66 protein-coding genes, 1 tRNA gene and 2 pseudogenes (2 of these 69 cut by a window edge) are annotated in these 55,018 nt (G+C 40.8%); 15 read left to right on the top strand and 54 right to left on the bottom strand.

Annotated features, from left to right (window positions below; translation table 11 throughout):
- The 10 genes from OFN73_RS06380 to OFN73_RS06335 form a co-directional block, all read right to left on the bottom strand.
- Positions 1 to 2,092 carry the 5' portion of an LPS-assembly protein LptD gene (locus OFN73_RS06380; RefSeq protein ID WP_270862720.1) on the bottom strand. The gene continues 116 nt to the left of window position 1, outside the view, so 2,092 of the gene's 2,208 nt are visible here — the first part of the coding sequence; its start codon is at positions 2,090 to 2,092; its stop codon lies off the left edge, out of view.
- Positions 2,093 to 2,120: 28 nt separating this feature from the next.
- The gene (locus OFN73_RS06375) at positions 2,121 to 2,567 is read right to left on the bottom strand and encodes an RDD family protein (RefSeq protein ID WP_270862719.1); all 447 of its coding nucleotides are present in this window, start codon (positions 2,565 to 2,567) and stop codon (positions 2,121 to 2,123) included.
- A 4-nt stretch (positions 2,568 to 2,571) separates the two neighbouring features.
- Entirely contained in the window at positions 2,572 to 3,819 is a 1,248-nt protein-coding gene (gene purD, locus OFN73_RS06370; protein WP_270862718.1) for a phosphoribosylamine--glycine ligase, read from the bottom strand.
- Between the two features lie 218 nt (positions 3,820 to 4,037).
- The gene (locus OFN73_RS06365; RefSeq protein ID WP_270862717.1) at positions 4,038 to 4,709 is read right to left on the bottom strand and encodes a uroporphyrinogen-III synthase; all 672 of its coding nucleotides are present in this window, start codon (positions 4,707 to 4,709) and stop codon (positions 4,038 to 4,040) included.
- On the bottom strand, positions 4,679 to 6,076 hold the full coding sequence (gene argH, locus OFN73_RS06360; RefSeq protein WP_270862716.1) for an argininosuccinate lyase: 1,398 nt from the start codon (positions 6,074 to 6,076) through the stop codon (positions 4,679 to 4,681). Before argH ends, OFN73_RS06365 begins: the two co-directional genes overlap by 31 nt.
- Before the next feature lie 9 nt (positions 6,077 to 6,085).
- Positions 6,086 to 7,387: a CAP domain-containing protein gene (locus tag OFN73_RS06355; RefSeq protein WP_270862715.1), complete on the bottom strand. Its 1,302-nt coding sequence runs from the start codon at positions 7,385 to 7,387 to the stop codon at positions 6,086 to 6,088.
- Positions 7,362 to 8,945: a phosphoenolpyruvate carboxykinase (ATP) gene (gene pckA, locus OFN73_RS06350; RefSeq protein ID WP_270862714.1), complete on the bottom strand. Its 1,584-nt coding sequence runs from the start codon at positions 8,943 to 8,945 to the stop codon at positions 7,362 to 7,364. Before pckA ends, OFN73_RS06355 begins: the two co-directional genes overlap by 26 nt.
- Positions 8,946 to 9,104: 159 nt before the next feature.
- A complete protein-coding gene (locus tag OFN73_RS06345) occupies positions 9,105 to 10,913 on the bottom strand; it encodes a biotin/lipoyl-containing protein (RefSeq protein ID WP_270862713.1) in 1,809 nt (602 codons plus the stop codon).
- 37 nt (positions 10,914 to 10,950) lie between these two features.
- Complete coding sequence (locus OFN73_RS06340; RefSeq protein ID WP_270862712.1) at positions 10,951 to 12,312, bottom strand: TRAP transporter large permease; 1,362 nt, start codon at positions 12,310 to 12,312, stop codon at positions 10,951 to 10,953.
- Complete coding sequence (locus OFN73_RS06335; RefSeq protein WP_270862711.1) at positions 12,312 to 12,869, bottom strand: TRAP transporter small permease subunit; 558 nt, start codon at positions 12,867 to 12,869, stop codon at positions 12,312 to 12,314. The genes OFN73_RS06340 and OFN73_RS06335 overlap by 1 nt, the downstream gene beginning before the upstream one ends.
- 96 nt (positions 12,870 to 12,965) lie before the next feature.
- Between OFN73_RS06335 and OFN73_RS06330 the strand changes: the two genes are divergently transcribed.
- Positions 12,966 to 13,568: a hypothetical protein gene (locus OFN73_RS06330; protein WP_270862710.1), complete on the top strand. Its 603-nt coding sequence runs from the start codon at positions 12,966 to 12,968 to the stop codon at positions 13,566 to 13,568.
- Between the two features lie 12 nt (positions 13,569 to 13,580).
- Here the strand turns inward: OFN73_RS06330 and OFN73_RS06325 are convergent, their stop codons facing one another.
- Both OFN73_RS06325 and OFN73_RS06320 read right to left on the bottom strand, forming a co-directional pair.
- Positions 13,581 to 13,967, bottom strand: a complete 387-nt coding sequence (locus tag OFN73_RS06325) for a type II secretion system protein (protein WP_270862709.1) — start codon at positions 13,965 to 13,967, stop codon at positions 13,581 to 13,583.
- 45 nt (positions 13,968 to 14,012) lie between these two features.
- The gene (locus tag OFN73_RS06320; protein ID WP_270862708.1) at positions 14,013 to 14,789 is read right to left on the bottom strand and encodes a 3'(2'),5'-bisphosphate nucleotidase CysQ family protein; all 777 of its coding nucleotides are present in this window, start codon (positions 14,787 to 14,789) and stop codon (positions 14,013 to 14,015) included.
- A gap of 145 nt (positions 14,790 to 14,934) precedes the next feature.
- On the opposite strand from OFN73_RS06320, the gene OFN73_RS06315 reads away from it, so the two are divergent.
- Positions 14,935 to 15,612 carry a DNA alkylation repair protein gene (locus tag OFN73_RS06315; RefSeq protein WP_270862707.1) on the top strand — a complete coding sequence of 226 codons (678 nt, stop codon included), beginning with the start codon at positions 14,935 to 14,937 and terminating at the stop codon, positions 15,610 to 15,612.
- A gap of 42 nt (positions 15,613 to 15,654) precedes the next feature.
- Here the strand turns inward: OFN73_RS06315 and OFN73_RS06310 are convergent, their stop codons facing one another.
- The 25 genes and pseudogenes from OFN73_RS06310 to rpsJ form a co-directional block, all read right to left on the bottom strand.
- Entirely contained in the window at positions 15,655 to 15,846 is a 192-nt protein-coding gene (locus OFN73_RS06310) for a hypothetical protein (protein ID WP_270862706.1), read from the bottom strand.
- 26 nt (positions 15,847 to 15,872) lie between these two features.
- A pseudogene (locus tag OFN73_RS06305) lies at positions 15,873 to 16,431 on the bottom strand (ABC transporter six-transmembrane domain-containing protein).
- Between the two features lie 207 nt (positions 16,432 to 16,638).
- Entirely contained in the window at positions 16,639 to 16,857 is a 219-nt protein-coding gene (infA, locus tag OFN73_RS06300; RefSeq protein WP_005869854.1) for a translation initiation factor IF-1, read from the bottom strand.
- A 14-nt stretch (positions 16,858 to 16,871) separates the two neighbouring features.
- Entirely contained in the window at positions 16,872 to 17,639 is a 768-nt protein-coding gene (gene map, locus OFN73_RS06295) for a type I methionyl aminopeptidase (protein ID WP_270862705.1), read from the bottom strand.
- A gap of 2 nt (positions 17,640 to 17,641) precedes the next feature.
- Positions 17,642 to 18,907: a preprotein translocase subunit SecY gene (gene secY, locus OFN73_RS06290; RefSeq protein ID WP_270858559.1), complete on the bottom strand. Its 1,266-nt coding sequence runs from the start codon at positions 18,905 to 18,907 to the stop codon at positions 17,642 to 17,644.
- Entirely contained in the window at positions 18,907 to 19,308 is a 402-nt protein-coding gene (rplO, locus tag OFN73_RS06285; protein WP_270858560.1) for a 50S ribosomal protein L15, read from the bottom strand. Before rplO ends, secY begins: the two co-directional genes overlap by 1 nt.
- A 12-nt stretch (positions 19,309 to 19,320) precedes the next feature.
- On the bottom strand, positions 19,321 to 19,764 hold the full coding sequence (gene rpsE / locus OFN73_RS06280; RefSeq protein ID WP_270858561.1) for a 30S ribosomal protein S5: 444 nt from the start codon (positions 19,762 to 19,764) through the stop codon (positions 19,321 to 19,323).
- Positions 19,765 to 19,779: 15 nt separating this feature from the next.
- A complete protein-coding gene (gene rplR, locus OFN73_RS06275; RefSeq protein ID WP_270858562.1) occupies positions 19,780 to 20,136 on the bottom strand; it encodes a 50S ribosomal protein L18 in 357 nt (118 codons plus the stop codon).
- Between the two features lie 10 nt (positions 20,137 to 20,146).
- Positions 20,147 to 20,683 carry a 50S ribosomal protein L6 gene (gene rplF, locus OFN73_RS06270; RefSeq protein WP_270858563.1) on the bottom strand — a complete coding sequence of 179 codons (537 nt, stop codon included), beginning with the start codon at positions 20,681 to 20,683 and terminating at the stop codon, positions 20,147 to 20,149.
- A gap of 76 nt (positions 20,684 to 20,759) precedes the next feature.
- On the bottom strand, positions 20,760 to 21,155 hold the full coding sequence (rpsH, locus tag OFN73_RS06265; protein WP_270858564.1) for a 30S ribosomal protein S8: 396 nt from the start codon (positions 21,153 to 21,155) through the stop codon (positions 20,760 to 20,762).
- Positions 21,156 to 21,167: 12 nt separating this feature from the next.
- Positions 21,168 to 21,353 (bottom strand): type Z 30S ribosomal protein S14, encoded by a 186-nt coding sequence (locus OFN73_RS06260; protein WP_270858565.1) that lies wholly within the window; start codon positions 21,351 to 21,353, stop codon positions 21,168 to 21,170.
- A 1-nt stretch (position 21,354) separates the two neighbouring features.
- Positions 21,355 to 21,900, bottom strand: a complete 546-nt coding sequence (rplE, locus tag OFN73_RS06255) for a 50S ribosomal protein L5 (RefSeq protein WP_270858566.1) — start codon at positions 21,898 to 21,900, stop codon at positions 21,355 to 21,357.
- A 2-nt stretch (positions 21,901 to 21,902) separates the two neighbouring features.
- Complete coding sequence (gene rplX, locus OFN73_RS06250) at positions 21,903 to 22,136, bottom strand: 50S ribosomal protein L24 (protein WP_270858567.1); 234 nt, start codon at positions 22,134 to 22,136, stop codon at positions 21,903 to 21,905.
- Positions 22,136 to 22,504, bottom strand: coding sequence for a 50S ribosomal protein L14 (rplN, locus tag OFN73_RS06245; protein WP_270858568.1), 369 nt, complete (start codon positions 22,502 to 22,504; stop codon positions 22,136 to 22,138). The genes rplX and rplN overlap by 1 nt, the downstream gene beginning before the upstream one ends.
- Positions 22,504 to 22,755, bottom strand: coding sequence for a 30S ribosomal protein S17 (gene rpsQ, locus OFN73_RS06240; protein ID WP_270862704.1), 252 nt, complete (start codon positions 22,753 to 22,755; stop codon positions 22,504 to 22,506). Before rpsQ ends, rplN begins: the two co-directional genes overlap by 1 nt.
- A gap of 10 nt (positions 22,756 to 22,765) precedes the next feature.
- Positions 22,766 to 22,948 (bottom strand): 50S ribosomal protein L29, encoded by a 183-nt coding sequence (rpmC, locus tag OFN73_RS06235; protein WP_270858570.1) that lies wholly within the window; start codon positions 22,946 to 22,948, stop codon positions 22,766 to 22,768.
- Complete coding sequence (gene rplP / locus OFN73_RS06230; protein WP_270858571.1) at positions 22,935 to 23,360, bottom strand: 50S ribosomal protein L16; 426 nt, start codon at positions 23,358 to 23,360, stop codon at positions 22,935 to 22,937. Before rplP ends, rpmC begins: the two co-directional genes overlap by 14 nt.
- A gap of 2 nt (positions 23,361 to 23,362) precedes the next feature.
- Positions 23,363 to 24,058: a 30S ribosomal protein S3 gene (gene rpsC / locus OFN73_RS06225; protein WP_270858572.1), complete on the bottom strand. Its 696-nt coding sequence runs from the start codon at positions 24,056 to 24,058 to the stop codon at positions 23,363 to 23,365.
- 19 nt (positions 24,059 to 24,077) lie between these two features.
- Positions 24,078 to 24,389, bottom strand: a pseudogene (gene rplV, locus OFN73_RS06220) (50S ribosomal protein L22); the annotation flags it as partial.
- 10 nt (positions 24,390 to 24,399) lie between these two features.
- Positions 24,400 to 24,681 (bottom strand): 30S ribosomal protein S19, encoded by a 282-nt coding sequence (gene rpsS, locus OFN73_RS06215; protein WP_270858573.1) that lies wholly within the window; start codon positions 24,679 to 24,681, stop codon positions 24,400 to 24,402.
- A gap of 2 nt (positions 24,682 to 24,683) precedes the next feature.
- The gene (gene rplB / locus OFN73_RS06210) at positions 24,684 to 25,514 is read right to left on the bottom strand and encodes a 50S ribosomal protein L2 (protein WP_270858574.1); all 831 of its coding nucleotides are present in this window, start codon (positions 25,512 to 25,514) and stop codon (positions 24,684 to 24,686) included.
- A 1-nt stretch (position 25,515) separates the two neighbouring features.
- Entirely contained in the window at positions 25,516 to 25,797 is a 282-nt protein-coding gene (locus OFN73_RS06205; RefSeq protein WP_270858575.1) for a 50S ribosomal protein L23, read from the bottom strand.
- 1 nt (position 25,798) lies between these two features.
- Complete coding sequence (gene rplD, locus OFN73_RS06200; RefSeq protein WP_270858576.1) at positions 25,799 to 26,413, bottom strand: 50S ribosomal protein L4; 615 nt, start codon at positions 26,411 to 26,413, stop codon at positions 25,799 to 25,801.
- Positions 26,410 to 26,988, bottom strand: a complete 579-nt coding sequence (gene rplC, locus OFN73_RS06195; protein ID WP_270858577.1) for a 50S ribosomal protein L3 — start codon at positions 26,986 to 26,988, stop codon at positions 26,410 to 26,412. The genes rplD and rplC overlap by 4 nt, the downstream gene beginning before the upstream one ends.
- A gap of 11 nt (positions 26,989 to 26,999) precedes the next feature.
- Positions 27,000 to 27,311, bottom strand: coding sequence for a 30S ribosomal protein S10 (gene rpsJ, locus OFN73_RS06190; RefSeq protein ID WP_270858578.1), 312 nt, complete (start codon positions 27,309 to 27,311; stop codon positions 27,000 to 27,002).
- A gap of 236 nt (positions 27,312 to 27,547) precedes the next feature.
- Here rpsJ and OFN73_RS06185 point away from each other — a divergent pair, with 236 nt between their 5' ends.
- Positions 27,548 to 28,672: an AAA family ATPase gene (locus OFN73_RS06185; RefSeq protein WP_270862703.1), complete on the top strand. Its 1,125-nt coding sequence runs from the start codon at positions 27,548 to 27,550 to the stop codon at positions 28,670 to 28,672.
- Here the strand turns inward: OFN73_RS06185 and OFN73_RS06180 are convergent, their stop codons facing one another.
- From OFN73_RS06180 to coaE, 5 genes are all read right to left on the bottom strand, one after another.
- A complete protein-coding gene (locus OFN73_RS06180) occupies positions 28,673 to 29,182 on the bottom strand; it encodes an EexN family lipoprotein (protein ID WP_270862702.1) in 510 nt (169 codons plus the stop codon).
- Positions 29,183 to 29,919: 737 nt separating this feature from the next.
- On the bottom strand, positions 29,920 to 30,441 hold the full coding sequence (locus tag OFN73_RS06175) for a hypothetical protein (RefSeq protein WP_270862701.1): 522 nt from the start codon (positions 30,439 to 30,441) through the stop codon (positions 29,920 to 29,922).
- Between the two features lie 83 nt (positions 30,442 to 30,524).
- The gene (locus OFN73_RS06170; RefSeq protein ID WP_270862700.1) at positions 30,525 to 30,899 is read right to left on the bottom strand and encodes a VOC family protein; all 375 of its coding nucleotides are present in this window, start codon (positions 30,897 to 30,899) and stop codon (positions 30,525 to 30,527) included.
- 9 nt (positions 30,900 to 30,908) lie between these two features.
- A complete protein-coding gene (locus OFN73_RS06165) occupies positions 30,909 to 31,760 on the bottom strand; it encodes a diaminopimelate epimerase (RefSeq protein WP_270862699.1) in 852 nt (283 codons plus the stop codon).
- Positions 31,757 to 32,353 (bottom strand): dephospho-CoA kinase, encoded by a 597-nt coding sequence (coaE, locus tag OFN73_RS06160; RefSeq protein WP_270862698.1) that lies wholly within the window; start codon positions 32,351 to 32,353, stop codon positions 31,757 to 31,759. The genes OFN73_RS06165 and coaE overlap by 4 nt, the downstream gene beginning before the upstream one ends.
- An 81-nt stretch (positions 32,354 to 32,434) precedes the next feature.
- Here coaE and purM point away from each other — a divergent pair, with 81 nt between their 5' ends.
- The gene (purM, locus tag OFN73_RS06155) at positions 32,435 to 33,418 is read left to right on the top strand and encodes a phosphoribosylformylglycinamidine cyclo-ligase (RefSeq protein WP_270862697.1); all 984 of its coding nucleotides are present in this window, start codon (positions 32,435 to 32,437) and stop codon (positions 33,416 to 33,418) included.
- Positions 33,388 to 33,891 carry a tetratricopeptide repeat protein gene (locus OFN73_RS06150; protein ID WP_270862696.1) on the top strand — a complete coding sequence of 168 codons (504 nt, stop codon included), beginning with the start codon at positions 33,388 to 33,390 and terminating at the stop codon, positions 33,889 to 33,891. The genes purM and OFN73_RS06150 overlap by 31 nt, the downstream gene beginning before the upstream one ends.
- Positions 33,892 to 33,933: 42 nt before the next feature.
- Here OFN73_RS06150 and OFN73_RS06145 read toward each other — a convergent pair whose 3' ends face one another.
- A complete protein-coding gene (locus OFN73_RS06145; protein WP_270862695.1) occupies positions 33,934 to 35,076 on the bottom strand; it encodes an iron-containing alcohol dehydrogenase in 1,143 nt (380 codons plus the stop codon).
- Between the two features lie 138 nt (positions 35,077 to 35,214).
- Between OFN73_RS06145 and OFN73_RS06140 the strand changes: the two genes are divergently transcribed.
- Positions 35,215 to 36,111, top strand: a complete 897-nt coding sequence (locus tag OFN73_RS06140) for an AraC family transcriptional regulator (RefSeq protein WP_270862694.1) — start codon at positions 35,215 to 35,217, stop codon at positions 36,109 to 36,111.
- A gap of 31 nt (positions 36,112 to 36,142) precedes the next feature.
- On the opposite strand, the gene OFN73_RS06135 is transcribed toward OFN73_RS06140, so the two are convergent.
- Positions 36,143 to 36,219, bottom strand: a tRNA-Met gene (locus tag OFN73_RS06135).
- A 115-nt stretch (positions 36,220 to 36,334) separates the two neighbouring features.
- On the opposite strand from OFN73_RS06135, the gene OFN73_RS06130 reads away from it, so the two are divergent.
- The 3 genes from OFN73_RS06130 to OFN73_RS06120 are packed head-to-tail and all read left to right on the top strand — an operon-like array spanning position 36,335 to position 38,762.
- The gene (locus OFN73_RS06130) at positions 36,335 to 36,895 is read left to right on the top strand and encodes a LemA family protein (RefSeq protein WP_270862693.1); all 561 of its coding nucleotides are present in this window, start codon (positions 36,335 to 36,337) and stop codon (positions 36,893 to 36,895) included.
- Positions 36,895 to 37,812: a DUF3137 domain-containing protein gene (locus OFN73_RS06125; protein ID WP_270862692.1), complete on the top strand. Its 918-nt coding sequence runs from the start codon at positions 36,895 to 36,897 to the stop codon at positions 37,810 to 37,812. The genes OFN73_RS06130 and OFN73_RS06125 overlap by 1 nt, the downstream gene beginning before the upstream one ends.
- Positions 37,809 to 38,762 (top strand): hypothetical protein, encoded by a 954-nt coding sequence (locus tag OFN73_RS06120; protein ID WP_270862691.1) that lies wholly within the window; start codon positions 37,809 to 37,811, stop codon positions 38,760 to 38,762. The genes OFN73_RS06125 and OFN73_RS06120 overlap by 4 nt, the downstream gene beginning before the upstream one ends.
- Before the next feature lie 44 nt (positions 38,763 to 38,806).
- Here OFN73_RS06120 and ybaK read toward each other — a convergent pair whose 3' ends face one another.
- From ybaK to rsmA, 6 genes are all read right to left on the bottom strand, one after another.
- Complete coding sequence (gene ybaK, locus OFN73_RS06115; protein ID WP_270862690.1) at positions 38,807 to 39,298, bottom strand: Cys-tRNA(Pro) deacylase; 492 nt, start codon at positions 39,296 to 39,298, stop codon at positions 38,807 to 38,809.
- A gap of 15 nt (positions 39,299 to 39,313) precedes the next feature.
- Positions 39,314 to 40,231 (bottom strand): restriction endonuclease, encoded by a 918-nt coding sequence (locus tag OFN73_RS06110; protein WP_270862689.1) that lies wholly within the window; start codon positions 40,229 to 40,231, stop codon positions 39,314 to 39,316.
- A gap of 204 nt (positions 40,232 to 40,435) precedes the next feature.
- Positions 40,436 to 41,206 carry a pseudouridine synthase gene (locus tag OFN73_RS06105; protein WP_270862688.1) on the bottom strand — a complete coding sequence of 257 codons (771 nt, stop codon included), beginning with the start codon at positions 41,204 to 41,206 and terminating at the stop codon, positions 40,436 to 40,438.
- Position 41,207: 1 nt separating this feature from the next.
- The gene (locus OFN73_RS06100; protein WP_270862687.1) at positions 41,208 to 42,167 is read right to left on the bottom strand and encodes a KpsF/GutQ family sugar-phosphate isomerase; all 960 of its coding nucleotides are present in this window, start codon (positions 42,165 to 42,167) and stop codon (positions 41,208 to 41,210) included.
- A 10-nt stretch (positions 42,168 to 42,177) separates the two neighbouring features.
- Positions 42,178 to 44,232, bottom strand: a complete 2,055-nt coding sequence (locus OFN73_RS06095; RefSeq protein WP_270862686.1) for a ribonuclease J — start codon at positions 44,230 to 44,232, stop codon at positions 42,178 to 42,180.
- Positions 44,213 to 45,016, bottom strand: coding sequence for a 16S rRNA (adenine(1518)-N(6)/adenine(1519)-N(6))-dimethyltransferase RsmA (gene rsmA, locus OFN73_RS06090; RefSeq protein ID WP_270858597.1), 804 nt, complete (start codon positions 45,014 to 45,016; stop codon positions 44,213 to 44,215). Before rsmA ends, OFN73_RS06095 begins: the two co-directional genes overlap by 20 nt.
- 87 nt (positions 45,017 to 45,103) lie before the next feature.
- On the opposite strand from rsmA, the gene hisF reads away from it, so the two are divergent.
- The 4 genes from hisF (at position 45,104) to OFN73_RS06065 (ending at position 48,022) form a co-directional block, all read left to right on the top strand.
- Positions 45,104 to 45,862 carry an imidazole glycerol phosphate synthase subunit HisF gene (gene hisF, locus OFN73_RS06085; RefSeq protein WP_270858598.1) on the top strand — a complete coding sequence of 253 codons (759 nt, stop codon included), beginning with the start codon at positions 45,104 to 45,106 and terminating at the stop codon, positions 45,860 to 45,862.
- Between the two features lie 2 nt (positions 45,863 to 45,864).
- On the top strand, positions 45,865 to 46,374 hold the full coding sequence (locus OFN73_RS06080; RefSeq protein ID WP_333720401.1) for a purine-nucleoside phosphorylase: 510 nt from the start codon (positions 45,865 to 45,867) through the stop codon (positions 46,372 to 46,374).
- Complete coding sequence (gene rlmN, locus OFN73_RS06075) at positions 46,371 to 47,438, top strand: 23S rRNA (adenine(2503)-C(2))-methyltransferase RlmN (RefSeq protein WP_270862684.1); 1,068 nt, start codon at positions 46,371 to 46,373, stop codon at positions 47,436 to 47,438. The genes OFN73_RS06080 and rlmN overlap by 4 nt, the downstream gene beginning before the upstream one ends.
- An 89-nt stretch (positions 47,439 to 47,527) precedes the next feature.
- Positions 47,528 to 48,022: a hypothetical protein gene (locus tag OFN73_RS06065; protein WP_270862682.1), complete on the top strand. Its 495-nt coding sequence runs from the start codon at positions 47,528 to 47,530 to the stop codon at positions 48,020 to 48,022.
- Between the two features lie 127 nt (positions 48,023 to 48,149).
- On the opposite strand, the gene OFN73_RS06060 is transcribed toward OFN73_RS06065, so the two are convergent.
- On the bottom strand, positions 48,150 to 48,602 hold the full coding sequence (locus tag OFN73_RS06060; protein WP_270862681.1) for a GNAT family N-acetyltransferase: 453 nt from the start codon (positions 48,600 to 48,602) through the stop codon (positions 48,150 to 48,152).
- A complete protein-coding gene (locus tag OFN73_RS06055) occupies positions 48,596 to 49,501 on the bottom strand; it encodes an RluA family pseudouridine synthase (protein ID WP_270862680.1) in 906 nt (301 codons plus the stop codon). The genes OFN73_RS06060 and OFN73_RS06055 overlap by 7 nt, the downstream gene beginning before the upstream one ends.
- Before the next feature lie 70 nt (positions 49,502 to 49,571).
- Here OFN73_RS06055 and purB point away from each other — a divergent pair, with 70 nt between their 5' ends.
- On the top strand, positions 49,572 to 50,903 hold the full coding sequence (gene purB, locus OFN73_RS06050) for an adenylosuccinate lyase (RefSeq protein ID WP_270862679.1): 1,332 nt from the start codon (positions 49,572 to 49,574) through the stop codon (positions 50,901 to 50,903).
- Positions 50,904 to 51,019: 116 nt separating this feature from the next.
- Here the strand turns inward: purB and OFN73_RS06045 are convergent, their stop codons facing one another.
- Positions 51,020 to 51,616 (bottom strand): YagU family protein, encoded by a 597-nt coding sequence (locus OFN73_RS06045; RefSeq protein WP_270862678.1) that lies wholly within the window; start codon positions 51,614 to 51,616, stop codon positions 51,020 to 51,022.
- A gap of 207 nt (positions 51,617 to 51,823) precedes the next feature.
- On the opposite strand from OFN73_RS06045, the gene OFN73_RS06040 reads away from it, so the two are divergent.
- Complete coding sequence (locus OFN73_RS06040) at positions 51,824 to 54,199, top strand: ribonucleoside-diphosphate reductase subunit alpha (protein WP_270862677.1); 2,376 nt, start codon at positions 51,824 to 51,826, stop codon at positions 54,197 to 54,199.
- 78 nt (positions 54,200 to 54,277) lie between these two features.
- Here the strand turns inward: OFN73_RS06040 and OFN73_RS06035 are convergent, their stop codons facing one another.
- Positions 54,278 to 55,018, bottom strand: partial view of an Mbeg1-like protein gene (locus OFN73_RS06035; protein ID WP_270862676.1) — the 3' portion only. 396 nt of this gene lie beyond the right edge of the window; the window shows 741 of its 1,137 coding nt (coding positions 397-1,137); its start codon lies beyond the right edge, outside the window; its stop codon occupies positions 54,278 to 54,280.

Below are 55,018 nucleotides of genomic sequence, written 5' to 3'. Positions count from 1 at the left end.
CATTGCTCGTGTTTTTTGGCTCGATGTCTTCTTGATAGACGAAAGAGTAGTTCCAGCACTTTCTCGTATGCGTGATACCTAGCCTCCACATTTTTGAATACGACCTAGCCAAATCATACTCCCAGCGCCCGAAAATTTTGTTATTTCCTGGCAAATTCGCGCTTAAATTTGCGATTGTGTAGTTGTCTTTTTTGTAGCGTTTTTCGTTTTCGTCGCCGAATTGATCGTAGGTATAAGCGTGGCTTATGCTCGCGCTAAAATCAGAATTCGAGTAGTTTGCGTAGGTTTGAACCTTACTAAAACTATCATATTTGTGTGAGTATGTGAAACGATTGCCTAAATTTAGCCCATTTGCGAAATAAATATCAAATCTATGGTTAAAATTTCCCAGCTCTTCATCGTCAAAATCATAGCTTTGTTTAGCCGAGTGGCGGATAAATTTGCGCCCATTTTCGTCGTAAAAATACTGTGTCATGCCAAGGGCGATATTTTCGTGCGTATATTCTTCGGCTAGCTCACCAAGGAAATTATCCTCCCAATAAAGCGAATCTTGTAACCTTGCCAAGCGGGATTTGCGCAAATTTCCATTTTTTTCATCGTATTCGTATTGGTGAGATTTCAAAATTCTCTTATCAATCTCGCCCTTTTGCCAGCCAGGAATTCTCAAATCAGCTCTCCAAGTCATAGTATGATAAAAGCTCTCATACGCCTTGGCTAAATCCGTAAATGCTGAAAATTCGGTGTATTGATTGGCGTAAAATGTGCTTTTATCGGCTTCTAGCTCGCCATTTGCGTAGTAGTATTTATCGCTCCAATCTATATGCGTCATATACACACGCTCGCTCACGCTAAGCCCCAAATAATCGCCCAAAAATCTATCGCTATAACTAAGCGGAATATCAAGCTCGTATTGGCGTGCGGTAACGCCTTCTTGGCGGGTGAAATTTCGCGCCTTTAAATCCACAGAATAAAGCAAATTTGGCACGAACAAATCATCGATAAATTTATGATATTGCGCAGTCGGTAGCTCTTGGACTGTGTCGCGGTTTTGGAAGACACTATCTTGGTTAAGCTTGCTAGTATCGATATAATACCTGCCATAAAGCCCAAAATAGTGATCGTCTGTCGTTAAATAATAATTTAGCTTAGAGGTTACTAGCGCGTTATCGTCCTCATCGACACCACCTTTGCTCTTTAAATCATAGTATTCAAGGTCGTTTAATTTCGTAAAGTCAATCCATAAATTTTCTTTGAAATTTCCGTCGATTAGGTATCCAGCTAGCTTGCTTCTATCGTATTCGATCTCGTATCCGTGGTGTTTTTCATTTTTATACTCTAAGCGTTCTTGGGCGCGGGTGAAATTATCAAACACACCGCCACGAATTTCGCCCCTTGAATACGGAGAATCCGCAAACCTAAATGTCCCATACACACCAAAACCACGGCGCGAACGAACCTGCGGGTCTAACTGCAAATCCCAGCTATCATACGGCGCGAAATAAATCGGCTGTTTATAATACACGCCCTCATCACCGATATATCCGCCCTCTGGTGGCAAGAGACCGGTTCTGCGGGTAGTATCAGTAGGCACACCAAAATACGGCAGATAAAACACAGGTACATCGCCGATATAAAATCTAGGGTTGAAAAGGTGTAAAAATTTGCTCTCTTTATTTAGCTTGCCACTGCTAAATTTGATTTTCCAGTCTGGATCATTGACATTACAGCTAGATATCACAGAGCCCTTGACACGGTAATACTCGCTATCACTACAACTCTCATCATTTTGCATCCAAAGCTCAGCGTCCTTATCCATCATAAAGGTCGCTTTACCCTCTTGGGTGTTGTTTTTAAGATCGATTTTAATGTATTCGGCTCTGGTGGTTTCGTTATCTCCATGCATAGCATTTACATTGCCAAAAAGTTCGATTATTTCGTTTTTTTCATCATAAGTGGCGCGATCGGCCGTGAGAAAATAGTCCTGTGAATAGACAGTTACATTACCTCTGGCTATGGTTAAAAAGCCATTTCGCTCTACATTATCGGCGATTAACTCGACATTTTGCACCTTTGCGTTAAGCAAATTTGCCACTAACGCACCAAATGTTAATATTAAAATTTTACTTTTTTTCAATTTCTACCACCAAGGTTTTTGCTGCCAAATCCTGCAAACTCTGACGAAATTTCGTCCAAAACGCAAACAAAAATCCGATATAAAATGCTGTTTCGCTAACAAGCCTAACGCCCGATCTAAACGCGCAAACGCCAAAGCTAAGCTTCTCGTTTTCGTCCCTTGCGCTGATGACTTTTATTTTTAGAGCTAGCTTACCCAAAGTCGCGCCATAAAAATATACAAATATCGCGTGATATAAAAATTTCACCATTACTAGATAGGGCAAATACGGCGCGATTGCGTTATTTAGCGCCATTGGGTCGCTTCCGCTCATCTGTGAGGCCGCAAGCAAGGGCTCGGAAGCTGTGCTAATGAGCATAAAGGTAAAAAGCACGCCCATAATCACCTCATCTAAAATAAAGGCAAAAATTCTCTTAGGAAGACTAGCTAACACCTAATTAATCCCTAAGTGCCTGATATGCGATATCGCTTCGGTGTTGAGAACCTTCGAATTCTATATTTTTGACTAATTCATAGGCTAAATTTCGCGCTTCTCTGATATTATTAGCTACACCCACACTTACCAAAACTCTTCCACCGTCTGCGTAAATTTCGCCGTTTTCTTCGCTAACGCCAGCGTAACAAATGTGAGTGTTAGCCGGAATTTTGCCTAAATTAATCTTTGTTTTTGGCGTAGATTTGTAAGGGTAATTTTCGCTAGCACTTACGACACCAACGGCGAATTTATCGCGGAGTTTGATGTCTGTTAGCTTGCCAGTGGCTGCATCGTATAAAATTTGGCTTAAATTTCCGTCGATTAAAGGCATCAAAACCTCGCACTCAGGGTCGCCAAATCTGACATTGTATTCGAGCACATACGGCACTCCGCCCACGATCATAAGCCCCACAAAAAGCACTCCGCAAAACGGATTGCCGTCTTTTTTCATACCTCTTAGAGTCGGAGCTACGATTTCGTTTTCGACCCTTTTTATCAGGGCCTCATCTGCTAGCGGGCTTGGAGCGTATGCGCCCATACCGCCTGTATTTGGACCCTGATCGCGGTTTAGCAATCGTTTGTGATCTTGGGCTACTGGCAAAGAGACGAAATTATCCCCGTCGCAAATCGCAAAAAAGCTAAGCTCAAACCCGTCTAAATACTCCTCGACAACCACGGTTTTGCCAGCATCTCCGAAACTGCCTTTTAGCATTTCCCATGCCGCGTCTCTGGCCTCATCGTGATTTTGAGCGATTATTACGCCTTTGCCTGCGCAAAGCCCGTCGGCTTTGACTACGACTTTTTCATCTAGGGTGTGGATAAATTTAGAAATTTCCTCGAAATTATCGCTGTTTAAAAATCTAGCGGTGCGGATAGCGTTACGAGCCAAAAACTCCTTCATATAGGCTTTTGAGCCCTCTAAACGAGCTGCCGCTTTGCTTGGTCCGAAAATCACTAGACCTCTTGATTTGAATACATCGACAATGCCCTTTGTAAGCGGATCTTCTGGGCCTACAATCGTCAAATCGATTTTGTTGTCTTTCGCAAAATTTGCAAGTTCCTCAAAAGTTTTCAAATCCAAATTTTCGCCAAGTGCGCTAGTCGCGCCATTTCCTGGGGCAAAATATAGATTTGAAACATTTTTATCCTCTTTTAGTCTAAGTGCGATAGCGTATTCTCTGCCACCACTGCCGATGATTAAAATTTTCAAGGTAAAACTCCGTGTAAAAATAGCCCAAGTGAGCGTTGCGTGAAAAAGATTCGGCCTAAAACAAAGCCAATCTTGCAACTAGGACAAGCCCTTAGGTCGCAACCCGTAAGCTCAGAGCCTCAAACCGAGCCGCGTCACACCGGCAAATCACATCGTCGCCTACTAAAATATGTTAGACCCTCATAAATAACGCTGGCGCATCACCCAGGCAAGCGAAATTATATGTTTTTTTGCCTTAAAATACAAGCAAACGCCAAATCCACACACGCTTTTATGCTTTGATTTTCGCTGATTATAGGCTCTGTAAATTTAGATAAAATTTTAGCCGTGCTATTTCCTATGCAAATCGCCTCATACGAGCTATCCCAGCCAAAATTCGAGATAAAACTTTTCGCATTTAGTGGCGAAGTAAAAATTATCACGGAATTTGTGGCTGGTTTTTGCGAAATGCTAGCTTTTTTGGGTCTGTTTTCATAGCCGATTATATGGGTTAAATTTACGCCATTTTCGTGCAAAATTTGGGGCAAATTCGACACTCTGTCTTTGGCGCTGATATAAAGCACGCTTTTGCCCTTTAAATGCGTGGCAATCTCGCGCGCAAACTCGTCGCCATGGGAGTTTTGCGCTACGAAAATATTTTTGTATCCCTGGTCCTCTATCTCATCAGCACACGCCTTGCCAATGGCGTAAATTTGGATATTTTCGCTAAATTTGATACCATTAAATTTAAGCGCTTTTACACCATTTTTCGAGGTAAAAATAAGTGCGTCAAATTTGGAATTTATGCTAAATTTGTGAAATTTTATCTCGCATAAATTTAGCCAAATCACCCTCTCATCGTCAAATTTAGTGTTTGAAACTAAATAGAGCTGCTCTTCTCGCCCAGCCACTTTTGCACACTCGCGATCTGCGCTAGCACGCTAGAACTGCTAGCCCCGCCGAAAGATTTCCTAGCGTCCATCGAAGCTTTTAGCCCCAAAAATGCAAGCGCATCAGGCGTGATTCGCTCATCGACCGCGCAAAGCTCTTCTGCGCTCATTTGGCTTAGATCCTTGCCTGCTCTCTCTGCTGTGGCTACGCATTTTCCGGTGATGAAGTGCGCCTCGCGAAACGCCACGCCCTTTTCTCGCACCAAAAAATCCGCCAAATCAGTCGCGCTTAAATGACCACGCTCAGTCGCACTTAGCATATTTTTTTTGTTAAATTTGGCTGTTTTTAGCATTTCATTTAAGATTGCAACACTCTCCAAAATCGCTTTTACGCTATCAAACACACCCTCTTTATCCTCTTGCATGTCTTTGTTATACGCCAGAGCAAGCCCCTTCATAACGGTCAAAAGCCCCATTAAATTTCCATACGCCCTGCCAGTTTTACCCCTGATTAGCTCGGCTACATCGGGGTTTTTCTTTTGTGGCATTATCGAGCTTCCAGTCGAATACGCGTCGCTGATAGTGATGAAGCCAAATTCGCTCGAACTCCACAAAATCAGCTCTTCGCACAGCCTTGAAGCGTGCATGAAAAATAGGCTAATGTTAAATAAAATTTCAAGGGCGAAATCTCTATCACTCACGCCGTCCATAGCATTTTCCATAGGGGCATAAAATCCAAGCGCACTAGCCGTAGCGTGGCGATTTATGCGGTGTGGGGTGCCTGCAAGCGCAGCCGAGCCAAGCGGGCTGAAATTTCCGCGCTCAAAGCTTGAAACAAACCTTTCATAATCTCGCTTAAACATATTAATGTAAGCTAGCAAATGAAAGGCAAGGCTTACAGGTTGGGCGTGTTGAAGGTGAGTGTAGCCCGGCATAAGCGTATCTGCGTGGGAGTTTGAAATTTCAAGCAAGGTTTTGATTAAATTTAAAATTTGAGCCGAAATTTCGCGGTTTTTTCGCATTACAAAACGCCTGAAATCAAGGGCGACTTGATCGTTGCGAGAGCGCGCAGTATGGAGCTTGCCGCCGATTTCTTTGCCCACAATTTCGCTTAGGCGTTTTTCTACCGCCATGTGGATATCCTCATCGGCGATTTTCCACTCAAACCTCCCCTCATTAATCTCGGCTAAAATTTGCTCCAAACCAGATTTTATCGCGCTAGCTTCATCTTTGGTGATAATTCCTGCATCGCCTAGCATGCTTGCATGAGCGATAGAGCCTGCGATATCGTCCTCGTAAAGCTCTCTATCGAACATAATCGAAGCGTTAAATCTCTCCAAAAGTTCGCTACTAGCCTCACTAAACCTGCCTTCCCACATTTTTTTCATCAATAATCCTTAGAATAAATTTATAATTTTGCGTTTCAAACTAGAATTTTTTGGCTCGTCTGTTAGATACAAGCTCACTACCCTGCCATTATCCGTGCTGATTTCGAGCTTGGCGCCCCGCTCGCCATTTACGCGCACCCTTAGCATATTTGTGGCGATATTTTTGATTTCGGGCTTGTCAATTGCACCATTGTAGCTGGTTTTGTAGTTTTTCACCTCATCGTTGCAATCTTTTGGCGCAAAAAATATATCGTAAAATTTGCCGTTTTTTATGGCTAAATTCTCTCCACCACTGACTATAAAATAGTCATATTTTGGGGTTTGGGTAGTAAAATCCCAGCGAATTTTATCTTGCCTTTCGCCCTGTTTATAGCTAAATTCCGCCGTGTAAGTAGCGTCGAATTTAAACACTTCCTTGCTAAAAAGCGCGAATTGTTTGTCATTAAATCGTCTATTTGGATCGCTTTTTTTATCCAAAATTTTAGTATCTTTAATCTCTGCTCCCTCGCTATTAAATAGCCTAAATTCGAGCATTTCCACAGGTTTGGCTTGGGGGTGAAATTCTATGCTAATAGGATTTGCTGTAATCGCGCACTCTGGCACGGGATCTGGAAGCTCGTGGCTAAAAAAGGCAAGCGAGGGCTCTTTGTTTGGATAATGCGCGTAAAGCGTGGTATTTAGCGATCTGGTGCGCTCGTAGTTTTCGTTTCGTATGGCAAGGCTTTTGTTTTTGCAAAGCCCTATGATAAATTTGCCGTCCCCACTCTGGCTCTTTGCTCCACCACAAATTTCCTCTAAATACTCATTTCCCATTTCATAGACATAGGCAGATTTTTCGCCCTGCTCGTAGTATCCCACGCCAAGAAGATTTGCGTCAAATGTCAAAAACCCAAAACGATGATAAATCGCGCTTAATAGTCCGTCGATTGAGGCTTTGATATCGTGGGCGTTGTAAGAGAGATTTTCTACAATCCCAGAGTTAAACCCTACCGCAAATGCGCGATCGCTCGGGGTTTTGCCGCTAAATTCAGGCCTTCCCTCGCTCTCATCGTGAGTGATTTCATCGTTTGTAACGACATATTTGGCGTGATTTAGCGCAGCCTTGTCTAAAAGCGAATTTGGCGCAAATGGATTTAAATTCGAGCTTTGGCGGATATAGTTTATGTAGTTTATCGGCGTATCATAAAAAGAAAAACCGCTTTTACTAGGAAGCGGTTCTTTTAAATTCGCAGGCTCGCCTTTGCAACCCAAAAACAAGCCCGCAGTGCCTAACAAAAGCCAAATTTTAAGCTTTTGGGCCGGCTTTTGCATACTCTACGCCCTCTTTGACATCTTCGTAGCGTTTGAAATTTTCTACAAACATTTTCGCTAATTTCTCGCGAGTTTTTGCGTATTCGTCAGCATTTTCCCAAGTGTTGGCTGGATTTAGAAGTTTTGTCTCAACGCCAGCTAGTTCTTTTGGAACGGCTAGATTAAATTTATCAAAATTTTCAAATTCGCATTTTGTGATACTTCCATCAAGGATTGCATTTATACAAGCACGAGTTGCTTTTATGCTCATGCGTTTGCCAACGCCATAAGCTCCACCGCTCCAACCTGTATTTACTAGATATACATTTACGCCGTGTTTGTCGATTTTCTCGCCTAGAAGTTTTGCATAAACTGTCGGGTGAAGCGGCATAAACGGCTCACCAAAGCAAGCACTAAAAGTCGCCACAGGCTCGGTAATACCGCGCTCAGTTCCTGCGACTTTGGCAGTATATCCGCTTAGGAAATAATACATCGCTTGTTCTTTTGTAAGCTTTGCAACAGGCGGTAAAACGCCAAATGCATCAGCGCTTAGGAAAATGATATTTTTTGGGTGTCCTGCGCTTAGGCTTGGTTCGTGGTTTGCGATATGCTCGATTGGGTAGCTTACACGGGTATTTTCTGTCTTGCTACCATCAGCGTAATCGACCTTGCCGTTTGCGTCAGCTACGACATTTTCTAAAAGTGCGTTGCGTTTAATCGCACCATAAATTTCAGGCTCTGAGCTTGGATCGAGATTTATACATTTTGCGTAGCAACCACCCTCGAAGTTAAACACACCCTCATCGTCCCAGCCGTGCTCATCATCGCCGATTAGCGCGCGGTTTGGATCAGTAGAGAGTGTAGTCTTGCCAGTGCCTGATAGTCCGAAAAATAGCGCAGTGTCGCCGCCAGCTCCGACATTTGCTGAGCAGTGCATTGACATTTTGCCCTCTAATGGTAGCCAGTAATTCATCATAGAAAAAATTCCTTTTTTCATCTCGCCACCATACCATGTGCCACCGATGACTGCGACATTTTCCTCGACATTAAAGATTACAAAAACATCTGAGTTTAGCCCGTCTTTGGCGTAATCCTCATTTACGCATTTGCAAGCATTATAAACCACGAAATCTGGGTGGAAATTTGCTAATTCATCATCGCTTGGGCGGATAAACATATTTTTTACAAAATGCGCTTGCCACGCTACTTCGGTTACGAAACGCACGCTTTTACGGCTTTTTAGGCTAGCGCCACAATACGCGTCTTGGACATAGATTGATTTGTTTGAAAGCTGATTTTTGGCCTTTGCTAGAAGTTTATCAAAAAGCTCTTTGCTAATCGGTTGATTGATTTTGCCCCAGCTGATATATTTCGCGCTTGGATCTTGCTTTACAAAATACTTGTCTTTTGGGCTTCTACCTGTAAAAATGCCAGTATCGACCATAAAGGTGCCATTATCGCTTACCTTTCCCTCGTTTGCGCGTTTTTCGTGCTCGAAAAGCTCATCATAGCTAAGATTATAAAAAATTTCTTTTTCGCCACTAATTCCTAGTTTTTCAAAATCATTTGGAATTCTCATCTTAAATCCTTTTTTAAAAAATTATAAATAAGTAATTATATCGAAATTTGATTAACCTTTATTAGGATTGTGGAATTTGAAGTAAATTTATCGTTTTTGTAAATTTAAAAAGGGGCGAAACCCGCTAAATTCCGCCCCTGTGGTAGTTAAATTTAAAAGTTATTTTAAGTGAATTAGTGGCTCGTCGGCATCTACGCTTTGACCTTGGAATACCAAAATTTCAGCGACTTCGCCGTCTCTTGGGCTTTCGATATTTATCTCCATTTTCATAGCTTCTAGCACAACTACAGTTTGACCAGCTACGACTTTTTCGCCAGGTTTGACCAAAATTTTAAACACATTACTTGGCAGGCTAGCCACGATATCATCGCTATTTGCACTTGATTTGGTTTCGTTTTTGCTCTCGCTTGGCTCTTCGCCTTTTCCAATACTTACATTATAGCTATCGCCATTTACCAAGACCTTATTTCCGCTAAATTCCACCGCATAGGCTTTGCCATTGACATTAATGTCAAATTTATCAGATTTTGCCTTTTTCTCACTACTCTCGCTAGATTCTTTTGCTTCGTTTTTGCGGATCATTACCTTGCCCTCGCCTTTTAAGAAGGCAATGCCCTTTTCACGGCACGCAAGAGCGATAAAAATATTTTCCTCGCTTGGCTCGATATTTTCATCTTCTAGCTGTTTTTTGGCATAAGCAATGCTCTTTGTCTCGTCTAAATCAGCCAAATCAACGGCATTTTTGGTAGTAGGCTCTAAGCCAAGTTGCTCGCTAGCTAATCTTACGACCTCGCTATCAGGGGCAACTGGGGTTTTGCCAAAGTATCCAAGCACCATTTTGCCGTATCCCTCAGCGATTTTTTTCCAGTCGCCAAACATTACATTATTAAATGCTTGTTGGAAATAAAATTGACTTACAGGCGTTACACTCGTGCCATAACCGCCCTTTTCGACGACTTCGCGCATAGCTTTAATAACGGCTGGAAATTTATCCATGATTTTGTTGTCGCGCATCATTTGCGTATTTGCGGTTAGGGCACCGCCTGGCATAGGCGAAAATGGGATTATCGGGCTTACCATTGTCGCTTCTGGTGGCAAGAAATAATCCTTCAAACAATCCTCCAAAACCTCTTCGTATTTTAAAATTTTCTCAGCGTCAAAGCCAAAATCAAAATTTTGCCCCTTTGTCGCGTGTAAAATCGTCAAAATATCTGGTTGGCTAGTTCCTCCGCTGACTGGATAAGCAGCTAGATCGATTCCATCGACGCCTGCTGCTAGGGCTGCTTGATAGCAAGCCACGCTAACACCAGCTGTTTCATGGGTGTGAAGTCTGATATGAATATCGTTTCCTAGGAGTTTGCGGGCTCTTCTTACGGTCTCAAAAACCTTTTGTGGGCTTGAAGTTCCGCTAGCGTCTTTGAAACAAACGCTATCAAAAGGAATTCCAGCCTCTAAAATTTTACGCAAAATTCCAGCGTAAAATTCAGGATCATGTGCGCCAGAGCAACGAGGTGGCAAATCCATCATAGTAACGGTAATTTCGTGTTTTAAGCCATGCGCTCTAATACGCTCGCCACTATATTTTAAATTTTCGACATCGTTTAAGGCGTCAAAATTTCGAATAGTCGTAGTTCCGTGTTTGGCAAAGAGTTTGGCATGCATATCTATCATTTCGCGCGAACCAGTATCAAGCGTAACGGTATTTACGCCTCTGGCTAGGGTTTGCAGGTTTGCCTCGTCTCCCACGGTTTCGCGGAATTTATCCATCATCGCAAACGCGTCTTCGTTTAGATAAAAATACAGACTCTGAAATCTAGCTCCACCGCCAAATTCAAAGTGTCTAATCCCAGCCTCTTTTGCCGCGCTCACTGCTGGCAAAAAGTCCTTCATCGCTACACGCGCACCAAAGACAGATTGGAAACCATCGCGAAATGTAGTGTCCATAACATCAATAAATTTTTTGCTCATGCTAACTCCTTTAAAATAATTCTAAATTCTACAATTTCTAGCCTAAAAAAGCTTTTAATCCAAAAATTTCTGGATAAATCGCAAGGGCGAAAAGAACTAAAATTTGAAGCCCGATAAACGGCAACACTCCACGATAAATGTCTGTCGTGCGCACTGATTTTGGCGCGACACCTTTTAGGAAAAATATCGAAAATCCAAAAGGTGGCGTCATAAATGATGTTTGTAAATTTACAGCGATTAGTATCGCAAACCAAACTGGATTTATATTCATCGCTTCGACTATCGGGAATAAAATCGGCAAAATGATATATGAAATTTCAACATAATCAAGGAAAAAGCCCAAAATTATGATGACAATCATAGTTAGCGCGATAAATCCCCACTCTTTGCCAGGAAGTGCGTGCATGAAATCCTCCACGACATAGTCCCCGCCTGTGTATGAAAAAATCATAGAAAAGGCTGTTGCGCCCATTAAAATCATAAAAACCATACCTGAAATTTTCACGCTTTGGCGAAGCGCGTCGTAAAGCAACGAAAATGAAAATGTGCGGTATAAAAATGACAAAATTATCGCGCCCACACAGCCCACAGATGAGCTTTCTGTCGGAGTTGCGATACCGCCAAAGATAGAGCCTAAAACTAACAAAATCAGCACAAAAACAGGCACGACATTTTTTAGAGCATTAAAAATTTGGCGAGCTTTGGTTTCATCATCGATTTTAGGAAGCTCGGGCGCGCAGTCTTTTTTGGCATACGAGATTATGAGGATAAAAATTATATAAAGCCCCACCAAAACAAGCCCCGGCACGATAGCTGCGGAAAATAGCTCGCCTACTGATACCGAAAAAACATCGCCTAAAATGATTAGCACGATTGAGGGTGGAATAATCTGCCCAAGCGTGCCAGAAGCTGCGATAGTGCCGGTGGATAGGGCTTTGTCGTAGCCGTATTTCATCATCACAGGTAGGCTAATAATACCCATAGCGATCACGCTAGCACCCACGATTCCAGTCGTAGCCGCCAAAAGCGCACCCACCAAAACAGTGCTAATCGCTACGCCACCGCGAACCCCGCCAAATAAAAACGCCATTGACTCCAAAAGCCTCTCAGCTAGGCGCGTTTTTTGCAAAATCATACCCATTAAAATAAAAAGTGGAACCGCGATTAGAAGCTGATTTTCCATAATTGAGTAAATTCGGTTTGGCATAAGAGAGAAAAACTGGTTACTCATTTCGCTTATAGCCTCTGTAAAAACCTCGCTTCCCTCGGCGTATTCCCACGCCTCACTCACGCCATAAATAAATCCAAAAATCACCGCCACAGCCCCAAATGTAAAGGCTACCGGAAATCCCAAAAGCAGCATAAAAAGCGCTGCGCCAAACATTATAATCCCTATCATCACACAGCCTTTGCGCTAGAATTTTCGTCTAAAAATTCGCCGTGGTGGTTGTGGATTAGCAAATTTATATTTTTTATCAAAAACCCAAACGAATAAATAAACAAAAAGACATAAGATAGACTAATAAATGATTTGATTATCCATAAATTCGTTAATCCGCCAGGATTTGGGCTGGATTCTTTGCTCTCGTAGGCTTCGAGCGCGAAATCTAGCGAAAAATACGCCACGAGCGCCACAAATGGCAAGATAAAAAAGATTGTGCCCAAAATATTGATAATCGCCTTTGTTTTGGGGCGAAATTTTTCATATAGCACATCGACCCTGACATGGGAATTTTGCTGTAAAGTATAGGTCGAGCCGAACAAAAACATCGCCGAAAACAGCCACCAGCTAATCTCTTGCATAGCCACAGAATTCGCGCTTGGAAAGAGATAGCGCGCAACGACATTGTAAAAAACGCAAAGGACTAAAAGGGCTAAAAAAACAATGCTAAAAAAACCTAAAATTTTCGCAAAACTATCGAAAATTTTTTCTAAAATTTGGAGATTTTTCCTCAAATTTGAACCTTTTTGTATTAAATTTCAAAATAAACTTGCGATTTTATCGAAATTTAGCGCAAAAAATAATAAAATAACGAGCAAAAAAGGATAAAAATGTATTTAAAATTTAATAATAAATATTCTCGCAAATTTCTGCTATTTTGCGCAGTTTGGGCGGGTTTGTGGGTTTGCTTTTCATACTGCTTTTTGCAAAATTTCTTGTTTATGTATCCTGAAATTTTCAGCGCTAGGCTTAGGTTTGATCTGTGCGTTTTAGCTCTGGGCGTGATTTTTGTGGCATTTAGCAAGGATAGCCTAAGCGCGATTTGTGGGTATTTTTTGTGGTTTTATGGCGCGCTTGGGGGGCTAATTTGCGCAAAGAGCCTATCGTATCTACACAAAGCAGTGCGCGCTAGTAGCGATATGGACGGCGTGATGAACTGCGCTGGGGCGAATAAATTTTTGAGTTTTGATTTAAATAGAATTTCGCTTTTTAAATCATATAATTCTTGCGCTTTTGATATACCCACACCGCCTGCAAATTTCGAAATCAGCGGTATGCGCGCGAATTTAATTAGCGCCTATAATGACGGCTGGTATCTTTTCGTAAGCTCAAAAAGCCTAAGTTTGCCTACGCTTTGGTTTATTGTATTTGGATTTTTTGCTTTTGTCTGTGTTTTGGGAGTGGTTTTGGGATTTATCAGGCGCAGGGGATAGCCCCTGCGTGAGTTATTGAACGATAATTAGCGCATCGGAGCTATACACATCTTCTAACGAAGACAATCCGCTCATCGCCCAGACCTTTTTGCATAATCCGTCATAGCCTTTTGTAAGGATAATTTGCTTCTCATCAACGATTTCATAAGTAGCACAAACATCGTTTCTAATCTTAATCGGGTTTGTAACATTTGTCATCGTTGCGATAGAAGAAGAATAATGCGCTTGCGATGTGTAATACGCCATCAAATCGCTAAGAGATGTCGTGATATTGTTCATCGTTTTGACAATCTCTGCGTCATCTCTGGTAGCAGCTAGTCTAGGGATAGCTACCGCCGCCAAGATACCCAAAATAACAATCACGAAAATTAATTCGATCATTGTAAAAGCCTGTTTCATTTTTTATCCTTTGATAAAAATTTTGCAGGCGTATTCTACCACAATCTATAAATTTTTCGCAAATTCTACCATTTTTGATAATAAATTTATTGTATTTGCATCGACGACGATGTAGTGGTTATTTATCAGACTTTTGCCGTTATACAGCGGAGCGACACCCGTTTTAAGGTCGATTATCGCTCCGCCACTTTGGTGGATTATAAAATCCCCGGCCGCGATATCCCACAGCGAACAATCGCTAAACCTACCATACGCGCTCGCCCCATTTTCCGCCATTACGCAAAATTTCAGCGCAGAGCCAAGCCTAGTAAATTCAAGCCCAAATTCCTCGCAAAATGGCATGTATTTTGAGCCTCTGCCATTTCGGCCTATCATAAAGGTCTTTGGCGAATTTGGTTTTCGCTCGATTTTTTCGCCGTTTTTATAGACGACGCCACCGCCATTAGAGCTATACACATCGCCACTTACAGGCGATGAAATCACCGACAAAATCGGCCTTCCGTCCTCTATCAGCGCGATACAAACGCAAAATTCGCCATTTCGCGCGATAAATTCCTTCGTCCCATCAAGCGGATCGACTAGCCAAAACCTCTTTGCGCTCATGCGCTCATCTGCGCTCATCACGCTCTCTTCGGAGCAAATCGCAATCCCACTGGGTGCTAGCGTGCTTACAATCGCCTCGTTTGCAGCCAAATCCGCGGTTGTTAGCGGAGATTTGTCCTCTTTGACATAGACATTAAATTTCTCATAATGCTCCATAATCGCCTTATTTGCGCGCTTTGCCGCAACCACGGCTAAATTCAAAAGTTCATCTTTATTCATTTTCGCCTCCAAAAATAAGCGGTAAGAAATTGTTGTAATCGTAGAATTGAAAGATTTTGTATTTTAGCACAACTAAGCTTTAAAAAAGCTAGATTAAATTTTAAGGGCAAAATTTATAAAATTTTTGCAAATTCAAGGGGCAAAAATGGAAATTTTAGAGAATTTGCGAAATTTAAGCGATGAAAAATACGCCAAATTTAGCGCGAAAATTCTGCCAGGGGCGCGAATCTTGGGCGTGAAAATGCCACACTTGCGCGCGCTTGCAAAGCAGGTTTTGCGCGAGCAAAGCGAGGGCGAAATTTTAGAATTTATCCGCGCCAAGGGCGAATTTAGCGAAGAAATGACATTAAAGGCGATTTTGATAAATTCGCTAAAAATCAGCGAAAAAAATCGCATAAATTTGGCGCGAGATTTTATCCCTCGTATCACAAACTGGGGCGTTTGCGATGCATTTTGCGCCAAACGCAAAAACGATTTAGAGTCGTGGCTTGAATTTACTCTTGGGTTTAGGGAGGCTAGGGGCGAGTTTGAGAAGCGGTTTTTTTATGTGAATTTGCTGGTAAATTTCGTAAATTCGCGGAATTTGGCGCTTTTGCTAGATACTGCGCGCGCTGAGCGAAGCGAGAAATACTATGTCCAAATGGCGGTAGCGTGGGCACTGTGCGAATTCGCCGTGAAATTTGAGGGTGAAATTTATGAGTTTTTGCAGGGGTATGAAAACGAAAAAATCAAAAATCTTGCGATTAAAAAAATCTGCGAAAGCCTGCGTTTCACCGAGCAAAGCAAGGCAAAATTTAAGGCGTTAAAATCCGCGAAATCCTAAATTTCGCGGAAATTTAATTTATCAAAATTTCAAATTTCTTTTTCAATCTTGCTTGTTTATTTCGCTGTCGTTTTCTAGCGCATTTACTCTTTTGCCGATGTCTTTGAGCTGCGAAAACTCTTCGATTAGGCGCGGTGCGTCATCTAGGCCAATCGCAAAAGTCCAAATATAATTCATCACCGTAAAAATATACCCAGCGTCTGTTTGTTTGATCGCCAAAAGGTAAGCCGCCAAACTAAATGCTAGCGCACAAATCGAGCCTACGATGAGATAGCTATGCGAATACGCGAAAGCAAATCGTAGTGGCGCGAGACGGCGATAGGGCTGCCTTTTTCTATGAGATTTACCTCGTTTTCGTTGCGGTTGTTTAGCTTCAAATAAAATCTATCGTTTTTGCGAATATATCGTGGCAAAAAGGGCGCCAAAACAGCGATTATGATTAGACAAAAGCTCGCTATAATCGGCTCGTAAAAATATAGCATAAAAACACTTCCCAAAATCGAAACCACAGAGGTAAAAAGCATAGGAAAGGAGTGCTCGAAAAAATTTATAAATTCACGCGAAAGCGCGTCGCGCGCTTGTCTGGCTCACGCTGGCGTTTGTGCTTCGTTCGTTTGAGATGATATTGACGGCTAAATTTGCATAAATTTTGCTAAATGCGTAGGTGTCGATTTTGCGCCTAATAGCGCCCAAAAACCAAATTCCAAATATCACAAAAATATAAATTATCGCGATTTTCGCCTCGCCTGCTAGAATTTTATTTATCGCAAATCCGCCAAAAATCAGATAGAGTATAAAGGCCAAATTTTCCAAAATCACCAATGAAAATGTAAAAATCAGCTTTTTGTAATGTTTCAACGCGATGAAAATAAGCGTTTTAATGCGCTTTTTTGCATAAAAATTCCTAAATTTGAATTAAATCGCGCAAGTATAAAGGGGAAAATTTAATAAGATTTAAATTTGATTTTAATTATAAAAAAGTATCTAAAATTTAACTATGCAGTTAAATTTTAGACAATGCAAAATTTATTTGTAGCGATAAGTGATTCTGCCCTTATCAAGGCTGTATGGCGTAAGCTCGACTTTGACGCGATCGCCTGGCATGATTTTGATATAGTGCATACGCATTTTGCCTGCGATATGGCACAAAATCACATGCTTGTTATCAAGCTCGACCTTAAATGTCGCATTTGGCAACGCCTCGATTACATTGCCATCAATCTCAATGACATCATCTTTTGCCATTAAATTTTCTCCTTTTAATCTTTCAAGCTTTTGCTTAGAATTTCGACTTTGTTATTTACCACAGCCAAACAATGCTCATAATGAGCCGTCCTAAGGCCGTCTTTGCTCGTCGTCGTCCATTTGTCTGCGCCCACGACTGGGGTGCCGTCTTTTTGGCAAATCATCGGCTCGATACAAAACACCATGCCGTTTTTGATTTTTGGCCCTGATTTTGGATTGTTGCCCTCTAAATAATTTGGGATTTCAGGCTCTTCATGCGGTTTTTTGCCGATTCCATGCCCGCAAAATCCATATAGTGGCACATATCCGCGCGCTCTGATAAATTGCTCGATAGCTAGGCATAGCTCTTTGAAGTGCATGCCGACCTTTATCGTGTCGATAGCATGATACAGTGCGTCTTTGCTGCATGCTATAAGCTCTTCGTCTGATTTTGAAATTTTGCCAATCGGCAAAGTGCGCGCGCTATCGCCATAATATCCATTTAACCGAGAGCCTAGATCGATGCCTAGTATGTCGCCCTCTTTTAGGATAGTGTTATCAGGTATGCCATGGATTATAACTTCGTTTAATGAAAGACAAGCTGCGTTTGGGAAACCATAAAGCCCTTTAAATGCTGGATACGCGCCCTTGCTAGTGATAAAATCATCGATTTTTTTATCCACTTCTAAAAGCGTCATGCCGGGTTTTATGAATTCTTCCGCGTAATCAAGGGTAGCGGCGACGATTTTATTCGCCGCTCGCAAACCCTCTAAATCTTTTTGATTTTTGAGTAAAATTGCCATTTTTATAGTCCAACAGCACTTAGGGTTTGGTATTTGTTCATATACACTTGCGCTTCGATTCTTCTCATAGTATCAAGTGCGACCGACACTACGATTAGCACGCTCGTGCCACCGAAATAAAATGGAACACCCATAAATTTGACTAGCAACCATGGAATAACAGTCACCAAGCCTAGATAAATCGAACCCCAAAATGTAAGGCGAGATGCAACATCATTTAAAAATGTCGCTGTGCCCTCACCTGGACGAATTCCAGGGATAAATCCACCTTGTTTTTTCAAATTTTCGCTGATATCTTTGGAATTAAACGCGATTGAAGCGTAAAAATACGCAAAAAATACAACTAAAATAAATGTCAAAAGATTAAAGAAATAGCTACTTGGATTGATAAAGTCAGCTACTTTTTGGACAAAAGAATTTGTGCTAGCAGTCAAAATCGTGCTAGGAAACATCAATACCGCACTAGCGAAAATCGGCGGAATAACACCGCTTAAATTTAGCTTGATTGGCACATAATTCATAATGCGTTTGTTTTGGTTCGCCATTAAAATTTTGCGAGGAAACGAGATTGGAATCCTGCGCTCGCCTAGCTCGACATACAAAATCGCCGCGATTGTAGCAAAAATAATTAAGGCGATTGCGATTAATTTTAAGATATTAAGTTCGCCATTATTTACGAGCTGAACTGTGCCGCCGATCGCTGTCGGTATCGCGCTAACAATACCGGCAAAGATGATTAAGCTCGTGCCGTTTCCAACACCTCTTTGAGTAATCTGCTCGCCAATCCACATCAAAAGCATAGTGCCTACAAGCATAGAAATACACGAAATAAATATAAATTCGTTTGTATTTTCTGCCATGATAGCCTTCGCGCCATTTACGCCCGTAATGCCCTGCAAACCGATACTAACACCGATTGCTTGCACAAGCGCAATAGCGATTGTAGCGTAACGAATAATTTGCATATATTTTTGCATACCGTCGCGCTCTTTTTTTAGTTTGCCTAAATTTGGAAATGTAGCAGATAATAGCTCCATAATAATCGAAGCTGTAATGTATGGCATAATGCCCAGCGAAATGACGCTAAATCTTTCGACCGCGCCACCGCTAAACATATTAAACATACCAAAGGCATTGTCTTTGTTTGTATTGAAAAATTCTTTTATCACCTCAACATCAACGCCCGGCACTGGCACATAAGCCAGTAGCCTGAAAGCAAATAGAAAACCCAATGTAATGAGTATCTTGTTGCGAAGTGTTTTGTTCATTAGTTTTGTCCGCTAAATTTTACATTTTCGTCTTTTATCTTGCTAGCAAGATCTTTTGCACTTGCACCGATAAGTTTTACTACTTTTACAGAGCTAGACATTTTATGAACAGTTCTGATAGTATCAACTGTAATCTCGCTTAGCTCTTTTACAGCTGAAATTTTTTCTACATTGATTACATAAGGTTTTTCAAATCTTGAATAAAAACCAACTTTTGGTAATCTTCTTTGAAGTGGTTGTTGGCCACCCTCAAAACCTCTTTTTTCATGTGAGCCAGTGCGCGCAGTTTGACCTTTGCCGCCTCTGCCCGCTGTTTTGCCAAGACCGCTACCTTGACCACGACCTAGTCTTTTGGTGCTATGAGTAGAGCCTGGTGCTTTTTGAAGATTTTCTAATCCCATCTTAAATCCTTGTTAGTGTTTTAGCATGCTAAGAGCCTTCATTGTAGCTCTTACGACATTTGATGAGTTGTTTGAACCAAGAGACTTAGTCAAAATATCTTTAACGCCTGCAAGTTCTAAAACAGGGCGAACAGATCCGCCTGCGATTACGCCGGTACCTTCGCTAGCTGGTTTAAGTAAAATTCTACTAGCGTTGTATTTAACCTCTACATCGTGAGTGATTGTCGAACCGTTTAGTTTAACCTCGATGATGTTTTTAAACGCATCATCTACGGCTTTTTTAATCGCGTCTGGAACCTCTTTTGATTTTCCAAAACCAAAGCCAACTAAACCATTTCTGTTACCAACAACGATTAGGGCAGTAAATCTAAATCTTCTACCACCTTTTACGACCTTTGTAACCCTACCGATATTAACGATTACTTCTTCGAATTCTTCTCTATTATATTTTTCCACGATAATTCCTTTGGTTTATAGTTTGATGCCGTTTTCGCGTAACGCATCAGCAAAACTTACAATCACTCCGTGATATAAATAACCGTTTCTATCAAAAAGCGCCTCAGAAATGCCTTTATCTTTTAGCTTAGCAGCCAAATCTTTGCCAAGGCTAGCAGCGCCTTCTTTGTTTGCTTTCACACCCAAAGTTTTACCGCTGGCAGCGCATATTGTTTTTCCCTCAACATCATCGATTACTTGCGCATAAACTGTTCTATTTGATTTGAAAATAGAAATTCTAGGGCAAGAGCTAGTGCCGGAAATTTTTGCACGAATTCTTCTTTTTCTCTTAATTCTTAGAGATATTTTTCTTTTTAATACATTTGCTGTCATTTCTCAACCCTTATTTTTTAGATGTTTTACCGGCTTTGCGGATAATATGCTCTTCGACATATTTTACACCTTTGCCTTTGTATGGCTCAGGTGGTCTAAATCCTCTAATCTCAGCAGCGACTTGACCAACTTTTTGTTTATCGTCGCCTTTGATTGTGATGATGTTTTTATCTACTGAAATTTCAATACCTGCTGGTGAATCGAAATTTATCGGATGAGAAAAACCTAGGTTTAGCTCTAAAACTTTGCCTTTCATCGCAGCTCTGTAACCAACGCCGTTGATTTCAAGCTGTTTTGTGAAGCCGTCAGTTAGGCCAATAACGATGTTGTTAGCTAGCGCACGGTATGTTCCCCAATACGCTCTGCTTTGTCTATCTTCACCTTTTGGTGAAAACGAAATTTGGCCATCTTCGATTTTAACATCGACATTGCCCTTTAAATCAAGGACTCTTTCGTTGTTTGCTTTTTTAAATTTTAAAGATGAACCATCGATTTTTACCTCTACTCCGTTTGGAATAGAGATAGGTTTTTTACCAATTCTTGACATAATTTTCCTTTTTATTTGTCTAGGGTATGACTACTTTTACGAATGGATACCACAATGCCATAAAAAGTAGAACTTTTTACCAAATAGTGCAAAGCACTTCGCCGCCAACGCCAGCTTTACTAGCTTCGATACCGCTCATAACGCCTTTGCTAGTGCTAACAACTACTGTTCCATAACCATTTTTAAATCTTTTGATCTCGTCTTTACCTTGATAAACACGGCGTCCAGGTTTTGAAACTCTTTTTACTTCGTTGATTACACTTCTGCCTTTTTCATCATATTTTAAAACAACATTGATGAATTTTTTGTTTCCCTCTTCTACTACATTGTAGCTCTCGATATAGCCCTTTTGAGCTAAAATTTTAAGAGTAGCCTCTACAACATTTGAGTGAAACAATTTAGCAGTGTCTAAGCGTCTCATAGCTGCATTTCTAATGCGGGTTAATCCGTCTGAAATAAGATCATTTACCATATCTACTCCTTCTTACCAGCTAGCTTTTTTAAGGCCAGGGATTAGACCCTCATTAGCCATTTTTCTTAAACATACACGGCAAATTCCAAAATCTCTATAAACAGAGTGCGGACGACCGCAAATTTGGCATCTTGTATATGCACGAGAGCTGAATTTAGCAGGGCGTTTTGCCTTAGCTATCATTGATTTTTTTGCCATATTACTTTCCTTTTGCGAAAGGCATGCCAAATAATTCTAGCAATTTAAACGCCTCTTTATCGCTATTTGTTGTAGTTACGATTGTAATGTTCATACCGTGAGTTCTTAGGATATTATCATACTCTACCTCAGGGAACATTAATTGCTCTTGCAAACCGAAGTTATAGTTACCGCGACCATCAAAGCCATTGCGTGCAACACCACGGAAGTCTTTTACTCTTGGTAATGCGATTGAGATAAGTTTATCAAAAAACGCATACATTTGCTCTTTGCGCAATGTAACCATAATACCGACAGGAAATCCCTCTCTAACTTTAAAACCAGCAACTGATTTTTTTGCATTTACAATAAGTGCTTTTTGACCTGCAATCAAAGAGATTGTATCGGCCATGTTTTGAAGCACTTTTTGATCTTTGCCAGATTCGCCTACACCAACGCTAATTACGATTTTTTCAAGTGCCGGAATTAGCATAGGATTTTTTATATCAAATTCTTTTTGTAAAGCTGGTCTAATTGACTCAACATATTTAGTTTGTAATCTGTTCATAATCAACCCTCAACCAATGCGACATTTGAAATATCCATAGGCATTTCTTTGTTTGTGAAACCGCCACTTGGATTTTGCTCAGTTGGTTTAACAGCTTTTTTAGCTATTTTACAACCCTCAACTATAACTTGTGATTTTTTAGGGAAAACAGCTTTTACAACGCCAGTTTTGCCTTTATCATCACCTGCGATAATTTTTACTTGATCGCCTTTTTTAATCTTAAATTTCACTGCCATTATAGAACCTCCGGAGCCAATGAAACGATTTTCATAAAACCGCCGTATCTGACTTCTCTACCGATTGGGCCAAAAATACGAGTGCCAATCGGCTCTTTTTTTGCATCCAAAATTACAGCTGCATTTTCATCAAATCTAATCAAAGAGCCATTTCCTCTGTGAAGCTCTTTTTTTGTTCTAACGACGACGGCTTTTACAACTTGACCGCGTTTAATCTTGCCATTTGGTAGAGCTTTTTTTACAGAACAAACTATAATATCGCCTACTGTTGCATAGCGGCGTTTGCTACCACCCAAAACTTTAATACACATAAGTTCTTTTGCACCGCTGTTATCAGCTACTGCAAGTCTTGTAAAACTTTGTATCATTATTCAACTCCTGTTTTCAAAACCGCTTTTAAGCGAAATGTTTTTTTCGCACTAAGTGGTCTGCACTCAACTGCTGATATAGTATCGCCGATTTTGACGATATTGTTCTCGTCATGGATAAGATATTTTTTAAATCTTTTGACGATTTTTCTATATCTTGGGTGGATAACTCTTCTCTCTACCAAAATAGTAGCAGTTTTATTGCCCGCTTTTTTTACGACTATGCCTTGAATTTCTCTTTTAAATGCCATAACTCTATCCTTATTTTGCTTTTATAGCAGTATTGATTCTAGCGATATCTTTTTTAATCGCACGAATTTCATTAGGATTGCTTAACTGCATTGTTTTAAGCTTTTGCTTAGCCGTAAATAAAAGCAACTTATTATCTTTTAACATCTTATTTAGCTCAGCTAAATCTTTATCTTTCAAATCAGTATATTTCATTTTCGCTATCCCTAGTTACAATTTTTGTTTTGAAAGGTAATTTGTGGATTGATAGCGTAAGAGCTGCTCTTGCTTGCTCCTCACTTACACCAGTCATCTCGAAAATCATTCTGCCTGGTTTGATATTCATTACCCACTCTTCTACACCAGCTTTACCTTTACCCATACGAGTTTGTAGAGGTTTTTTAGTAAGTGGTTTATCAGGAAATACCTTAATCCAAATTTTAGCTTGGCGATTTACATAGCGAGTCATCGCGATACGAGCTGCTTCGATTTGGCGTGAATTAATTCTACCTGCTTCAACAGCTTTGATACCAAAATCACCAAATGTCAAAGCATTACCGCGAGTTGCGTAGCCGCGATTGCGACCTTTCATCATCTTACGATATTTTGTTCTTTTAGGCATCAACATGGCTATTTACCTCTTCTTGTTCTGCGTGGTTTTTTAGAAGCTTCTTCTGTTTTTTCAGCTTGAATTCCTTTTTGCAAAATTTCGCCTTTGAAAATCCAAACTTTAATACCGATATTTCCGTATGTAGTATGAGCCTCAGCAAAACCATAATCGATTTTTGCTCTTAGAGTATGAAGTGGAACGCGTCCCTCTAAATACCACTCTGTGCGAGCCATTTCAGCGCCACCCAAGCGGCCAGAAACTGAAATTTTAATACCTTTTGCGCCTGCTTTTTGCGCACCTTGAATTACTTTTTTCATAGCGCGTCTAAATGCAACCCTGCGCTCTAATTGCATAGCTACATTTTCAGCTGCCAAAAGTGCATTAGCGCCGACTTTGCGCTCTTCTTTGATGTTTAAATTCACATCTTTATTTACTAGTTTAACAACTTCGGCTCTTAAATTCTCTACTTCGCCACCTTTTTTACCGATGATAACACCTGGGCGAGCTGCAACGATAGTTACGCGAACTTTTTTAGCTGTTCTTTCAACAAGAATTTGGCTAATTCCTGCGTAATAAAGTTTAGCTTTTAGGAATTTACGGATTTTGTAATCCTCGCCGATGTTTTCTGATAGTGTTGATTTAGCAGGAAACCATCTTGATTCCCAGTTTCTATTGATACCTAGTCTTAAACCAATCGGATTAACTTTTTGTCCCATACTACGCTTCCTTACTTGGTTTTGCTACTTCAACGCTAATGTGTGAAGTTGGCTTTCTGATTCTGCTTGCTGTTCCACGAGCGCGTGGTCTAAATCTTTTTAGAACTGGACCAGCATCTACGCGACAACTTTTTACTATAACTTCCTCTGGTTCAAAACCGCCATTAGCAACTGCGCTTGAAATAGCAGTAGCGATATATTTTGCACCACGATTTGGAGTGAATTCCAATGTAGCAAGTGCAAATTCAGCGTTCATGCCTTGAACTTGTTTTGCGATAAGTCTTGCCTTAGTCGGTGAAAGGCGAACAAATTTGATAGTTGATTTACTCATTTATTTCCCCTTATTTACCGATTTTCTTTTGAACTGAGCCTTTGTGGCCTTTGAAAGTTCTAGTAGGAGCAAACTCACCTAATTTATAACCAATGTGGTGTTCTGTAACATACACTGGGATAAAATTTTTGCCATTATGCACATTAAATGTTAGTCCAATCATATCAGGAACGATTGTGCTGCGTCTTGACCAAGTTTTAATTGGTTTGTTATCGTTAGCAGCCTTTGCAGCTACTACTTTTTTCATTACATGATCATCTACGAAAGGACCTTTTTTAAGCGATCTAGCCATTTTTATTTTCCTTTCTTTCTAGAAATTATAAGCTTATCACTAGCTTTTTTACGACGAGTTTTCGCACCTTTTGTAGGTTTGCCCCATGGAGTAACTGGGTGACGACCTGAATTTTTCTTGCCTTCACCACCACCGTGTGGGTGATCTACTGGGTTCATAGCAGAACCTCTGGTTTGTGGGCGAATTCCTCTGTGGCGATTGCGACCAGCTTTTCCTAGAACGACATTGGCCCAGTCTTCGTTACCAACAACGCCGATAGTAGCCATACACTCAGCCAAAACTCTTCTCATCTCACCGCTTGGCAAACGAAGGATTACATATTTTTCCTCTTTACCCATTAGTTGAGCATATCCACCAGCAGATCTTGCCATTTGAGCGCCTTTGCCAGGTTTTAGCTCGATATTGTGCAAGATAGTTCCCACTGGGATACTTTTCATTTTCATTGCGTTGCCTGGTTTGATATCTAGTCCTGCCTCAGCAGAAGCAACGACATCGCCTACATTTAATTCATTTGGTCTGATGATATAGCGTTTCTCGCCATCAGCATAAGAGATCAAAGCGATTCTACAATTTCTGTTTGGATCGTATTCGATAGCCTCTACTTTACCTGGAATTCCAAATTTTCTTCTTTTGAAATCGATAATTCTGTAAAGTTTGCTAGCACCAGCTTCTTTATGGCGGCTTGTAATGCGACCATTATTGTTTCTACCAGCAGCGGCTGGGATTTTTACAAGTAGGCTTCTAACGCTTGCTTTTGCAGTGATATCATCGCTGCTAAGGCCTGTCATAAATCTTCTACTTGGAGTATATGGTTTGTATGTTTTAATCGCCATCTTACGCCTCCGCATTTTCTAGGGTTGCACCCTCTGGAAGTTTGACATAAAATTTCTTTACATCATCTCTTACGCCTAATCTTCCTCTAAATCTTTTAACTTTACCATCTTGGCGCAATGAATTTACTTTTACAGGCACGATGCCAAAGTATTCTTTCAAAACGCTTTTTAGTCCATTTTTAGTCATTGACGGACTTGTTTGGATAACAACTACGCCACTTTCTTGTAGGCCAAGAGACTTTTCTGTATAAAGTATAGTTTTGATATCTGTTATATCTGCCATTTTAGTCCTCTTTCACCAATGTTTCAAATGCAGCTTTTTCGCATACGATTGAGCTATATACTGCAACCAAATAAGCATTTACTTCGCTAGCATCAACTACATAGCAATTTTTCAAATTTCTGTATGCTAAAAGTGTTTGTGCATCTAGCTCGTTTTTAACGATTAAAGCATCTCTTACACCTAGTTTTTCGATAAATTTAGCAGCGTCTTTTGTTTTGCCGCTTTCTACGCTTAGGTTATCGAAAACATAAAATTTGCCCTCGTTTGCCTTTTCGTTCATAGCAAATTCAAGCGCAAGGCGTTTTTGTTTTTTATTGACTTTTTGCTCGTAGTTTCTGTTGTTTGTCGGACCAAATGCAACCGCACCGCCAACCCAAACATTTGTTCTAGTCGAACCAGCTCTTGCACCGCCACGACCTTTTTGACGCCATGGTTTTTTGCCACCACCGCTAACTTCTGAACGACCTTTTGTTTGTGCCGTATTTGCACGAAGTGAAGCAAGGTAAGATTTTACATATAAATATAAATTGTGCGAATTTACCTCTGCATATTTTGCAGGAAGCTCGATTTCGCTAGCTTTTTCTAATTTTTCATTAAGAACGCTTACTTTACTCATTTTACTATCCTTATTCTGCCCATTGCACCATTAAATCCTGGGATAGAACCTTTTACTACCAAAATTTTATTCTCAGCATCGAAGCTTACTATCTCGTTTTTAGCAGTGATTGTCTCATTGCCTGTGTGACCTGCCATTCTCATACCTGGTTGGACGCGACCTGGCCACTCGCAGTTTCCGATAGAACCTGGTCTTCTGTGGAAGCGTGAGCCATGAGCTGCTGGACCGCCAGAGAAACCGTGGCGTTTGATAACACCTTGGAAACCTTTACCTTTTGAAGTAAAAGTAACTTTTACGATTTTAGCTGAGCTTAATACTTCTGTGCTTTGATCGCCAACCTCAGCATTTTCGACATTTAGTGTCGCGAATTTGTTAAATTCTTTGCTTAGGCTATATTTTTTCTGAATTCCTGCGATAGATTTGTTGTATGCTTTGCCGTTAGCGTAAGCTACGATAGCTTGCTTGTCGTTGCATACTTCGCAAATTTTAGTATTAATAAGCTTTAAAAGCGTTACAGGCGTGCTTTTGATGCCGACTGTTCTACTCATGCCTATTTTTTCTACGATATATTCCATACTTTAACTCCTTATTTGCCCATCGCATGAACTTCGACATTAACTTCTGGGGCTAAGTCAAGTTTAGTTAGCGAATCAACTGTATCAGGGGTTGCCGCTACGATATCTAGCATACGAGCGTGAATTCTCATCTCAAACTGCTCTCTCGAATCTTTGTTAATGTGTGGAGATTTCAAGACTGTGTAGCGTTTGATCTTCGTAGGCATTGGAACTGGACCTCTCACATCGGCGCCTGTTCTCTTGACGGCTTCTACAATTGCCGCAACTGTGCGATCTAAAACCCTATGGTCATAAGCTTTTAACTTTAACCTGATTTTTTGCATCTGCTTTCCTTAAAAAGAACTTGTCACAACGCGTGACCTTTTGCCTTAAAAACAAAAGACTGGGATTATATGAAAAAGGCAAAATTTTGTCAAGAAATTCGGTGAATTTTATAAAATTTTTTCCTTTTTATAAGGAAATATTCTGAAATTTAGAGCAAAATTTTTGAAATTTTAAAATTTTGTAAATTTTGCTGAATTTATTTCCTTTTAATAAGGAAAATTTTAAAATGCGTTTTATGCAAAATTTAGAATATTTTTATGACAATCCGCCAGAAGAGGCGAAATTTATCGCTAGAAAAACCTCCATTGATACGCCCAAAACTATACTTTATGGCGCACTTGGGGCTGGGAAAAGTTTGATTTTGTTTGATTATATTTCAAATTTCAAAAAGGGCGAGTTTTTGTATGTAAATTTCGCAGATTTGCGCTATGAATTTTTAAATCTAAGCGATGAATTTAATAAAATTTTTAAATTTTTAGAGCAAAATTCGCAGATTATCGCACTTTTTTTGGATAATTTAGATGAAATTTCGCTGGGCGAAATTTCGCATTTGCAAAATTTGCTAAACTCTGGCGCCTCGCAAAATTTGCAAAGCATTATCATCTCTACGCGCAAAAGTAGCTTTGAGCTAGCAAATTTTGCAAAGCTAAAAATTACGCCACTTTGTTTTGAGGAATTTATCGCTTTTGATAAACGACACAGCGAAATAAACGCCATTATTTCGGCATTTTTCTCGCAAGGCGGGAGTGTGGGTGGCTCGCTTTTGCACTCAGCAGGGAGCATAAATTCCGAACAAAATGCGCTAAAATCGGCTCTAAGCGCAAACGAAATTAAAATTTTAAAAGAGTGCGCGGCTTTCGTCGCAGCGTCATTTAGCGCGAATAAAATTTATACAAATTTAAAAGAAAAAATCCGCATTTCAAAGGACAGCGTCTATGCCGCCATAGCGAAATTTGACGATGAAAATTTCATAAATTTTATCCCAAAATTTGGCGATGAAAAAGCGACGAAAAAGATGTTTTTTTCGAATTTCAATCTCAAAGAAATTCTCGGTTTCAAAAAGGATTTTGTGAAAAAATTTTTAAACGCCGTGTATTGCGAGCTGGCAAATTTGGGCGCGCCCATTTATTACACCAAGGATTTGGATTTTTACCTGCCAAGCCGAAATTTAGGGGTTTTGGTCGTGCCATTTAGCGCGAGTGAGATTGTGTTTTTGAGATTTAAAAAGCTGATTTTGGAGCTAAAACGGCTCAAAATCACGCGCCTTGCCGTGATCTCCATGGCAAATACAGGCGCGCTTGAAATCGAGGGGATAAAGTGCGAAGTCGTGCCGTTTCACAGCTTCGCACTGGGACTTTGATTATTTTATAATGATTTTGCCTTTATTTTTTGAATTTCTCAATTGACCTGCTTCATGTGTTCCTATATACTTTTTGAATGCTATTTCGCAGTATGATGTGCTCTTGATTTCTAACTCATTTTCGTTTTTTATTGCAAAATCGACACAAATTGTATCATCCACTTTTATTGGTATTGGCAGTTTGGTCATACTTTGAATATCTGGGACAAATTTACCATGCGAGTCGTAATAATGAATAAAATCTAGCACATACTTAGATGCATTGCGTTTTAATGCTATTATTTCTCTCTCAGTGCGTTCCATATCTTCTCTTACTGCTGTTTTTGCATTTGCGCAATCCTTTGCGGTTTTTTCACTCATCCGCTCCATTTTATTGCACTCACCCACACGATCTACGGCGATGCTCCAATTAGCGGCAAAATATTCAACCGTTCTAGGGTCTTCCTCCCAGCAACCACTCAAACCAAATCCCACAGCCGCCACAAGGCTAAGAGTTAAAATTCTTTTCATATTTTTCCTTTGAAATGAAATTAAAATTTTCATTTTATCGTTTTTTTTTTTTTTGTTTTGCTTAAAGTTAGCTGAAATTTTGGAATTTTATTGAATTTTAAAATTTTGCTTACGCAACCTTGTAATACTGCGCCGAAATTTTACCTTTTATTATAAATGCAAAATTTTGCATTTAAATGTCATTGCGAGGAGCGGTAGCGACGAAGCAATCTACAAAGCTAAAATAAATAGTATAACAAATAGTAGAATTTTTGAATTTCATGGGTTTTTGGAATTTCAAAATTCTGCCATTTTTGCGACTGGTAATTTATGCTTTGTAGATTGCCACGGAATTTTGCTGGCGCAAAATCCCTCGCAATGACACTTAGAAGCGAAATATAAAATTCCTTAGATTGCTTCGACAATGGTGCAAATTTGCTCGCTATTGTCATTGCGAGGAGCGGTAGCGACGAAGCAATCTACAAAGTCAAAATAAACAATATGGTAAATGGCAAAATTTTTGAATTTCATGGGTTTTTGGAATTTCAAAATTTTGCCATTTTTGCGGTTGGTAATTTATGCTTTGTAGATTGCCGCGGAATTTTGCTGGCGCAAAATCCCTCGCAATGACACTTAGAAGCGAAATATAAATTTCCTTAGATTGCTTCGGCAATGGTGCAAATTTACTTCGATTTGTCATCACAAGGCGCAGGTTTCGCGCGCAATCGCAACCTGCTATAACTTCGCGCCAAATTCTACTATTTCACCCCTGCTTTGGCCTCATCTGCCTTTTTTTGACGCCTTATTTCTTTATCGCACTCGCCTAATCTCCCTAAGGCTTCCACGAAATTATCGTGAAACTCACTCTCGCTAGATTTGCTTTCTAGCAGCGCAAACGCCTTATCTGCCTGCTCAAATTTAGCTTTTATCTCTGGCGTGATTTGCACGCCATTAGTGATTTTGTTGATATCAGAAAATATCTCGCCCCGCTTCGCCCGGATTCTTAGCTCTTCTTTTTCTATGCTAGCATACACGCTAAACATACTTGCACTCCCTCTGCCACTATCTTTGAAAGATCTTTGGCGCAAAATATCCATAGTGCGTATCCTCATGGCGCTTTTGCACGCATACACGCCAGCTCCACTACCCTCTTTTATATATGGTGGCTCGTTTAGTCCGTTTTCGTTCATGATAAAAACCGCGCACTCGTTATCGTCGCCACAGCCCGCAAGCCCCATAGCCACGCAAACTGCAAAGCCAAATTTAAGAAATTTTTTCATTTTAATCCTTGATAAATTTATGAAATTTTGAAATTTTAGCCCGAATTTGGCGCAAATTTCGCAAAATTCACGCCAAATCAAATTTAATAAACCGAAATTTCGACCAAATTTCCGTCTGGATCGTATAGATACACGCTTTTCATCTTGCCAAGCGCGCCGGTTCGCTCCACGGGTCCTAGCTCGATTTTAGCGCCACGAGTGATGATTTCGCGCGCGATTTCATCGATGTTGCCTTGCGCGATTAGGCAAAAATCAGCCGAGCCGTAGGTTTGATTTTTCGCTACGGGTAGAAATTCGGCTAGTTTTTGGTGGACATTGATTTTAGAATCTCCGAATTTCACAGCCATTTTGGCGCCATTTTGCACGATTTCAAGCCCCAAAATTTCGCCGTAAAATTTCAGCGTCGCCTCTAAATTTGCGCTTAAAATCACAAAGTGATCGATATTTTTGATTTTCACAATCTCCCCTTACGCGATAAAATCGCCGTCGAAAAGGTGTCTGACATCGCCTGATATGCACGCAGTCTCGCCACGCATTTTTACGCCGATTTTTTCGCCACTCACGCACGCCATATTTGCGTTTTCGCTCAGATTATAGTGCGCTCTGCCCGCGATATATGCGCTAGCTATACCAGTTCCGCATGATAGCACCTCTTTTTTCGCGCCGTGTGCGTATGTGCGAACTCTAACCCCCGTGTTACTCATCTCAGCATAACTTACATTGGCATTAAATTTCTCGCTAAACTCGGTAGCTAGGGTGTGGTTGTATGCGCTCAAATCTTTGACAAAGGTTACGACATTTGGCATACCGACCTCGTATAAATACCACATGTGGCCATTGCTCATAAATCCCTCGCCAAGGCGATTGACATTATCAAACTCGACCTCGACATTTGCTGTGATTGCGCGGTTTGAGCCCATGCCATAAATTTGACCAAAATTCGAATCTCGTTTTTTTGTGCCAAAACTCACGCTTCTGCCTGTGTCAAATCCACGAATTTCGCCGTTTATTACATTGGCGTCGTTTTTGAATTTCACATTTTTGCCAGATAAAAATCGCTCGTAAGCATACATACACACAACCATTGCGGCGTTTGCGCTTATCGGGCTTCTAGTGCCGTCTGGGTTGTAAAACTCCACAATGATATTATTGTCGTTGCTTCCAGGGGTTTTTTGGTTGCTTAACGAAATAAATCCGTTGGCTCCGATACCCTCTGCACGGTTGCAAAGCACCCTAGCTAGACTGCCACGCTCGGCACTTTGTGAAAACTCGACTACTACAAAATCATTTCCACATGCGTTATACTTTGAAAAATTCAACTTATCTCCTTTAAAAATTTTTTCACATTTTTTTCAAGTGTTATTTTATCGCTAACATTTTCTATAACAAAATTTGCGTTTGCACGCTTAAATTCGATATCTGCTTGCAAACTAACGCGAAGCGTGGCCTGCTCACGCGTTAGTGCGTTTCGCTCCATAATGCGTGTTATAAGCAAGTCGTGTGGGGCATATACGACTACGATTTTGTCGAATTCATCGTATTTTTGGCGCTCGAAATACAGCGGAATATCGGCAAAAAACGGTTTATTTAGGTGTTCTAAAATTTCAGATTGTCTTAGAATTTCATCTTTGATTTTTGGGTGCAAGATTGCTTCTAGTTTGGCAAGCTCTGACTTGTCATTAAAGACCAAATCGCCTAGCTTTTTCCTGCGGATTCGCACGGATTTGCCGTCTTTTATGATGTATTCATTGCCAAAAATTTTTGAAATATCTATCCAGGATTTATCAAGTAGCTGGTGCGAGATTTCGTCTGCGTCGATGATTTGATAGCCTAAATCACGCAAAATTTTACTAACGCTAGATTTGCCAGATCCTATCGAGCCTGTGATTACATAACCATTTTTATATGCCATTTCACACCCCTTTATAGCGTTTTTATGCAATTTTAGCTAAAATAATTTAATTTTCTAATAAATCCAAAAAAAGGAAAAACCGTGATTAGCTACAAAGAAGCAGGTGTCGATATCGACGCAGGAAATGAGTTTGTGCAAAGTATAAAACCCCTAGTCAAATCCACAATGACCCCAGGCGTGATTGGCGGAATTGGCTCATTTAGCGGTGCGTTCGCGCTACCAAGCGGGTATAAAAAACCAGCGATTTTAGGCGCAACGGATGGCGTAGGCACCAAACTTCGCCTAGCAATCGACACAGACAAGCTTGACGGCGTGGGTATCGATCTAGTCGCAATGTGCGTCAATGACCTCATCTGCAACTTCGCTACACCGCTATTTTTCCTAGATTATTATGCTACGGCAAAATTAGAAATTGCAAGCGCAAAACGCGTAGTAGCAGGTATAGCCGAGGGCTGCAAAATGGCTAAGTGTGCGCTAATCGGTGGCGAGACAGCCGAAATGCCGTCGATGTATGAGGGCAAAGATTTCGATTTGGCTGGTTTTGCCGTAGGAATAGCCGAGCAAGACGAGATAGATCGCACGAAATTTGTAGAGCGTGGCGATGTTTTGATCGCTTTGCCAAGTAGCGGTTTGCACTCAAACGGCTTTTCGCTAGCGCGCAGAGTAGTTTCTGAGCTAGGGCTGAAATTTGACGAGAAAATCGGCGAAAAAACCCTAATCGACACGCTTTTAGAACCAACTAGAATTTATGTAAAAGAGTTTTTGGCACTGAAAGATAAAATTCACGCCTGCGCGCATATCACGGGTGGCGGTTTGGTAGAAAATCTGCCTCGTGTATTCCCTGCTGGGCTTGGTGCGAAAATCGAGAAAAACGCAATCAAAACGCCTGAGATTTTTAAAATTTTAGCCAAAAAGGTCGAAGCAGCCGAAATGGAGCGCACATTTAATAACGGCGTGGGTTTGGTGTTAGTCGCACCGAAGGCTAACGCTGATTTTGTGTTAGCTAACACTGACGGATATGTTATCGGCGAAGTATGCGAAGGAAATGGCGTAATAATGGCGTAAATCACGCGCTAACAAAAACTAACAAATTTATGAAAAATTTCGTTTTTTGTTTGGTTTTGTGTGTTAGTGCGTTTGCTAACACACAAATTTCAGGGCTCGAAAAAGAGTGCGAGGCTGGGAATTTAGATAAATGCTTTGAGTTGGCGACAAATTTAGAAAATAGTTGCGAAAAAACCAAAAATTTTGAAGTTGGCGCAAAAGCCATAAAATACTATGAAAAAATATGTAATTCGGATGAAACCTTTTTTTATGGCGCTTGCCTGAGGTTAGCAGGTATTTACATAAGAGGCAACTGCACACAGAAAAATTCAGCAAAAGCACTAAAATATCTAAAACTATGTTGCGATAAAGAGCATGCCGATAATGCTTGCAGTGTTTATCAAAGAGGGTTGGCATCGGTCGAACATTTCAGAAGCAAGTGTAAAAACGGCGAACAAAGTGCCTGTGAGTGGCTAAAATCAAATGGATATTAAATTAAATTTTGGCGAAATTTTAAAATTCCGCCAAATTTCAAACTATTTTGCTAGATCAAAAATCTCTTTCACAGCTTTTGCGTCGTATTGTGGTAAGCCCCATTTTGGCGCGTCTCGCACGATGATTTCCATGACTTCGCCTACATTGCTATCATCAATTTTTACCGCACCAAGTGTCGTTGGGGTGCCGATTTTATCAAACCACGCTTTAAGCGCGTCAATTCCAGCCTCTGCGCTATCAAGCCCAAAAATTTCTTTGGCAAAGCGCGCAAATTTGGCTTCATTATTTTTCTTATACCATTTCATCCACGCTGGCATTATCACGCTTAACCCCGCTCCGTGCGCACAATCGACCACCGCGCTCATTGCATGTTCTAACATGTGATTTGGGTAGCTATAACCGCTCACGCCCACATAAGTTAGCCCATTTAGCGCCATTGTCGCAGCCCATGCGAAATCGCCCCTAGCCTCGTAATCATCAGGGTTTTTAAGCAAAATTTCGGTTGTTTTCATAACGGTTTTTATGTTTGCTTCGATATACATATCGATGATTTCAGGGTGTTTTGTGGCTGTGAAATAGCCCTCGATTGAGTGTGCGATGATATCGCTAGCCGAATACACCAAATACTCAGGCGTTACGGTAGCTTGAAGCTCTGGGTTTATGATTGAGACTTTTGGGAACAAAGCTGGGCCATCTATGCCAAATTTTTGCTTTGTCGCTTCGTTTGTGACTACGCCGCCTCTATTCATCTCAGAACCAGTCGCGGCAAGTGTGATAATGTCAAAAATCATAAGTGCTTTTTGAACCTCTTTTGCGAAGAAAAAGTCCCACACATCGCCCTCATAGCACGCTCCTGCCGCGATTGCCTTACAGCTATCTAGCACGCTTCCACCACCGATTGCTAGCACGCTATCTGCGCCGAAATCTTTCGCGATTTTCACGCCCTCATGGACTTTGCTAAGCACTGGATTGCTTTTGACCCCGCCAAGCTCGGTGTATTCTATGCCGTGCGCTTTGAGCGAATTTATGGCTGTATCGAAAAGCCCAGATTTTTTCACTCTATCGCTTCCATAGACGACAAGCGCCTTTTTCGCGCCGTATTTTGCCATATACTCGCCGATATTTTTCTCTTTGCCCTTGCCGAATTCGACCTGCACAGGGTTTTTAAAACTGAAATTTTCCATAATTCTCCTTTAAAAAATTTCGCACATTATAACCGAATTTACAAAATTCTTATAGACAAATTTTACAAATTTATTGCCTAATTCTGCAAAATTTAAAATTCTTTGCTAAAATAAATCAAAATTTCAAAAGGGGTAAAAATGAAAGATAAAAACAAAATTTTAGATGAAATTGCAAATTTTATTGATAAAAATTATCCAAATTACGGCGTTATAGATACACAAATCGAGCAGATTAAATTTTACCGCGCAGACGAAACTACCGAGTTTCGCAGCGGAATTTACAAGCCTAGTATCTGTATCGCTCTACGCGGAAACAAGCTAGTGAAATTTAACGGCAAAGAATATTTTTATAATAAAGACCAATTCATGCTCACCCCTACTCACATACCGATTTCGGGCAGGGTTACGCAATGCCCACTTTTGTCAATTATTGTCGAATTTAAAGTCGATGATTTGGCAGAGGCGATCAAAAACATAAATTTCACCCCGTCGAAAAAAAAGCTAAAAGAGAGCCTGTATGTGAGCAAAATCAGCTTCGATTTGGCTGATTCTATCGCTAGGCTGGTGCATTTGCTAGAACGAGGTGGCGCGCACAGCGAGTATTTGGTAAATCTATCTATAAAAGAGGTTTTGTATTCGCTGATGAATGGCGATGAGGGAGCTGTGAATTTCTTATACAAATTTATCCTAAACGGCACCATGCAAAACCAAATCGCACACGCTATCAGCGAGATTTCGGCGCATTTTAACGAAGCGATAAATATGAGCGATTTGGCTGAAAAAATCGGCATTAGTGTTTCGTCTTTTTACCACAATTTCAAAAAATTTACCGCCCTTTCGCCGCTAGAATTTCAAAAGCGAATTAGGCTAGAAGAGGCGAAATTTATGCTTCTAAATACCACGACTTCGGTCTCGCAAGTGGCATTTGATGTGGGCTATGAGAGCACAAGTCAGTTTAGCAGAGAATACGCGCGCATGTATGGACTGCCCCCAAAAGCGCATATCCAAACGCTAAAAGAATTGACGCTGAGCTAAAATCGGTGTAATTTAAAATCGTATAAAAAAATGGTGTCAAGAGAGAGACTTGAACTCTCGACCTCCGGCTTATGAGACCAGCGCTCTAACCAGCTGAGCTACCTTGACACATTGTAGGAAAAATGGAGTTTATCCAAATTTTACTTATATAAAATTTAAAAAGCGCAAAATTTTAAATATAATTTATGCTAAAATAGCAAAATTTCATTTTCAAAGGGAAAATATGGGCGGTTTTACTATTTTTTTAATCATAACCCTAGTTTTAATTTTTAGCATTATTGGGATTTATAACTCTTTGATTGCCAAGCGAAATCAGGTCGCAAATATCGCTTCTAGCGTCGATACACAGCTCAAAAAACGCTACGATTTGATCCCGAATTTAGTCGCTTCTGTCAAGGCATATCTAACGCACGAGCGCGAAGTATTGAGCAAAATCACGGCTTTGCGAAGCGAGGCGATGAGCGCCACAAACGACGCGCAAAAATTCGCCCTAAACGCCGAACTCTCGCGCACTCTTGGCTCACTAAAAATCGCTGTGGAAAACTACCCAGAGCTAAAAGCCAACGAAAATGTCCTTCACCTCCAAGCCACGCTAAGCGAAGTCGAAGAGCAAATCAGCGCAGCCAGACGCGCTTACAACGGCGCAGTTATGGTGTATAACAACGCATGCGAAATGTTTCCCACAAACCTCATCGCTAGCTTTTTTCACTTCAAAAAAAGCGAATTTTTCGCCGCCGATGAGAGCGAAAAACGCGCGCCAAATTTATCAGAAATGCTAAAATAATGGAAAAAATTTTAAAATTTAAAAACGAAGAAATTATCCAAAATTTGGAAATTTTAGAAAAAAAGCGCGCAAAAATCGCCAAATATTTACGCATTTTAAAGGTCGCTTCCTTTGCTCTGATTTTCGTCCTGCTCCCCGTTTTGCTACGATTTGTGCCTGATTTGCTCATTTCTAGCATAATTTGCGTTTTTGCCTCGCTTATGTTTTTTAGTATTTCGCACGCTAGGCTTATAACGCCCTTTAACGCGCGCTTTAAAGACGAAATCCTAAGCCTAATCGCCAAAGACGAAAATTTAAGCTACGAGCGCAAGAGATTTTTCGAATTCGCCGAATTTAACGCGCCCGGGTTTTACGAAAGCGGTTTTAGCGTGTATAGGGGCGATGATTTTTTCGCCGGCGAGATCGAGGGCGTGAGGGCTAGCTTTTGTGATATTTATCTCGCCAAACAAACACACACTAACCAAAAACAAACGCCCAAACTAACAACCCTGTTTTACGGCATAACGCTCATAGCCGAATTTAACCAAAATTTCGCCTCCACGCTCCATGTCATCGACACTAACGCCAGAGCTAACTCACACCTAAAACGCGTTAGTATGGATAACGCTGAGTTTGAGCAGTATTTCCGCACATATTCAAATGATCCTATCAGCGCGCATTACATACTAACACCCAAATTTATGGAGCAATTGATCGCACTAAGGGATTATTTCAAAGCTCCACTTAGCCTAGCGTGCGAGGGAGGTAAAATTTGGCTATATATCGCGCTTGGTAAAAACAGCTTCGAGCCAAATATTTCATATCCACTTCTTGGCGAAAACTCCCCAGCCGTCACGCTAAAAAAGGAGTTGGAAAAATTTAAAATTTTGGCTAAAATTTTGAAAAATAATCAAAAAGCATTTGTGGAGAAAATATGAGTATAGTATCGTTTGAGCTGAAAAAAAAGACGATTTTAGAAAATGAAGTGAGCGCGAAAAAACGGCTAATTATCGTCGTTTGTGTGGTTTGTGCGCTGGCGTTTTTGATTTTAAGTGGCGGATATTCGCTGAAATTTAAAATCATTTTGGGCTGTTTGATTGGGATTTGCGGGATTTTGGCGCACTCGTATTTTGACAAAAACCAAAAACAGCACTTCTCGGCTCTGCTCGACAAGGCGTTTGACAATGAAATTTTGCTCTGGATCGCCAAGGAAACTGGGCTTACTTTTAAGCCATTTGGCGCATTTTTTTTAGAGGATTTAAGCTCGCTTCCGATTAAAAAAGACGCTAACACATGCGTTTGCAAACGATCACTAGTAGGCAAAGTAGAGGAAATCGAGGCGAAATTTGGCGACGCTGCGCTAACACGGGCTAACAAACGAAAAAAAAGTTTGTTAGGGCTCGATAAATTCGAGTGGGGGCGCATAAATGACGGCAAAATTTACACTGGATTTATAGCGAAATTTGACTATCCGCTCGCCTTTGCTAGCGATTTTTCGGCGATTGGCAAGGGTGAGTTTATGCTCCAAACCCCGCACCTCAAACTCCAAAAGGCAAATATCGCCAAGTCCGATATTTTCGACATTTACGCTGGCGAGAATTTTGACAGCGAGGTTTTAAAAGACGGCAAAATCCTAACCACGCTCGAACTCATCAGCATTAGCCTAAACTCCCCAGTGCAAATGCACGCTGTGAGCAACTCCGTATTTATCGCGGTTTCGAACGACACGCTCTTTACTCGCATAGACACGAACCAAAACGCAAATGTGATTTTAAGCATAAATATGATGATAGAAATCGCGCGAAATCTCGCTCCCTTCGCCACTAGCGAAATCAAAGTGAGCGAAGAGCCAAAAATCACAGCCTTGCTAAATGAAATGCGCTCTTAGCGAAATTTAGCTTTTAAATTTAGGGAAAATTCGATCGCTGAAATTTAGCCTTCTAATTTCACGGCAAATTCGCCAAATTCGGCTTTTGTCGCAGTCGCTAAATCGTTTGGATTTAGCCAAATTTGTTTGCCCCTAACACCTGCGCTAACGCAAATTTGCGTTTGTGTTAGTGCGCGTGAGTCGATAAATGTGCGAAAGTGCTTTTTCATGCCAAGTGGCGAGCAACCACCCCTAACATAGCCTGTGATTTTTGTTAGTTCTTTTAAGTTCATTAGTTCAGCTCGTTTGACTTTCGCAATTCTAGCTAACGCCTTTAAATCAAGGCATAAATCGCCTTGCAAACACGCCGTGATATACTCGCTGCCACACTCGCAAACTATCGTTTTATAAACCTGCTCGATAGGTTTTTGGCACGAATTTGCCACATGCACGGCGTCAAGGTTGTTTTCATCTACTTCGTATTCTAAAATTTCATACTGAATTTTAAGCCCGTCAAGTATGCGACAAGCGTTAGTTTTTTCGATTTTTTTAGACATTTTTAAGCCCCAAAATTAATAATTTTCGTCATCGAAAAAATCATTATCTACGGCAAAAATTTCTTTGATTTCTTTTACTTGGACACCTAGTTTATATTTTAGCATTAAATCCAAAAGCCTGTCGCCGTCGATTAAAACTACCGAATAACCTTGTAAATTTGAAGCAAATTCGACCGCTTCGTTAGAGAATTTTGAAGTTGTGATAAAAAGCCCTTTTTTAGTAGGTTTTGTTGCTAGGACACCGACAAATTTTTGGATTTCAGGGCGACCGACGACACCTTTATCAAAGCGTTTTGCTTGGATATAAATCTTGGAAAATCCCAAAATGTCTTCATTTACAATGCCGTCAATCCCGCCGTCAGCGCCATTTTGTGTAAGTTCGCCCATACTCACGCCATAGCCGATTTTTTCGAGCAATCTAAGTGCTAAATTTTCAAAAAATCTAGGCTCATTATGCAAAATTCTATCCATTATCTCGGATTTTACATTATCGTTAATTTCGTCCAAATTTAAATTTAAATTTTCGTCAGGCGTATTATTTTGTAAATTTTCATCAAATTTTTGCGAATTTGACATAAAATTTTTACCATGAACTTTTTTATACCATTTTTTAAATTCTGTTTCATTTTTAGATAATTCTATACCAAATGAATTTATTTGATATTTTCCATATCCTACTCTATCTAATAAATTTAATTTTTTAATTTCTTCTGGTTTATTTTTTCCACTAGCAGTTAAACGACTTAGAGCCCAACTAGCACGATTTTCATATAAAAACATTTGTTGGCTAGAAACCATTATACTTTTTTCTTCATTGCTCAATTTAAAATAATCTACAATAAATTTCATTGTATCTTGTCGAGTATGAATTTGTTTATCACTCATAAATTTTAGTATTGGAAACATCATTTCTTTAAAAGTCGGAATTGCCATTTTATCGCCTTTTTTTAAATTTAAAATGTTAAATTCTAGCAAATTTGCCTTGAAAATTGAATTTATTTAATTATAAAAAATATTCAAGACAGAATAGGCGTAGTAATTTAAAAAATTTCAGGCTTTCAAGGGAGCGGACTAGGTCGTCCGTGACCGCAGGAAGCGTGAAATTTTTTAATTTAATCCGTTCGGTATGGGGAATTTTCAATAACGAATATTTTCTTGTTTTAAAAAATCGCGCAGGTCGTCGTATTCGCTACTATCCAAATATCTCCACTTTCCGGGTTTCAAAGTTCCCAGCGTAACCCGCCCAAATGCCGTGCGTTTGAGATCTACCACTTCTAGGTCAAAATACCCAAAAAATCGCCTTAGCTCTCTGTTTTGCCCCTCGTTTATGATAGCTTTGATTTTGGTATATCCACCACTGCTTGGCATTATGCGATACGCCAAAAATGGCTTAAATTCCATTGATTTGATTTTGCTTTTGGCGTGAGCGCCCTTTGTGGCGTCGTCCGCGTAAAAGCCCTCTTTTATGGCTGTTACGACTTCGCCGGTTACTTCGCCTTTGACTTTTAAGTAGTATTCGCGCTCGATGTCGCTTTTCATGAGTGCGGTGGCGATAGCAGGGGCGTCAGTTAATAGCAAAAGCCCTTCACTGGCAAAATCAAGCCGTCCAATGCTAACAAATTTAGAAAATCCATTTGGCAAGCTATCATAAATCGTCTTGCGACCGCGGTCGTCTTTTTTGGTAACTAACTCGCCTTTTGGTTTGTGATAGACAATCACGCTAAATTCGGTTTTTTTCTTTATCAAACGCCCATTTATGCGAATTTTCTCTTCGCCACTAACTTCGACAAACTCACTAACAACTCGCCCGTTTATGCTAACTTTGCCGTTTTTGATTAGCTCGTCGGCTTCACGGCGTGAATAACCTGTATTGTGCGAGATAAATTTATTTAAACGCATTTTTTCCATTTTACAGCCCTATGTTTTTGAGGTCGTGGATATGCACGGTGCCGATTGGGGTGCCGTTTTCGTCCGTAACGGCAAGAAGCTGAATTTTGAAATTTTCTATCATCTCTAACGCCTTGGAAGCTAAAATTTGCGAATTTTCAATAGTTTTTGGCGATTTTGTAGCAAATTTAATCGCGCTTTCTTCAAGGCTAAAATTCTCGCTCATCAAAGCCCGTCGCAAATCTCCGTCGCTTAAAATCGCCGTTAGTTTGCCGTTAGCGTTAGTTAGCAAAACGGTGCCTAGTTTGCCGTGCGTCATCGCATTTATGGCTTCTTTTAGACTAACACTCTCACTAACAATCGGCAAATCGTTAGTTCGCATGACATCGGCGACTTTTAGATATAGCCGTTTGCCAAGACTGCCGCCCGGGTGGAAGTTTGCAAAATCTTCTTTTTGAAATTTTCGCTCACTCATCAAACACACCGCTAACGCATCACCAAGTGCAAGTGTTAGCGTGGTAGAAACCGTAGGCGCAGCCCCAAGCGGACAAGCTTCTTTTTCGATTTTAAGGCTGATAAATTCATCGCAAATTCGCCCCAAAGAGCTATTTTTGTTACTTGCCATTGCGATGATTTTCACGCCAAATCGCTTAATGTGTGGCAAAATTCGCACTAACTCTTCGCTCTCGCCACTAAAACTAATAGCCAAAACCAAATCATCTTTGCCTACCATGCCAAGATCGCCGTGCAGGGCTTCTGTGGGGTGCATGAAAAAGCTAGGCGTGCCTGTGCTTGCCAAAGTGGCAGCGATTTTCGCGCCGATATGTCCGCTTTTTCCCACGCCTGTTACGATTAATTTTCCTTTGCACTCTAAAATCAAATTTACCGCTCTTTCGATTTCGTCGCCGATAAGCTCGGCGTGGCGTAAAAGCTCACCACCTTCGAGCCTCAAAACCTCTTTTGCGTTTTCTAAAATGCCCATAAAATGCCCCTTACATTAGGTAAATAACCGGCACGATTGTCGGATATTTTTTCGTTTTTCTAAAAATGTGCTTTCGCACGGCTTGGCGAATTTGCGACTCCAACACGCGGTTATCAAGCAAAATTTCGGTTTTCATATTCGCCAAAAACTGCTCGATTAAGCCTTCCATATCCTTGGTAAAGGCAGATGTCTGCGACTCTGCGACAAGCCCGTAGGTAATGACGCGAGATTTGATAAGCTTTTTGGCTGTTTTGTCGATTTGAGCGATGATTACAGCCACGCCAGCGTCGGCCAAATTTTGCCTGTGTTTTACGATTTCATCGGAAATTTGCTTATTGATTTGATTGTCAATGAAAACCTTGCCGGTTTTAACGGTTTTGACCCGTTTTAGGTATTTTTCGCAAATCTCCATTTGATCGCCGTCGTTCATCAGATAGATATTTTTCTCATCAATCCCGCATTCTATCGCAGTTTCGCGGTGTTTGACTATGTGGTTATACTCGCCATGGACTGGTAGGAAAAATTTCGGCTTGATTAGGCGAAGCATTAGTTTTTGCTCCTCTTGGGCAGCGTGTCCGCTGACATGGATTTCGCTGAAATCCTGATACGCCACCTTTGCGCCACTTTTTAGTAAGAAATTTAGCACGGTTGAGACGCTGTTTTCGTTACCAGGGATTGCTTTTGCCGAGATGATGACTTGATCTGTGGGTTTGATTTTTATATATTTATGCTCGTCTGTGGCCATGCGATATAGCGCGCTCATAGTCTCGCCCTGAGAGCCTGTGGTTACGATTAAAACCTCATTGTCAGGGTATTTGCTGACCTCATCTGGATCGATGAAAATTTTACGATCAAGCTCGACATAGCCTAGCTCCATTGCTGTAAATAGGTTTCGCTCCATACTTCGCCCTATCACGCAGACCTTGCGGCCGTATTTCACACCGCGCTCAATCGCCTGATAGACGCGGTGGATATTTGAGCTAAATGTGCTCATAATCACGCGCCCTTTCGAGCTAGCAAAAATGCCGTCAAATGTCCTGCCTACCGAATTTTCGGATTTGGTAATGCCGTCTCTGTGAGAATTCGTGCTATCGCTCATCAGTAGCATTACGCCACGATCGCCATAATGCGCCAAGCGGTTTAAATCGGTCGGATAGCCGTCGATTGGGGTGTGGTCGATTTTAAAATCGCCCGTGTGGATAATCGTGCCAGCCTTTGTTGTAATCGCAAGCGCGCTAGCGTCGATAATCGAGTGTGTTATGTGGATAAATTCGACCTCAAAATCGCCGATTTTGTAAATTTTGCGCTTTTGCACCGGACGGAAATAGCTTCGCTCCGCCTTTAAGCCGTGCTCTTCAAATTTGTTTGAAATCATACCCAAAGGCAACGGCGTAGCGTAGATTGGGAATTGAAATTCCTTGAAAAAATACGGCATTGCGCCAATGTGATCCTCGTGCGCGTGCGTGATGATGATACCTTTGACTTTATCAGCGATCTTGCGAACATAGCTAAAATCAGGGATCAAAATATCCACGCCGGGCATATTATCATCAGGGAAACTCATACCCACATCGACGATAATCGCGCTCGTAGCGGTCTCGAAAATCGTCATATTCGCGCCAATCTCGCCAAGTCCGCCAAGCGGAGTTATGCGGATAGTTTCACTAGAATTCGCATTTTTTAGTGGATAGAGCCTTGCTTCGTGCATGGCCTTATTCGCTGCGATTGCCTCGTCCATAGCCACATGCCACGGCTCGGTACCGGTTAGGCTTTTTGGCATATTTGTTTTGCGTTTGGAGCGTTTTTTCTTTTTGGCGCCCTCCTCTGAATTTGGGCTTTGCGCGGCTGTTTCGCTGGATAGATTTTGCGCTTTTTCGCTTTTTGATTTTTTATTTTTTTTGTTTTCGTTTGCTGGGGTTTTTTGCTCGTCTTTTTGATTTTTGCTCTCATCAAACGATTTTTTTAAATTTTCCCTGTGTCTGCGGCGTCTATTTACCTTTTTTAAGCGCTCAGGGCCTGTAAAATCAGAGTTTTGCGCTTGGTTGTTAGTTTTTTTCTCTTCCATTTTTCACCTTTAATTTTTTAAAAATATCTAAAAATAAGGCGAAATTTAACTCGTGCGGTCTTGTGTTTTCAAAAATTTCTAGTTCTTCGAAAATTTGGGTTATATCTGATTTGGACGCGATTGCGCTTAGATTTTTGGCTAGTGTTTTTCTAGGAGAGGCAAAACACACTCTCAAAAACGCCTCAAATTCACGCTTTTGCTCCACGCTTTGGAAAGGATTGCGCGTCTTTTCTATCCTCATCACGGCTGAAATGACCTTCGGAGCTGGCTCGAAAGCGTGTGGAGGCACCTCGAAAAGATACTGCGCCCCGCCACAAAGGCTAGCCAAAACCGAAATCGCGCCGAATTCCCGCTTCCCAGAAACTGCGCAAAATTTCTGCGCTACCTCTTTTTGCACCATTACGACCAAACCCTCACACAGCGGGTCTTCAATGGCTCGCAGGATTATATTTGTCGCGATATAATACGGCAAATTCGCAACCAAAAAATATGGTTTTTCGCTAAGAGAATTTTCCCAAATTTCCAAAACATCGCCCAAAACCAGCTCCAAATCGCGGTTTTTTATCTCTGTGGCGAAATTTTGGCACAAAATCTGATATAAATCATTATCAATTTCGAAACTTTTTACTTTATAACTCTTTAAAAGATTACGAGTTAAATCACCCAAGCCAGGCCCAATTTCTACGATATTTTCAGCATTTTTGGGAATCGATTGGATAATTTTGTCTAAAATCAAACTATCTTTTAAAAAATTTTGTCCGAATTTTTTCTTTGCAACTATCATCGAGAGATTTTATCCAATTTTTACTTATAAAATGGTTATATAAGCGAAATTTGGCTAAAATTTACAAAAATTTTAAAGGGCAAAATTTTGAAAACATTTGCAAAACGAATAATTCCATGCCTAGATGTGCAAAATGGACGCGTGGTAAAGGGCGTAAATTTCGTAAATTTACGCGACGCAGGCGATCCTGTCGAAATCGCAAAACGCTATAACGACGAGGGTGCGGACGAGCTTTGTTTTTTAGACATTACGGCTAGTTTTGAGAACCGCGACACTATCGTGCATGTGGTCGAAAGCGTGGCAAAACAGCTTTTTATCCCGCTAACCGTAGGTGGCGGAATCCGCAAAATCGACGATATTTCGCGACTTTTGGATGTGGGTTGCGACAAGGTTAGCCTAAACTCATCGGCTATCGCAAACCCAGGTTTAATCGACGAAGCGGCGAAAAAATTCGGCTCTCAATGCGTCGTCGTGGCAATCGATGTCAAACGAACTGGTGAGGGCTACAATGTCTTTGTCAAAGGTGGCAGAGAGGATACTGGCCTGGACGCTTATGCGTGGGCAGAGGAAGTGCAAAACCGCGGTGCGGGGGAGATTTTGCTCACTTCTATGGACTGCGACGGCACCAAAAACGGCTTTGATTTGGAAGTTACGGGCAAAATTAGCAAAATGCTAAAAATCCCCGTCATCGCAAGTGGCGGTGCAGGAAATATGGAGCATATTAAAGAAGCCTTTGAGTGTGGGGCTGACGCGGCACTCGCAGCGAGTATTTTTCACTTCGGCGAGATAAAAATCAAAGATTTAAAAGCCTATCTTTTGCAAAACGGCATAAGGGTTCGAAGTTGATAGTGTGCGCAGGAAACGGCGAAGAATTCGACTTCGCGCGCGCTGTCGGCGTGGGGCTCGTGGATTGTGCTATCAATTTAACCAAAATTTTAGCAAGCGAAAAACATAGCGAAATTTTGTTTGTAGGGAGTTGCGGTCTGTATAATGAAGGTAAAATTTTTGATATTTTCGAATGCGAAACGGCCACAAACCACGAAATTTCCGAGATTTTAGGCTATTCATACAGCCCGATTTTTGACCCAAATGTTTCATATGAAACATTTTGTAACTCATCAAATTTCATCACCACAGATGAAATTTGCGCGCAAAAATTCGCCACACTCGGCTACAAAATCGAAAATATGGAATTTTACTCTGTCGTCAAAGTCGCCGAAAGTTTCAAAATCCCAGCTCGCGGAATTTTCGTCGCGACGAATTTTTGCAACCAAAACGCACACGCAGATTTTTTGAAAAATCACGCAAAAGCCAAAGAAATTTTAGAAAATTACTTAAAACAAAAAGGAATAATTTGAAAAATATCCTAGATTTCACACTTGATGAACTATCCGAGCTTGTAACGCCAAAATTTAGAGCCAAGCAAATTTACGAGTGGATTTACAAAAAAGGCGTTAAAAATTTTGATGAAATGCTAAATTTACCAAAGGAATTAAGGGCAAATTTAAGCGAAAATTTCTATTTAGACCCCGTAAAATGCGCAAAATGCGAAGAGAGTATCGACGGAAGCAAAAAATATCTTTTCGAGCTAAAAGACGGCAAAACCATAGAAAGCGTTTTGCTTCCTATGAAGGAAGAAGTCGCCGATGAAAACGGCAAAATTTCATGCCATGCAAGATACACAATCTGCGTTAGTTCGCAAGTCGGTTGCAAAATGGGCTGTGCATTTTGCCTAACTGCCAAAGGCGGATTTGTGAGAAATCTCACAGCAGGTGAAATCGTCGGGCAAATTTTATACATAAAAATCGCAAACCAAATCCCTTACGAAAGACGCGTAAATGTCGTATATATGGGTATGGGCGAACCACTTGACAACCTAGCAAATGTCTCAAAAGCTGTGCAAATTCTAAAAGAAAATGACGGACTTGCTATCGCTCCACGCCGCCAAACTATCAGCACAAGCGGTCTAGCTACGCAGATAAAAAAACTTGGCGAAATGGATTTGGGCGTTTTACTAGCCATTTCACTTCACGCCGTAACCGACGAGCTTCGCGCCAAATTGATGCCAATAAACAAAGCCTACAACATAGCTTCGGTTATGGACGCTGTGCGAAATTTCCCCATTGACATGCGAAAGCGAGTGATGTTCGAATACCTTGTCATGGGTGGCGTAAATGATAGCATAAATGACGCAAAAACCCTTGTAAAGCTACTTCACGGCATAAAAGCAAAGGTAAATTTGATATATTTTAACCCGCACGAAGGAAGCCCGTATCTGCGCCCAAGCACTGAAAATATGGTGAAATTCCAAGATTATCTCAGCGCGCACGGCGTAACCTGCACGATTCGCCAAAGCAAGGGGCTTGACATAAGTGCTGCGTGCGGACAGCTCAAAGAAAGAAGTAAAAATGACCGCCCTTGATATAATTGAAGTAGTTTTTATCGCAATCGTCGCAATTGTGGGCATTGGCGGAATTTTGTTCGTAGTTTTAAACGAGAAAAAATAAAACCATGCAAATAATACAAGGAATAGTAAAAAATCTTAGTAAAGAAACTTGCAACCAAGACACAAACGAAATAATTACAAATCAAACAAACACAAATATTAATGATTTTTATCTGATGAATAGGTATGAATTTGAAATTAACAACAAAACTTTTTATTATGAACACTATGGGCAAGATTTAGAAAATGGCGATGAAGTGATTATCTGTTTTGATAAGGATTTTTATATAAATTATATGATAAATATCACTAAAAATTGGGAAAATACAAAATTAGAAAATCCGATTAAGAAAAAAGATATGATTATTATAGCCTTTTTCTTCATTTTTGGCGTATATTTAGCTATTGGTAGCGCAAAAGTTATGTCATACCTATTTTTGCTCTTTCTAGCGTTTTTCGCGTGTTTGATTGTCGGATATTTTCACTATAAAGAGTATAAAGAACATAAATTTTTTATAACAAAAATGAAAGAAATGAAAAATCAAAGGATTTACAAATGAATATAAGCTATGACGGCGTGGCATTTTTGTATGCGATTTATTTTGGTATTCCTTTGCTGTGTTTTATACTATACAAAATTTTCATTAAATTTCGCTAACGCAATTTTGCAAAACCTGCACCACAAATTTAAATTTCAAAATCCCCGTTAAATTTAAGATGAATTATCGGATAGGGATTTCCTTGCTCGTCGGTGGCAGAGCGAGAGATTTCATAAAATCCAAGTTTTTTATAAAACTCCCACGCGTTTGGGTTTTGCTCATTGACATCTACGAATTTAGCGTTAAATTTACTCATTGCATATCTCACAAGCTCTCGCCCTATTCCTTGTCTAAAATGGCTCGGTTGCACAAAAAGAGCTTCGATTTTTTCATTTTCGCAAACCATAAACGCCACAATCACACCGCCCAAAAACGCACAAGTTAGCAAATTTAGGCTCTCAAACATATCTCTAACTTGCTCTTTTATACGCAAAATTTCGCTCTCACTTAAAAAATCGTGTGTCGCCCTAACCGAACTTTCCCAAATTTCAACCAAAATTTGCAAATTTTCTTTTGGATTTATCTCTTTGATTTTTAGCATTTTAACGCCTTTAAAAAATCATTTTTAAAATCAGCCTTTGTTTGAATATCATAAATTTGTCCGTTAAATTCAAAACTCAAATTCGCCGCATGCAAGCAAAGCCTAGAAGCTCCTGTTAAATTTATCCGCTCACACACGCTTAATTTATCGTCCAAAATCGCTTCGAAAGTCGCCGTATCAGTCCCATAAAGCGGGTCGCCTAAAATTTTGTGTTTCACATGAAACAAATGCAAACGAATTTGATGCTGTCTTCCGGTAAGTGGCACGGCTCGAACCAAACTTGCGTTAAATTCGCTAAAATATTCTATCGGGTAAATCTCGGTTATCGCCTTTTTGCCGTTTTCGCAAATTCGCATTTTTATAGCCACTTCGTCAGTTTCTAAACTCTCGCCAATCGGCTCGTCTACCACAAAATCTCGCTCCACTCTCCCGCTCACCAAAGCAAAATATGATTTTTTCACCGCCCTATTTTCAAAAAGCGTTTTCAAAGAATTCAAACTAGCGAGATTTTTAGCCACCATTATAAGCCCACTTGTTTCTTTATCTAGCCTATGCACGACCGCCGCAGAGCGACCGTAAAGCGACCAAATTTCATCATAAAGCGAATATTTGCAGTGTCTGCCGTTTGGGTGAGAAAGCACTCCGCTAGGCTTGTCAAAAACGGCGAATTCTTCGCTCTCAAAAATCGCGCGCACTCCTTTTGGCTCACATTTATAATCTATCAAAAAAATCTCCCCATTTGCCACGCTGTTTTTTGCCATTACCGCACCTGAGCTATCCAGCACCCTGCCCTTGTCACACAGCCTTTGAGCGCCTTTCATATCATAACCCAAACCCAGCAAAATCTCAAAAATTCGCCGATTTGTAAATTTGCCTAAACTAAATTTCTCATACGCCATATTAACTAACTTTTCAGCCCTTTTTTAATATAATTTTGGATTATATCAAATTTCAAATAAAGGCACAAAAATGGTAGAGCGATACGCACGAAAAATTATGAAAGACAAATGGACGCAGTTTGCCAAATACGACGCTTGGCTAAAAGTCGAACTCGCCGCAGTCAAGGCGTGGAACAAGCTTGGCTTTATCCCGGATAGCGATTGCGAAAAAATCTGCAAAAACGCTAAATTTAGCGTCGAACGCATAGACGAAATCGAAAAAACAACAAAGCACGATGTGATTGCGTTTTTAACCAGCGTGAGCGAGAGCTTGGGCGAAGAGAGCAGATTTGTGCATTATGGTATGACAAGTAGCGATTGTATCGATACGGCTGTGGCGTTGCAGATAAAAGATAGCTTGGATTTGATTATCGCCGACATCGAAGCCCTAAAAACGGCAATAAAAAATCAAGCAATGAAGCACAAAAATACGCTTATGGTCGGCAGGAGCCACGGAATTCACGGCGAACCGATAACTTTCGGGCTTGTTTTGGCGATTTGGCACGATGAGATAAATCGCGCATTAGAGCTTATAAAACACGCTTATGGCGTCATAAGTGTGGGTCAAATCAGCGGTGCAATGGGAAATTTCGCCCACGCTCCGCTTGAACTTGAAGAGCTAGTTTGCGAAAATTTGGGCTTAAAACCAACCCCGGCATCAAACCAAGTCATACAAAGAGATCGCTACGCGCAAGTGATGAACGCACTAGCGATTTTAGCTTCAAGCTGTGAGAAAATCGCCGTTGCGATCCGCCACTACCAAAGAACAGAAGTTTATGAGTGCGAAGAATATTTCGCTCCGGGACAAAAAGGAAGCTCAGCTATGCCACACAAACGAAATCCGGTGCTTAGCGAAAATGTAACGGGGCTTTGCAGGGTTTTGCGAAGCTATGCGATCCCTGCTATGGAAAATGTCGCTTTGTGGCACGAAAGGGATATTAGCCACAGCTCGGTTGAGAGATTTATACTGCCAGATGGCTTTGTAACGGCGGATTTTATGCTAAATCGCCTTGCAAATTTGATAGAAAATTTAGTCGTTTATCCTGAAAATATGATGAAAAATCTAAATTTAACAGGCGGACTAGTTTTTTCGCAAAGAGTTTTGCTAGAACTGCCTAAAAAAGGGCTATCACGCGAAGAGGCCTACAAAATCGTGCAAAGAAATGCGATGAAAGTTTGGGCAGATCTGCAAGAAGGCAAAAAAGCTATCGATGAAAACGGGCAAAGCTTGTATCTGCAAAATTTACTAGCCGACGACGACCTAAGAAAAGCTTTGAGCGAAGACGAGATTAAAGCGTGTTTTGATTATGGATATTACACAAAAAATGTGGATAAGATTTTCGCTAGGGTGTTTGGGGAATAAAAGCGATAAATCACTATTTTCGAATTCCAGAGATGTTTTAAGAATTTTAAATAATTAAAAAAGGCCAAATTCACGCGAATTTGGCCCAAGTGGAGTTTTATTAAATTTAAAGAAAGCTAAAAAATCGATCTTTCGTTATCGGCTGGATCGACCTCTTTTGTGATACGATTTCTTAAATCGCGTCTGAAAACTTCAATCGCCCAGAACCACGCAGCGTGTCCGAAAAACTCGCTTACATGCTCATACCATGGAAGTTCCCAAAGTGGCGGAGTAAGGCCAAGAATCGGCAAAGTTATACAATGCACAGCGATATTTGTGATGATACCGAAAGCCACACCTTGCCAAAGTGTGATTTTGGGGAATTTCTCTGCTACAACGCAGTAAAAAATCGCAAATGTAATCGAAAACAAAATATGAGTTAGCATAATCCAGTGAAAGCCGTGTCCTGCGAAGGTATAAAGGGCTTGGTAAGGATCTGCGATACCTACATAATCACGCAAGAAAACATACGGAGGGTTTAGGAAGTTGCGTGAGCAATCAATCGCGTCAGCTGCGCGGATTAGCTTTTCTGGACCGCAAGCTGCGTTAAACATATCCATTGGTGAGCGTGGTGGAAATGGGAACTCGCCGCCCCATTTAACAAATGCTGCAATAATGCCGATTGGAATGGCTAAAAGCGCCATTAAACCGAAATGCGTTTTGGTTTTTTGCATTAATTCTCCTTGAAAAAAATGCGGGATTTTATCAAAAAAATCTATAACAAATATAAAAAATGTAAGCATAATTCTGTAATCAAAATTTTAAAATTTAGCATTTTTGGGGCGTGAAATTTAAGCTTTGATTTATGCAAAATTTCTAGGTTTATAAGAATAAAAAAGATAAAATCTTGCATTAATTTTTTCCAAAGAAACGAGAGGCAAATGAAAGTAGTCAAAAGAAACGGTAGAACCGAAGAACTCGATATTTCAAAAATCAAAAAATTCACAGGAGACGCGGTAGCAGGGCTTGAAAATGTCAGCCTTAGCGAGCTAGAAGTCGATGCGAAAATTCAGTTTCGCGATATGATTACCACAGAGGAAATTCAGCAAACCCTTATCAAAACCGCCGTCGATAAAATCGACATAGACCGCCCAAACTGGACATTTGTGGCAGCGCGACTTTTCCTTTATGATTTGTATCACAAAGTATCTGGCTTCACCGGCTATCAATCGCTTCAAACCTACTTTGAGCGCGGTGAGAGCGAGGGTCGCATCATGCTAGGGCTAAAAGAAAAATACGACCTAGACGACCTAGACGCCTACATTAAGCCAGAGCGCGATTTGCAATTTACCTATCTTGGCATTAAAACGCTTTATGATCGCTATCTTATAAAAGACAGACAAGCAAAACCGATTGAGCTTCCACAGCACATGTTTATGGCGATTGCGATGTTTTTAGCCCAAAACGAGCTAGACAGCCAAGGCTGGGCGAAAAAATTTTATGATTTAATAAGCAAATTTGAAGTCATGCTTGCCACTCCGACACTCTCAAATGCTAGAACTACACGCCACCAGCTTTCAAGCTGTTATGTAGGAAGCACGCCTGATAATATCGAAGGAATTTTTGATAGCTATAAAGAAATGGCGCTTTTATCGAAATTTGGCGGCGGTATCGGCTGGGACTGGTGCAAAGTTAGAGCCATGGGCGGTAGTATCGACGGACACAAAAACGCCGCAGGTGGCATAATACCTTTCCTAAAAATCACAAACGACATAGCCGTGGCTGTGGATCAACTAGGCACCAGAAAAGGCGCAATCGCCGTGTATATCGAGCCGTGGCACATGGATATAAACGACTTTTTGGATTTGCGTAAAAACTCAGGCGAAGAACGCCGTAGAGCGCATGAAATTTTCCCTGCTTTGTGGATAAACGATTTATTTATGAAACGCCTAGCAAATAACGAAAAATGGACGCTTTTTGACCCTGTCGATGTGGCTGATTTGTGCGATGTGTGGGGCGAAGAATTTGAAGCAAAATATATCGCCTACGAAAACGATCCAAATATCAGCAAATCAACCGTTCTAGCAAAAGAGCTTTGGAAAAAAATCCTAACTAGCTATTTTGAGACAGGAATGCCGTTTTTGTGCTTTAAAGATAACGCAAACAGGGTTAATCCAAATTCGCACAAAGGGCTAATTCGAAGCTCGAATTTATGCACCGAGATTTTCCAAAATACACAGCCAAATCACTACAAAACAAAAGTGATTTACGCTGACGGCACGGAAGAGCTATATGATGAAAATGAAGAAGTGGTCGTAAATGGCAAAATCACCAAAAAAGCTAAAAAAATTACCGCACTTGATACGATAAATGGCAAAGATATTTTCATCGTAGAAAAAGGCGTAGATGAGGGTGCGACGGCTGTTTGTAACCTAGCTAGTGTAAATTTAAGCAAAATTCACACCCAAGAAGACATAAAACGCATCGTGCCGATTGCCGTGCGAATGCTAGATAATGTAATCGAGCTAAATTTTTACCCACACGCAAAGGTAAAACGCACGAATTTACGCTCTCGCGCCATAGGCTTAGGCGTAATGGGCGAAGCGCAAATGCTTGCCGAAAAGGGCGTTATTTGGGGCAGTTACGAGCATTTTGAGACAATCGACAAAATAATGGAAAACATAAGCTACAACGCCATTTACGCTTCATCAAATTTAGCTATCGAAAAGGGCAAATACCCTGAATTTGAGGGCTCAAAATGGTCGCAAGGAATTTTCCCAATCGATTTAGCAAACGAAAATGCTAAAAAATTAGTCGGTCGCGGGGGGCTTTTTGAAGATAATTCTTGCGACTGGGACGCACTAAGAGCAAAAGTCAAAAAAGATGGTATGAGAAATGGCTATTTAATGGCGATTGCGCCGACTTCATCAATTTCGATTTTAGTAGGCACAACGCAGACTATCGAGCCTGTTTATAAGCGAAAATGGTTTGAGCACAACCTAAGCGGTATGATTCCTGTGGTCGTGCCAAATCTAAGCCCCGATACTTGGCAAGCTTATGTTCCGGCATACGAGCTAGATCAAAGGCTGCTTATAAAAGCAGGTGCAATCCGCCAAAAATGGATAGATCAAGGGCAGAGCCTAAATATTTTTATCACGCTTGATAAGGCTAGTGGCAAGGTGCTAAATGACATTTACACCCTTGCGTGGGAGCTTGGCATTAAATCGACATATTATCTAAGAAGCGAAAGCCCTTCAACTGATGATTTCAACTCCGATGTCGCAGACAGAAGTATCGAGTGCGAAGGTTGCCAGTAACGCACAATTAAATTTTACTTTTTGGCGAAATTTTAAAATTTCGCCAAATTTAGCCCAAATTTCACTAAATTTTAGCCCCTAAATTTGCCATTTTTCCTTGAATTTATCTTTGTAAGACTGCCTTTTATCCTTGATTTTATCGTTCGTGTGCTTGGCGAGATTTTCGAGGTAAGCAGAGGCGATTTGCAAAAGCATATTTGCTATCATTTTTTTGTCATCTTTTGCAACCGTTTTGTATTTTTGCAAAATTTGAGGCACCGCGAGTGGCAGGTTATGCGGGATTTGCGCGAAGGTATCGAGGCTGGTGGCATTAAATAGCTCAAAAACCGCCTCGATTGCGATTTTGCGCTGAGTAGCGGTAGTGTTTTGCATAAAATCGCTCAAAGTCTTATCAATAATCTTGCTCGAATTGCTAAGATTTTCAGCGTAGATAAAATCCTCCCTGCCCACCTCCCAGCTAAAAATATCGTGCGCAAAGACAAGTTTGGCGTTAGATTGGACGATTTTTATGCTCTCTTTGTGGCTTAGCAGATTGCCGATAATGCTCTCGTTTGGGATATAGGTTTGGATTTTTGATAAAATTTCGCCACTCAAATTTTGCTCGTAAAATTCCGGCAAAAACCCCGGTCCGTCGTAGTTATAGACCTTTATTATGCGACCATGCACGCTGGGATTTGCCCTAAGCGCCGAGTAAATCGCCACATTTCCGCCCTTTGAGTGTCCGCCGATTTTAAGGCGCGCATGCGGATATTTTTGCGCGATTTTTTCTAGATATTTAAGCCCTGAGATTTGGCAAGGAAGCTCTTTTAAAAACGCCAT

The organism is Campylobacter sp. JMF_14 EL1 (genome assembly GCF_027737585.1).
Lineage (GTDB): Bacteria > Campylobacterota > Campylobacteria > Campylobacterales > Campylobacteraceae > Campylobacter_B.
This window is presented reverse-complemented; position numbering and strand designations above follow the sequence as displayed.

What these genes read in the sequence shown, in the direction of transcription:
- argH (WP_270862716.1), bottom strand. Translation starts at nt 6,076, where the DNA reads ATGAAAAAAATGTGGGAAGGCAGGTTTAGTGAGGCTAGTAGCGAACTT.
- OFN73_RS06355 (WP_270862715.1), bottom strand. Translation starts at nt 7,387, where the DNA reads ATGCAAAAGCCGGCCCAAAAGCTTAAAATTTGGCTTTTGTTAGGCACT.
- pckA (WP_270862714.1), bottom strand. Translation starts at nt 8,945, where the DNA reads ATGAGAATTCCAAATGATTTTGAAAAACTAGGAATTAGTGGCGAAAAA.
- OFN73_RS06345 (WP_270862713.1), bottom strand. Translation starts at nt 10,913, where the DNA reads ATGAGCAAAAAATTTATTGATGTTATGGACACTACATTTCGCGATGGT.
- OFN73_RS06340 (WP_270862712.1), bottom strand. Translation starts at nt 12,312, where the DNA reads ATGATAGGGATTATAATGTTTGGCGCAGCGCTTTTTATGCTGCTTTTG.
- OFN73_RS06330 (WP_270862710.1), top strand. Translation starts at nt 12,966, where the DNA reads ATGTATTTAAAATTTAATAATAAATATTCTCGCAAATTTCTGCTATTT.
- OFN73_RS06325 (WP_270862709.1), bottom strand. Translation starts at nt 13,967, where the DNA reads ATGAAACAGGCTTTTACAATGATCGAATTAATTTTCGTGATTGTTATT.
- OFN73_RS06320 (WP_270862708.1), bottom strand. Translation starts at nt 14,789, where the DNA reads ATGAATAAAGATGAACTTTTGAATTTAGCCGTGGTTGCGGCAAAGCGC.
- OFN73_RS06315 (WP_270862707.1), top strand. Translation starts at nt 14,935, where the DNA reads ATGGAAATTTTAGAGAATTTGCGAAATTTAAGCGATGAAAAATACGCC.
- infA (WP_005869854.1), bottom strand. Translation starts at nt 16,857, where the DNA reads ATGGCAAAAGATGATGTCATTGAGATTGATGGCAATGTAATCGAGGCG.
- map (WP_270862705.1), bottom strand. Translation starts at nt 17,639, where the DNA reads ATGGCAATTTTACTCAAAAATCAAAAAGATTTAGAGGGTTTGCGAGCG.
- secY (WP_270858559.1), bottom strand. Translation starts at nt 18,907, where the DNA reads ATGAACAAAACACTTCGCAACAAGATACTCATTACATTGGGTTTTCTA.
- rplO (WP_270858560.1), bottom strand. Translation starts at nt 19,308, where the DNA reads ATGGGATTAGAAAATCTTCAAAAAGCACCAGGCTCTACTCATAGCACC.
- rplR (WP_270858562.1), bottom strand. Translation starts at nt 20,136, where the DNA reads ATGACAGCAAATGTATTAAAAAGAAAAATATCTCTAAGAATTAAGAGA.
- rplF (WP_270858563.1), bottom strand. Translation starts at nt 20,683, where the DNA reads ATGTCAAGAATTGGTAAAAAACCTATCTCTATTCCAAACGGAGTAGAG.
- rpsH (WP_270858564.1), bottom strand. Translation starts at nt 21,155, where the DNA reads ATGGTAAATGATCTTATTTCAGACGGATTAACCCGCATTAGAAATGCA.
- OFN73_RS06260 (WP_270858565.1), bottom strand. Translation starts at nt 21,353, where the DNA reads ATGGCAAAAAAATCAATGATAGCTAAGGCAAAACGCCCTGCTAAATTC.
- rplE (WP_270858566.1), bottom strand. Translation starts at nt 21,900, where the DNA reads ATGAACAGATTACAAACTAAATATGTTGAGTCAATTAGACCAGCTTTA.
- rplX (WP_270858567.1), bottom strand. Translation starts at nt 22,136, where the DNA reads ATGGCAGTGAAATTTAAGATTAAAAAAGGCGATCAAGTAAAAATTATC.
- rplN (WP_270858568.1), bottom strand. Translation starts at nt 22,504, where the DNA reads ATGATACAAAGTTTTACAAGACTTGCAGTAGCTGATAACAGCGGTGCA.
- rpsQ (WP_270862704.1), bottom strand. Translation starts at nt 22,755, where the DNA reads ATGGCATTTAAAAGAGAAATTCAAGGCATAGTCGTAAAAAAAGCGGGC.
- rpmC (WP_270858570.1), bottom strand. Translation starts at nt 22,948, where the DNA reads ATGAAATATACTGATTTGAAAGATAAAGATTTAGCTGAGCTAAATAAG.
- rplP (WP_270858571.1), bottom strand. Translation starts at nt 23,360, where the DNA reads ATGTTGATGCCTAAAAGAACAAAATATCGTAAGATGATGAAAGGTCGC.
- rpsC (WP_270858572.1), bottom strand. Translation starts at nt 24,058, where the DNA reads ATGGGACAAAAAGTTAATCCGATTGGTTTAAGACTAGGTATCAATAGA.
- rpsS (WP_270858573.1), bottom strand. Translation starts at nt 24,681, where the DNA reads ATGGCTAGATCGCTTAAAAAAGGTCCTTTCGTAGATGATCATGTAATG.
- rplB (WP_270858574.1), bottom strand. Translation starts at nt 25,514, where the DNA reads ATGGCGATTAAAACATACAAACCATATACTCCAAGTAGAAGATTTATG.
- OFN73_RS06205 (WP_270858575.1), bottom strand. Translation starts at nt 25,797, where the DNA reads ATGGCAGATATAACAGATATCAAAACTATACTTTATACAGAAAAGTCT.
- rplD (WP_270858576.1), bottom strand. Translation starts at nt 26,413, where the DNA reads ATGAGTAAAGTAAGCGTTCTTAATGAAAAATTAGAAAAAGCTAGCGAA.
- rplC (WP_270858577.1), bottom strand. Translation starts at nt 26,988, where the DNA reads ATGGAATATATCGTAGAAAAAATAGGCATGAGTAGAACAGTCGGCATC.
- rpsJ (WP_270858578.1), bottom strand. Translation starts at nt 27,311, where the DNA reads ATGCAAAAAATCAGGTTAAAGTTAAAAGCTTATGACCATAGGGTTTTA.
- OFN73_RS06185 (WP_270862703.1), top strand. Translation starts at nt 27,548, where the DNA reads ATGCAAAATTTAGAATATTTTTATGACAATCCGCCAGAAGAGGCGAAA.
- OFN73_RS06180 (WP_270862702.1), bottom strand. Translation starts at nt 29,182, where the DNA reads ATGAAAAGAATTTTAACTCTTAGCCTTGTGGCGGCTGTGGGATTTGGT.
- OFN73_RS06175 (WP_270862701.1), bottom strand. Translation starts at nt 30,441, where the DNA reads ATGAAAAAATTTCTTAAATTTGGCTTTGCAGTTTGCGTGGCTATGGGG.
- coaE (WP_270862698.1), bottom strand. Translation starts at nt 32,353, where the DNA reads ATGGCATATAAAAATGGTTATGTAATCACAGGCTCGATAGGATCTGGC.
- OFN73_RS06150 (WP_270862696.1), top strand. Translation starts at nt 33,388, where the DNA reads ATGCGAAGGAAATGGCGTAATAATGGCGTAAATCACGCGCTAACAAAA.
- OFN73_RS06145 (WP_270862695.1), bottom strand. Translation starts at nt 35,076, where the DNA reads ATGGAAAATTTCAGTTTTAAAAACCCTGTGCAGGTCGAATTCGGCAAG.
- OFN73_RS06140 (WP_270862694.1), top strand. Translation starts at nt 35,215, where the DNA reads ATGAAAGATAAAAACAAAATTTTAGATGAAATTGCAAATTTTATTGAT.
- OFN73_RS06130 (WP_270862693.1), top strand. Translation starts at nt 36,335, where the DNA reads ATGGGCGGTTTTACTATTTTTTTAATCATAACCCTAGTTTTAATTTTT.
- OFN73_RS06125 (WP_270862692.1), top strand. Translation starts at nt 36,895, where the DNA reads ATGGAAAAAATTTTAAAATTTAAAAACGAAGAAATTATCCAAAATTTG.
- OFN73_RS06120 (WP_270862691.1), top strand. Translation starts at nt 37,809, where the DNA reads ATGAGTATAGTATCGTTTGAGCTGAAAAAAAAGACGATTTTAGAAAAT.
- ybaK (WP_270862690.1), bottom strand. Translation starts at nt 39,298, where the DNA reads ATGTCTAAAAAAATCGAAAAAACTAACGCTTGTCGCATACTTGACGGG.
- OFN73_RS06110 (WP_270862689.1), bottom strand. Translation starts at nt 40,231, where the DNA reads ATGGCAATTCCGACTTTTAAAGAAATGATGTTTCCAATACTAAAATTT.
- OFN73_RS06105 (WP_270862688.1), bottom strand. Translation starts at nt 41,206, where the DNA reads ATGGAAAAAATGCGTTTAAATAAATTTATCTCGCACAATACAGGTTAT.
- OFN73_RS06100 (WP_270862687.1), bottom strand. Translation starts at nt 42,167, where the DNA reads ATGGGCATTTTAGAAAACGCAAAAGAGGTTTTGAGGCTCGAAGGTGGT.
- OFN73_RS06095 (WP_270862686.1), bottom strand. Translation starts at nt 44,232, where the DNA reads ATGGAAGAGAAAAAAACTAACAACCAAGCGCAAAACTCTGATTTTACA.
- rsmA (WP_270858597.1), bottom strand. Translation starts at nt 45,016, where the DNA reads ATGATAGTTGCAAAGAAAAAATTCGGACAAAATTTTTTAAAAGATAGT.
- OFN73_RS06065 (WP_270862682.1), top strand. Translation starts at nt 47,528, where the DNA reads ATGCAAATAATACAAGGAATAGTAAAAAATCTTAGTAAAGAAACTTGC.
- OFN73_RS06060 (WP_270862681.1), bottom strand. Translation starts at nt 48,602, where the DNA reads ATGCTAAAAATCAAAGAGATAAATCCAAAAGAAAATTTGCAAATTTTG.
- OFN73_RS06055 (WP_270862680.1), bottom strand. Translation starts at nt 49,501, where the DNA reads ATGGCGTATGAGAAATTTAGTTTAGGCAAATTTACAAATCGGCGAATT.
- purB (WP_270862679.1), top strand. Translation starts at nt 49,572, where the DNA reads ATGGTAGAGCGATACGCACGAAAAATTATGAAAGACAAATGGACGCAG.
- OFN73_RS06045 (WP_270862678.1), bottom strand. Translation starts at nt 51,616, where the DNA reads ATGCAAAAAACCAAAACGCATTTCGGTTTAATGGCGCTTTTAGCCATT.
- OFN73_RS06040 (WP_270862677.1), top strand. Translation starts at nt 51,824, where the DNA reads ATGAAAGTAGTCAAAAGAAACGGTAGAACCGAAGAACTCGATATTTCA.